The sequence below is a fragment of the Pseudomonas sp. WS 5051 genome, from assembly GCF_012985715.1.
Classification (GTDB): Bacteria; Pseudomonadota; Gammaproteobacteria; order Pseudomonadales; family Pseudomonadaceae; genus Aquipseudomonas; species Aquipseudomonas bubulae.
The window spans coordinates 1-57,076 of record NZ_JAAQWV010000020.1; the positions used below are offsets into that span (position 1 = coordinate 1).

A 57,076-nucleotide genomic window follows, 5' to 3' on the forward strand; every position below is an offset into this window, starting at 1 on the left:
TACATCGAGATGTTTTACAACCCAAAACGACGCCACAGTTTCAACAATCAGCTGTCACCGGTAGAGTTTGAAAAGCGTTACGCAGCGAGCCTGGAGAGTGTCTAGGAAACCCGGGGCGATTCAAATGGCCAGATCATAAACCCTTTTACTCAACAACTTTATTTATCTCAGACACTAATGACACCTCCCGCGTTGCGCATGTATGACATTTTCAAAATGACGGCCTTACTCTGCTCGCCCGCCCCCATCAACAAATGCCATATACAAGAGAAGCTGGCCCGTTGGAGCCCTCGAATCCTTGACCGCTACAACGAGATCTGGAGCAAAAAATCCTCTCTGTGCAGTTACGGTGAAAAACGCTGGTTCTTCACCGTTTCACTGCTGTCGGTCGCAGCTGATTTCTACATTTTGGATGAACCCACTGCAGGGGTAGATCCGGAATTTCGCTTTCATATCTGGCAATGCCTGCGCGGTGCGGCACAGGACGGGGCGGCAATCCTTGTGTCCTCGCACAATGTCGATGAAATCAGCGAAAACTGCCAAGGCTTTTACATGATCAGCCAACAGAAATTCCTACACTTTGAAGACGGTGAAGCGTTCAAATATCACTATCAGGCCAGCACCCTCGATCAAGTCTTTATCAAGGCCGCATGTGGGGCTGACATGCACAAGTCATCACAACCCATCAGACCGTGATTCGCAGATTTTCTTGACCCCGATCACCCCCTGTACCACCCAACTGCGTTACAGGCGTGCAAAGCCAGCAAAACCGGGGCAGAACCTCGGGTGCAGCCGATTGTCGCAGGCCGCCTGAAAGCGCCATCTGATCCGCTTTTAATTCAAATAACTGAGTCTGTTATGCAAACAGTTCGCTGGGCATAGTGCTCGGGCCTGATGGAGGCTGATGAGCGAAAGACCATGAGCGAACAAATTCCCGTCCAGATACTTGAATCATTTGAGGCTCCCCGACCAAGAGCCGCAAAAACCAATAACAAGTCCAGCGACAACCTGATTCATACCCGCAGTTTCACCGGCCTGTTTCGCACCCTGCGAATCGTGGGAGCAGGCCTGTTGTTTTTACTGTTCTTTGGCACCGTATGGCTCAACTGGGACGGCCGTCAGGCAGTGCTGTGGGACTTGTCTGAAAGTAAGTTTCATATATTCGGCGCGACCTTCTGGCCGCAGGATTTCATCCTGCTTTCGGCACTGCTGATCATTGCAGCCTTTGGCCTGTTTGCAATCACGGTATTTGCCGGGCGCGTATGGTGTGGCTACACCTGCCCGCAGAGCACCTGGACCTGGCTGTTTATGTGGTGCGAAAAGATCACCGAAGGTGACAGAAACCAGCGCATAAAGCTGCAAGCAGCGCCCTGGCGCCTGAACAAGATCCTGCGCCGAACGGCCAAGCACTCGTTGTGGCTGGCCATCAGCGTGATGACGGCACTGACCTTTGTCGGTTATTTCACCCCGGTACGGCCACTGGCCACAGAGCTGCTGACCCTGGAGATCGCCGGTATCAGCCTGTTCTGGATGCTGTTTTTCACCGGCGCCACTTATATCAGCGCCGGCTGGCTGCGCGAGGCAGTGTGCATGCATATGTGCCCGTATGCACGGTTCCAGAGCGTGATGTTCGACAAGGACACCCTGGCCATTTCCTATGATGTGGCCCGCGGCGAAAACCGCGGCCCGCGCAAACGCGGGGTCGAACCCAAGCAGGCCGGGTTGGGTGATTGCATCGATTGCTATATGTGTGTGCAGGTATGCCCCACCGGGATAGATATTCGCGATGGCTTGCAGATGGAGTGCATCGGCTGCGCGGCCTGTATCGATGCCTGCGACTCGGTGATGGAGAAAATGGGTTACGCTCCGGGCCTGGTGCGTTATACCTCCGAGCACGAATTGCAAGGCGGCAAGACCCATCTGCTGCGCCCGCGGCTGATCGGCTATGCCGTGGTGCTGCTGGTGATGATCGGCGCGCTGGTGATGGCGCTGAATATGCGCACCATGGTGTCCCTGGATGTGATCAAGGATCGCGGTCTGTTCCGTGAAAACAGCCAGGGCCAGATCGAGAACATTTACAGCCTGAAAATCATCAACAAGACCCAGGAGCCTCAGCACTACCGGGTTTCGTTGCAGGACGGCGAGGCGTTCCAGTTGCAGGGTAAAACCGAACTGACCCTGGCCCCCGGCGAGATTGTCGATGTACCGGTGTCTGTTGCCCTGCTGGCCGAGCGCCCGAAAAGCAGCTCGCAGACCATCGAGTTTGTGGTCACCGACACCGACGAACCGAGCGTGCGCAGTGTGGCCAAAAGCCGTTTTGTTGCCCCGCTGAACCGTTAAGCTGCAAATACTTTGTGTGGGAGCGGGCTTGCTCGCGACAGGATTGCTGCGGTGTGTCAGGCAAATCGCAGTCAGGCCATCGCGAGCAAGCCCGCTCCCACACCATTGCCCCGCCAGTAACCCAACGCCGGACCGAGCCTTATTCCATGAAACGCTACGAAAAATTTGCCGACGATATTGCCGAACTGATTCGCTCCGGGGTGCTCGGCCCCGGCCAGCGCGTGCCTTCGGTGCGCTATGCCAGCCAGACCTACGGCGTCAGCCCCTCGACGGTTTTTCAAGCCTATTATTTGCTGGAGCGTCGCGGTCTGATCCGGGCCAAGCCGCGCTCAGGCTATTTCGTCAACACCCATGCACCCAGTCCGTTTTGCGAGCCAGTGTTCAGCAGCCACGTCACCGAGTCCACCCAGGTGGATGTCAGCGCCCTGGTGTTTTCGGTGCTGGACTCGATCAAGGATCCGCACACCGTACCCTTTGGCTCGGCCTTCCCCAGCCCGATGCTGTTCCCTTTGCAACGCCTGGCCCGCTCGATGGCCACCGCCAGCCGCGAAATGGACCCGCGCATGGTGGTGACCGACATGTCCCCCGGCAACCCGCAATTACGCCGGCAAATCGCCCTGCGCTATATGGTCGGCGGGCTGATGCTGCCGATGGAGGAACTGCTGATCACCAATGGCGCGCTGGAGGCCCTCAACCTGTGCCTGCAGGCCGTCACCGAACCCGGTGATCTGGTGGCCATCGAAGCCCCGGCGTTCTACGCCTGCCTGCAAGTGCTGGAACGGCTCAAGCTCAAGGCCGTGGAAATCCCGGTGCACCCGCGAGATGGCATCGACCTCGGCGTGCTGGCACAAACCCTTGAGCGCCACCCGATCAAGGCCGTGTGGTGCATGACCAGCTTTCAGAACCCGATTGGCGCGACCATGCCAGAGGCCAAGAAACAGGCACTGGTGAAGTTGCTGAGTGACCATCAGGTGCCGTTGATCGAAGACGATGTGTATGCCGAGCTGTATTACGGTCAGCACCCGCCCAAGCCGGCCAAGGCGTTTGATACCGAAGGGCTGGTGATGCATTGCGGCTCGTTTGCCAAAAGCCTGGCCCCGGGCTATCGCATTGGCTGGGTGGCTGCGGGGCGTTACGCGCAGAAAATCGAGCGGCTTAAACTGATGACCTCGCTGTGCGCCTCCATGCCAGCCCAGGCGGCGATTGCCGACTATTTGCAACATGGCGGCTATGACCGCCACCTGCGTAAATTACGCTATGCCCTAGAGGAGCAGCAAAGCGCGATGCTGGCAGCGATAGGGCGTTATTTCCCGGCACAAACCCGGGTCAGCCAGCCATCGGGAGGGTACTTTCTGTGGCTGGAGCTGCCCGAGCAAATGGACTCGCTCAAGCTGTTTCAGATGGCGTTGGCCCAAGGTATCAGCATTGCGCCGGGGCCGATCTTCTCGGCTACCCAACGTTTTAGAAACTGCATCCGCCTGAACTACGGCAGCCCATGGGACGCTGCCTGCGAAAAGGCCATGGAGACCCTGGGCAAAATCGTCAAATCGTTCACTTGATGCCCTCGTTCCTTCGGTAGTGGCTACAAAGTCTGAAGGACATTTCAACTGTGGGAGCGAGCAGGCTCGCTCCCACAGGGAGGGTTGACCGGCAACAGCGTATCTACAGGGATCGCAATCTCACCCCGGCATACAGGTGAAGTCCGCCGTGTGGGCCACTTCCTTGCCGTGGCCATCCACCAGGCGTGCACTCACTTCAGGCCCCAGGCTCGATTCGATCAATTCGTAATGCTCACCCGCTTTAAACCCGCTGTAGTTGACCTTGCCCTGGCAATCCACCTGGTTTTCATCACCCGTGGCACCTTCATACAGGGTCACGTCCAGCCGGTGGGCACCAGGCGTGACTTCAAAATAGCGGCCATCGTTGATGCTTTTGCCGTCTACACGTTCGGCCATCAGGTCACTGTTGCCCTCTTCTTTCAGTCCGATCCAGGCTTCGCCCGGGTCCTGCTTGGGCATGGGCCCTGCACAAGCCGACAGCAACAGCACCAGGCTCAGGGACGGAATCAGCAGAAGCGGTTTAAGGTTCATCGCAGTCGAGCCTCGAAACAATAGAGTAGGCCGCAAGCTTGCGGCGCCTTGCGCCTTGCGCCAAATGAATGAAAATGAAGGGAATTTCAGCCCTTTCCTAAAGGATCCTTCACGTTGCTGAAAGCTGAACGTTAGGTTTGAGCGGTGAGACTGCCGAGGTTTGCAATTCCACTCCTCGGAGGTTCTGGCATGCTCGGGCTGGTAAAGACCGCACTGCACAAGCCGTACACGTTTATCGTGCTGGCGATTTTCATCTGCATCATCGGGCCACTTGCCGCTGTGCGGACCCCTACTGATGTATTTCCTGATATTGGCATTCCGGTAGTCGCCGTGGTCTGGCAATACACCGGCCTGGCACCTGCCGACATGGCCGGCCGGGTGATCTACACCTACGAACGCTCGCTGAGTACCACGGTCAACGACATCGAACATATCGAGTCGCAGTCATTGCCCGGCATGGGCATCGTGAAAATTTTCTTCCAGCCCGGCGTCGATATTCGCACCGCCAACGCGCAAGTGACCGCCGTGTCACAGACCGTGCTCAAGCAGATGCCGCCGGGGATTACCCCGCCACTAATCCTTAATTACAGCGCGTCCACGGTGCCGATCCTGCAACTGGCGTTCTCCAGCCCGACACTTTCGGAAGCCAAAATCCGCGACCTGGTGCAGAACAATATCCGCCTGCCCCTGAGCGCCCTGCCGGGCCTGGCCATGCCGACGCCGATGGGTGGCAAGCAGCGTCAGATCACCCTCGACCTTGACCCCCAGGCACTGGCTGCCAAAGGCCTGTCCGCACAGGATGTGGGCAATGCCCTGGCAGCGCAAAACCAGATCATCCCGGTGGGCACCGCCAAGCTTGGCACCTATGAATACACGGTGTTGCTCAACAACAGCCCCAAGGCCATCGACGAACTCAATGACCTGCCGATCAAGACCGTCAATGGCGCGCTGATCACCATTGGCCAGGTGGCCCATGTGCGTGACGGCTCGCCGCCGCAAACCAATATCGTGCGCGTCGACGGCCATCGTGCGGTGCTGATGCCGGCGCTGAAAAACGGCAATATCTCCACCCTGTCGATCGTCGACGGCATTCGCGCAATGCTGCCGCGTATCAACGAAACCCTGCCACCGTCGCTGAAAACTTCGTTGCTGGGCGACGCTTCGGTGTTCGTCAAGCAATCGGTGAGCAGCGTGGCTCAGGAAGGCATCATTGCCGCCCTGCTGACCAGCGCGATGATTCTGCTGTTCCTCGGCAGCTGGCGTTCAACCCTGATCATTGCCGTGTCGATCCCCCTGGCCGTGCTGTCGGCCATCGCCCTGCTGGCCCTGAGCGGGCAAACGCTCAACGTCATGACCCTTGGCGGGCTGGCGCTGGCGGTGGGGATTCTGGTGGACGATGCCACAGTAACCATCGAGAACATTAACTGGCACCTCGAGCAAGGCAAGTCGGTGCGCGATGCGATCCTGGACGGCGCCAAGCAGATTGTCGGCCCGGCGTTCGTGTCGCTGCTGTGTATTTGCATCGTGTTTGTGCCGATGTTCATGTTGCAGGGCATTGCTGGCTATCTGTTCCGGCCGATGGCGCTGTCGGTGATTTTCGCCATGGGCAGTTCCTTTATTCTGTCGCGCACTCTGGTGCCGACCCTAGCGATGTTTCTGCTTAAGCCACATGTGCCGGAACAAGGTTCAGGGCATCACCCGGAAGACGGCTACATCAACCATCACGAGGGCGATCAGCACACCCGCCAGCACTCGGCACCAGTGCGTGCACTGCTGAGCTTTCAGGCGGGATTCGAGCGCCGTTTTTCGGCAGTACGGGACGCTTACTACGCCGTACTGGAACTGGCCCTGGCCAATCGCAAACGCTTTCTGCTGGGTTTTATGGCCTGTGTACTGGCCTCCTTTGCCTTGCTGCCAAGCCTGGGCCAGGACTTTTTCCCGGCCACCGATGCCGGTGCCCTGGCCTTGCATGTGCGCTTGCCGCTGGGCACGCGCATCGAAGAAAGCGCTGCGGACTTCGATCGCATCGAGTCACGGATTCGAGAAATCATCCCGGCCGAGCAACTGGACACAGTGATCGACAATATCGGCATTCCGCTTAGCGGCATCGATATGGCCTACAGCAGCAGTGGCACTATCGGCCCGCAGGACGGCGATATTCAGGTCACCCTTAAAGAAGGCCACAGCCCGACGGCCGACTATGTAAAACGCTTGCGAGAAGCCTTGCCGGAGAGTTTCCCCGGCAGCCAGTTCGCCTTTATGCCTGCAGATATCAGCACCCAGATCCTCAATTTCGGAGCACCGGCTCCGCTGGACGTGAAAATTTCCGGGCGTGATGACGAGGCCAACCGCGCCTATGCCCTGGAGCTGCAACGTCGCCTGCAACATGTACCGGGAATTGCCGACCTGCGTATTCAGCAGTCGGTGGGTTACCCGTCGCTGCAGGTCAAGGTGGACCGCCTGCGCGCCAATGGCCTGGGGATTACCGAACGGGATGTGACCAACAGCATGGTGGCCTCCCTGGCGGGCAGCTCCCAGGTGGCACCGACCTTCTGGCTCAACCCGCAGAACGGTGTGTCTTATGGTGTGGTAGCCGCAACGCCGCAGTATCGTCTGGACAGCCTGCCGGCCCTCGAAGCCCTGCCCGTGACCGGCAGTAACGGCCAGTCACAAATCCTGGGCGGGCTGGCGACTATCAGCCGTGTGCAAAGCCCGGCCGTGGTCACTCACTACAACATTCAGCCGACGCTGGACCTCTACGCCAATATTCAGGGTCGCGATCTGGGCTCGGTGGCGGCCGATGTGCAAAAAGTGATTGATGGCGCAGCCAACCTGCGGCCCAAAGGCGCAATCATCAGCCTTCACGGCCAGATCGATGCCCTGCATGAAGCCTTCAGCGGCCTGAGCTTCGGCCTGCTCGGCGCGGTGGTGCTGATCTACTTGCTGATCGTGGTCAACTTCCAGTCGTGGCTCGATCCTTTTGTGATCATCACTGCCCTGCCCGCGGCCCTGGCCGGGATTGTGTGGATGCTTTTTCTCAGTGGTACCTCGCTGTCGGTGCCCGCCTTGACCGGAGCTATTTTGTGCATGGGGGTGGCTACCGCCAACTCGATCCTGGTGGTGAGCTTCTGCCGCGAACGCCTGGCCGAACATGGCGACGCTCTCAAGGCAGCAATGGAAGCGGGCTATACACGTTTCAGACCCGTGTGCATGACCGCACTGGCGATGATGATCGGCATGCTCCCGCTGGCCTTGTCAGAAGAACAGAACGCCCCCCTGGGACGCGCCGTTATTGGCGGTCTGATGCTAGCCACCGTTGCCACCCTGCTGTTCGTGCCCGTGGTCTTTAGCCTGGTGCACGGCCGTGAAAAAAATCGAGCTGCTGCTGGAGAAACTTCCCATGTCGTCTGATCAAAAACCCTCGCGCAAGCGCTTGATATACCTGGGCATCGGTGGCCTGACCCTGGCCGCCTTGCTGGTCGCCAATGGACTGGCCGCCCGCAGTCGCCATGAGCACGCGGTGAGCCAATGGACCGAAGCGGCCGCACTGCCGATTGTCAACGTATTCCAGCCCCTGCAGAACGCCCATGGCGATACCCTGCGCCTGCCCGCGCATCTGGAGGCCTGGAGCAAGGCGCCGATCCATGCCCGGGTCAACGGCTACCTGCAAAGCTGGCAAACCGACATTGGCAGCAAGGTCAAGGCCGGGCAGGTCCTGGCGGTTATCGACAGTCCGGATCTGGATCAGCAACTGGCGCAGACCCGCGCCCATATGCTCCAGGAGCAAGCCAACGCCCGGCTCGCGGCCACTACGGCCACACGCTGGCAAAATCTGCTGGCAAGCCATTCGGTGTCGCGCCAGGAGGCTGACGAAAAGCTATCCAATGCTGCCGCCGCCAAGGCCAATGCCCAAGCCGCTGAGGCGGATTACGCACGACTGTCGACGCTGGAAGCCTACAAGACCATTCGCGCACCTTTTGCAGGCACCATCACCGCGCGCAATACCGATATCGGCCAGTTGATCAAGGCCGACACCGACAGCGATACCGAGCTGTTCGATCTTGCCGACACGCACCAGCTGCGCCTGTATGTGCCAGTGCCACAGAACTACGCCAGCGTGATCCGCCCCGGCATGCAGGTACAACTCAGTGTGCCGGAACATCCGGGGCAAATGTTCAATGCAAAACTGATCGGCAACTCGACAGCAATTGACCAGCGCTCCGGCACCCTGATGGCCCAGTTCGTCGCCCTCAACCCTGGTGACGCGCTGATGCCCGGCGACTATGCCGAGGCGCTGCTGTCGATCCCGGCCGATACCCATGGCGTCAGTATCCCGGCCAGCGCCCTGATTTTCCGTGCCCAGGGCACACAGGTGGCAGTGCTCGACAAGGCCCGGCATGTGCATTTGCAAACGATCCATATCGGCCTTGATCTGGGCGAACGACTGGTGATCGATCAAGGCCTTACGGCCACCGACACCGTCATCGACAATCCGCCCGACGCCTTGCGCGAAGGCGACTCGGTCAAGCTGGCCGACGCAGGAGCCCCCCATGCAGCCAAGGCTTAAACGCAGCGCCCTGTTACTGACCCTGGCGTTGCAGGGTTGCTCACTGGCACCAGGCTACAAGGCACCCGACCTCAAGTTGCCCGAGCACTACCGTGAGCAAACCAGCGACGGCCCGTGGCACAGCGCGCAACCTGCCGACCAGCTCTCACCACAGTGGTGGCGGGTATACCAGGATGAACGCCTGAACAGCCTGCAACAGCAGTTGCTCAAGGCCAATCCGGATCTGGCCGCGGCACTGGCCCACTTCGATGCGGCGCAGGCGTATGCCAGCCAGTTGCACGCTGGGCTGTTCCCACAAATTACCGCCAGTGGCCAGCCGTTGCGCCAGCGTCAATCGGACAACCGTCCATTGCGCGGCAGTACTCAGCCATCGGTCTACAACAGCAATACGGCGGGGTTTGCGTTGAATTTCGACCTCGACCTGTGGGGCAAAATCCGCAATCAGGTGGCGGCGGGCGATGCTCAAGCCCAGGCCTCGGCGGATGACCTGGCCGTCGCGCGTTTGAGCCTGCAACGCCAATTGGCCAGCCTGTATGTGCAACTTGACGGGCTGGATGCGCAGCAGCAAATCCTCACCCGCTCGCTGGATGATTACGCTCAGGCCCTGCAACTGACCCGCTCGCGCTATCAGGGGCAGATCGCCTCGGAACTCGACCTGACCCGTGCCCAAAGCCAACTGGCCGAAGCCGAGGCGCAGCTGGATGACGTCCGCGCCCAACGCAACCTGACCGAACACGCCATCGGTGAACTGGTGGGCGAACCTGCCAGCAACTTTCAGCTGGTGGCCAACTCGCAAACGCTAAACCTGCCTGATCAACCGCGCACCCTGCCCAGTACCCTGCTGCAACGGCGCCCCGACATCGCCGCGGCCGAGCGCCGGGTTTTCGCCGCCAATGCCGGGATCGGCGTAGCCAAGGCCGCCTGGTACCCGGACTTCAGCCTGACCGGCCTGCTTGGCGGGCAAACCCAGGGTAGCGGCAATTTGCTGTCTGCCGGTAACAGGTTCTGGGCGTTGGGGCCGTTGGTCAACCTGCCGATTTTTGACGGCGGCAGGCTCGATGGCCAGGAACGCCAGGCCAGGGCCGAATTTGCAGAAGCATCAGCTCATTACCGTAGCCAGGTGCTGCACGCGGTGCGTGAAGTTGAAGACAACCTCGCCCAGCTGCGAGACCTGCAACAGGAAAGCCTCGATGAACAGGCTGCAGCCAACGCCGCCGAACACACCCGGGCAATCGCCACTCACAGCTATGAAGCCGGCGCGGTGAGTTACCTGGACGTAGTCACCGCACAGACTGCCGCCCTGCAGGCCCAGCGCCAGGTGCAGGCATTGCACACCCGACAGTTACAGGCCAGCGTAGGGTTATTGACGGCGTTGGGGGGTGGTTGGCAGGGCTGACGCCCTGCGCATCAGTGGGAGCAGGCTTGCCCGCGATGGCAACACCGCGATTTGCCTGACAGAACGCAGTGCTTGCATCGCGGGCAAGCCCGCTCCCACAGGTTGGGGCGTCTGTCTTATTTCTTCTCTTGTAGATAGATCCCGGCTGCTTCCATTTCACGGATTCGAGCGTAATCGGCTTCGATCTGCGCCAGATCGGTATGAACCAGATAAACAGTGCCCGGCTGACTGAATACATCCCGGGTAGGCGCAATTCGCTGACCATTTTCGACGTAGAACACCACCTCGAAAAAAGACGCCAGGCTGCGCAATTGCTGCACAAATGCCCCGGTACAGAAAACACCTTCCGAATGATTGATCAGGCACACATTGTAAGTGTGCCTGGACAGTACATAGTCCTGATTGCCGGCCAGTAGCTGCTCAAACTCAAGGGGCCGAGTAATGGACAGTGCACATGCATCAATCTGTCCAAGACCGGTGGTCAGTGCCGAGACACCGGGCCTTAGAATCCCGTCTGTACGTGCTGCAATCTCCACCAGTTTTGGCCCGTCCTCGGTGTACATAACCTCGGCATGGCTGGGGCCATTACGGATACCCAGGCACTTCACCACCTTACGGGTATAGGCCACCAACTCGGCATACGGAGCGTCGGTGCAAGCAAGCAGTTGATCGATGTCATATACGATGCTGCCTGTTTCCAGCACACGCTTGGTGTATTTCACCACCTCTGTGACCAACTGATACCCATTCAAGGACACCATATTGACGACATACTCAGTGCCCACCAAATACTCCTGAAGTAGCACCTGGCTGTTTTCGAGACTCAACTTGTTGCGCGTACCCAACAGCGCCTTGAATGCCCCCTTGCACGCTGCCAGATCGCGGCAAATATAAACCCCGTCCGCCCCTGCGCTTTCCAGGGGTTTTACGACTAGCGGAAACCTGCCATGGGCAGCGACCCAGTCTTTACCGTCGCTCCACGTATCCACTGCGCACTGGGCAGGGGCGGATAAACCGGCTTCGGTAACGCACTGAATCATCTCGTATTTGTTTCTGCGAGCCCTGCTCCTGGAAAACTCATTGACGTAATCCAGCCCCAACTGTTCATTCAACAGATCGGCCAATAACACCCCGCTTTCTGCCCCAGCAATAATAACATCGGGATTAAAATGCCTGAGCTCCGCCAACGTGAACGTCGTATCCGTATGAACGATGGATCGCTCGTAAATAGACGAATCAAATCCGGCATAATAATAGCCATCGAGATCAGAACTGGACACAACATGAAATAAAGCACATTCATTTTCGTACAATTTCTTTGCCAGGAATTTACCCGACGAAAATCCGTCAACCACTACAACTCTTATCATTTCGCACCTCGCCTGTTTGATATATCCAGCCAGGCCAGCAGTACAACAATAAGACAGACGGCCAGGATGCTCGGCATTGAAATCGCCACCCGCGAATCCAGGTATTGAAGTAGCAAGGTAAAAACCGGCAACGTCAGCAATACAAATGACACCGCTATTGGACTGAGATGAAAAATGGTTTTTTGAATAAGGTAGACAGGCAACAGATGGCCGACGACAACCAGAACTGACAGCGGCAAGATCCACTGGGGGGCGAGACTGAATGAGGTGTCGCTGAAGCTGATAAACAGGCTGCAAACAACTACCATCATGACGCTCCTCACAGCCAGAATGTCATAAGTTTTCCAACGACAATAAAACATCTTTTTGGAAACAATCGTATAAAATACCGTGCCCATTGCACACAGCACTACACTGACAATACCGATAATTCTCTGTTCTATGGAAGTCGAAGAAATACCACTTTCCCCGACCAAAGACTGAAACAGCATTATGGCAACCGAGAGCAATACCAGTCCGGCAATCAGGGTTTCGAGTGCAGTGGCCTTGCCAGCACCTTTTACAAAGCTCGACACCAGCAAAGTCATTGCTGGGCCGCAGGCTACTGAGGCTACCCCTACTACCGCTGGTTCCAGAAATCGCAGGGCATAAAAAAGACCGCCCCAATTCAACAATACCGACAGATTGATCCATACCACCAATGGCCAGTCTTGCTGGATCTTGTCCATCAAGCTATGCCTGCCTGCACGGAGGCTGTACATCATAAACAATGCAGCAGACGAAACAAAGCAATAGAAAACAACCACCAGGGTATCAAGTACCTGCGTTATAAACGCGACATACACGTCAAAGGCGGCGCTGATAAAACAAAAGAACAACCCTAATATAACACCCAAGTTTTCAGGCTTCATAGACAACCCTTCCTACTTACTTCCCCTCACGCCTAGCGAGCTTTTCTGGATCAGTCCAACACCCGAACCCTATCTTCAGACAATACAATCCTAACGAGCGTTTTAACTGCAACACCCGTACTATTCAAAACCTGCTCCCTACCATTATTTTGTACTTTCTCTACTGCACACACGACATCGACCACTTCAGCCCCACTACGCCGAACAGCCTCCACCAACGATATAACAGCACCTCCCGTACTCAGAGTATCATCGACAATGACCACTCTATCACCCGCAACAACTCCATTAAGGTAAAGCTTCCCTTGATAATATTCTGATTCAAGATCCACACACACATCATTCACATCTTCAAGGCTATATGTGTACCATCGTGCAATAGCCATTGGAATACCCGTCAATATGGAGACTGCTGTCGCCAGCGGTGCGCCCTTATCTTCCTCCGTCACTATTTTATCAACATGCCAATCCATGACCTCAATGACACCACGTGCCGCTTCGAGGAGCACCTCCGGCCTCAAAGCCGGCAGCTGATCCGTAAATTCATTTACTGTAATTCTTGTTGCCCCCACACTAACTACTTTAGCTCTCTCATATACCTCTTTCAGCAGCATCATTTGACCTCCGTATACGCTGGATAAACCCCATCCCAACAGCTCTTGTACTTCCATGCACTATCAAAAAAAAGCGTGACGATATTTAAACCTCTTTGCATAGCCGCTATCTTTTCACACACTAACAAGTTGGCACCACACGTCGGCCCTATGCCATATTCATTTTTTGACACAAACAACCTCATCTGTTCCCAGGCTTCATCACCATCCACGACAACCACTTCGTCGATCAAGTTAGGGGTTGTATTAATCGACAACACACCTGCTCCCAGCCCCATAAGATTATGCGACCGATGTTCAAACTCAAGCCCTTGCCTTGCGGCATACAATGGAGCAGAAGCATCCACCTCAATACCGACTGTTTTAATATCTCTATAATGCCGCTTCAAGACTTCAGCAATACCCGAGAACGTGCCTCCAGTACCTAAAGAACACACGAAATAATCCGGTACAACTTTGTACTCACCAAGCGCTTTGACAATCTCCTCTCCGCAGGTATGCCAGGCCAACTTATTAAGTAGCGTGCTCGACTGATCCAAGAAATAGACCTCACTAGAATTTTTACTTTTCACATACTCTTTAGCTGCATCAACGGCCCCTACCAAAAAGCTTTCTTTGGGGGTTTCGACCACATGTGCTCCATACACTCTTATTTGCTCTTTACGTTCACATGTCATCCCTTCCGGCATGAATATTTTGATGGAATAACCTTTCTTCTTTCCAATCCATGCTAGCGCCGCCCCACCGTTACCGGTCGAGCAGTCAACCAGCGTCATACCTTTACGAATGACACCCTCACGCTCTAGCGAAGTGATGATATTCAAATAAGTTCGATCTTTATGACTGCCAGAAGGATTCATATATTCACACTTCGAAAACAAGCGACCTCCATTGCAGGCAAATCGCATTAGCTCAACGAGTGGTGTATTGCCAATATCGTCCAGATTCATAACCCCCCCACAACCTTTAGCCTGATAACTTCCCAGTTATTAATAACCCAACAAGTTCTCAAATAAACATTACCCTCAAGAGACCATAGCCGCAAACAAATATACATAGAAAGATCCTACACCATCTTACAGAATCATCTTTAGGACAACACTAAGCCATTGTTATTGCGCAAACTTAAAATACAAATATGCCGACACAGCAGGCGAAACGAAACATCACGAAACAAATATTCGATCTCGCGGGCATCTAAGGAATCTCCGAACAAGTTTTCAAATGTGCTGAAATACGCCTGACCACCTGATCCGAGCCGCCTATGAGCCAGATGAGCTTTTCCGATTTCGAATACGCCGGCAAGCGCAAGCAGACACGCCGCGAACGCTTCCTCGCCGAGATGGATCAGGTCGTGCCCTGGACGGGTCTGCTGGGCCTGATCGAGCCGTTCTACCCCAAGGCCGGTGGCGGCAGAAAACCCTATCCTCTGGAAACCATGCTGCGTATTCATCTGTTGCAGAATTGGTTTTCCCTGAGCGATCCGACCATGGAAGAAACGCTCTACGAAATCACGCCCATGCGCCAGTTTGCACGTTTGACCTTGAGCGCCCCGATACCTGAAGACACCACGATCATGAATTTCCGGCACTTATTGGAAAAGCATCAGCTTGCACCTGCAATCCTCGCGGTCATCAATGGTTATTTGCAGGGCAAAGGCATGTCTCTGCGTCAGGGCACTATCGTCGATGCCACCATTATTCATGCTCCCAGTTCGACTAAAAACGAAGAGGGAAAGCGCGACCCCGAGATGCATCAGACCAAAAAAGGTAACCAGTATTTCTTCGGAATGAAGGCCCATATTGGCGCTGATGTCGAGTCCGGCTTGGTTCATCACGTCCACGGCACCGCCGCCAACGTCGCCGATGTCACACAGGTCGCCGAGCTTTTGCATGGCGAAGAAAATGCAGTGTATGCAGACGCCGGATACACCGGCGTTGAGAAGCGTGAAGAGCATGAAAATCGTGAAGTGATCTGGCAAATCGCGGCGCGCCGCAGCACCTATTCCAAGTTGAATAAACGCAGCGTGCTCTACAAGGCCAAGCGCAAGATTGAGTACTGCAAAGCCCAGACACGGGCCAAGGTCGAACATCCGTTTCGGGTGATCAAATGCCAATTTGGGTACGTGAAAGTGCGCTTTCGTGGGCTGATGAAAAACACGGCTCAGTTGACCACATTGTTCGCCCTGTCGAACCTGTGGATGGCTCGAAAACAACTGATGGGTATGGGCGAGTTGCGCGCTTAACATGGAAAACCGGGCGAAAAACGCCCTCGATGAACACTGCATCAGGTCGTTTTGAGCAAATAGCGCTGCGTGCCGTGCAAATTACGACTTGCGGCCGCCGCGCAGCAAGTTGATCGGAGCATCCCTAAAGAACAAGAAAATATGGGAACAGGAGCGGCTTTTACCGCTCCCATAGACAGGAGAAAGTGCTGGATCTTTAAATAAGCATCAATGCGCTACATTTTTCGACGCCGCCAACATTGCCTTAAGCAATACCGCGCATCCCGCTGCCAGATCCTTGGGATCGGCGTTTTCGATTTCGTTGTGGCTGATGCCGCCTTCACAGGGCACAAATATCATCCCTGCCGGACCCAGTTCGGCCAGGAAGATGGCGTCGTGCCCTGCCCCGCTGACGATATCCATGTTCGACAAGCCCAACTCATTGGCCGCATCCCGCACGGCGTTGACGCAATCAGGGTTGAAGTACAGCGGCGGAAAGTCTGCTGTGGGAGTCAGTTCGAAACTCAGGCCATGCTCCTCGCAGGTGGCTTCAATCACCCCACGCACTTGCTCGATCATCGAGTCCAGCCGCTCGGGCAGCAAATGCCGGAAGTCCAGGGTCATGCGTACTTCACCGGGGATGACATTGCGCGAGCCCGGATAGGCTTGCAGGCAACCCACGGTCCCGCAGGCGTGGGGTTGATGGCCAAGAGCTGCCTTGTTGACGGCGGCAACCACGGCCGCCGCCCCGACCAATGCATCCTTGCGCAGGTGCATGGGCGTAGGCCCGGCATGGGCTTCTACACCGCGCAGGTTGAGGTCGAACCATTTCTGCCCCAGGGCGCCAAGTACGACGCCGATGGTTTTGCGCTCGTCCTCCAGAATCGGCCCCTGTTCGATGTGAGCTTCAAAGTAGGCCCCCACCGGGTGGCCGTTGACCTGGCGGCTGCCAGCATAGCCAATTGCATTCAGGGCCTCACCCACGGTCACGCCCTGGGCATCGGTTTTGGCCAGGGTTTCTTCAAGGGTAAACTTGTCTGCAAAAACCCCGGAACCCATCATGCAAGGCGCAAAGCGTGAGCCTTCTTCATTGGTCCACACCACCACTTCCAGCGGCGCGTCGGTCTCGATATTGAGGTCGTTGAGGGTGCGCAGTACTTCAACCCCGGCCAGTACGCCAAAGCAGCCGTCGAACTTGCCGCCGGTGGGCTGGGTGTCGATATGGCTGCCGGTCATCACCGGTGGCAAATCCGGATTGCGCCCCGGGCGGCGGGCAAAGATATTGCCCACGGCGTCCACGCTGACGGTGCAACCGGCGTCCTCACACCAGCGTACAAAAATATCCCGGGCCTGGCGGTCCAGGTCGGTCAGGGCCAGGCGGCATACACCGCCCTTTACCGTGGCACCCAGCTGGGCCAGTTCCATTAACGAGGCCCACAGGCGCTCGCCGTTGATCAATGGCGCGCGGTGCTGCTGAAGGTCGTGTGCGGCGTTCATGATAGTTTCCTCAGGCAGTTTTTATAGGAAGGCGCTTCAAACCGTGCCTTTGACGGCTTCTGCTTGCTGACTGTTCAGGCGATACAACCCGTAATAAATCACGGCCCCGAGCAACGACCCGGTAAACCAGCCGAAGTCATAGAACCAGCTGAAGGCACTGCTGCCCAACGACAGCAACGTCAGCGCCACAGGTACACCAAAAGCGATAAAACCCTTCCAGTTCCAGGCCGGGTACACCCCGTCACGGTACAGCCCGGCAAGGTCGAGTTTTTGCTGACGGATAACGAAATAGTCGACCACCATGATCCCGGCAATCGGCCCAAGCAGGCTGGAGTAACCCAGCAACCAGTTGGAGTACACGGTTTCCAGGCTAACATCCGAGACCAGCAGGCCGAGTTTCTTCAGCAATTCATGAGCCATCAGCGCCAAGCCCACCAGGCCGGTCAAGATCACTGCCGTGGTGCGGTTGATCAACTTGGGAGCGATGTTCTGGAAGTCATTGGTGGGCGACACAATATTGGCCGCCGTATTGGTCGACAGCGTGGCGATGATGATCAGCGCCATGGCCAGTGCCACCCAGCCCGGGCTCTGGATATGGCCGATCAGGCTGACCGGGTCGGATACGGTAACGCCTACCAGTTTTTCGGACGCTGCCGTCATCACCACGCCCAGAGCGGCGAACAGGAACATGGTCAGCGGCAGGCCAAAAATCTGCCCCAGGATCTGGTCTTTCTGGCTTTTTGCGTATCGGCTGAAGTCCGGAATATTCAGGGACAAGGTGGCCCAGAAACCCACCATTGCAGTCAGGCCGGCAAAGAAGTAGCCGTACACACTGGCACCTTCCGGGCGCTTGGGCGGCTGGGCCAGCAGTTCACTCATCGACACATTGGGCAGAGCCCACACCAGCAGGCCCAGACCGACCAGTACCAGCAAGGGTGCAGACAGGGTTTCCAGCCACTTGATCGACTCGGCACCGCGCAATACCACCCACAGGTTGAGCGCCCAGAAAATCATGAAGCCGATCACTTCACCCGTACCGCCCAGGCTTTTCCAGCCCTCGAACACCGAGCCCAGAAACAGGTGAATGGCCAGACCGCCGAACAGTGTCTGGATCCCGAACCAGCCGCAGGCCACCAGAGCACGGATCAGACACGGTACGTTGGAGCCGATAATGCCGAAGGAAGAACGCAGCAAAACAGGAAAGGGTATGCCGTATTTGGTGCCCGCAAAGGCATTGAGAGTCAGAGGGATCAATACCACGATATTTGCCAGCAGAATCGCCAGCAGTGCCTCACCCACTGAAAGCCCGAAATAGGCTGTCAGAACCCCGCCCAGGGTATAGGTGGGTACGCAAATGGACATGCCGACCCACAAGGCAGTGATATGCCACTTGTTCCAGGTGCGCTCATGAACTTTGGTGGGGGCGATATCGTGGTTGTACCGGGGGCTATCGAGGACTTCAGGCCCGGCATCCAGTTCGTACAAACCGTTACGTTCGGTGACTTTTGATCTGCTCGGTTGCATAGTCGATCACTCTCTTGTTGTGCTGCTCCTGGTTGAACGGCCTGGCGCTGCGTATGGACACAAAGCGCTCCCTTGCCTGGACACTTACTTGCCTATCCCGCCCGGTCATGGCAGCAACAATCAAGAACTGTGCCGTGTTACTTCCCTCGCCTGCTCAAACCGTCCTGCATGTCTGGCAACACGCTGCTTTTAAAACCGTTTTAAACACCAGCCAAATGACTCTCATTCCCGTTAAAGGCCTTTATCAGTTTTTTTATATCGCCAAACGAAACACTTCGGTGCGTGCTTATTAACTTAATCGACTCACCTCCCTTCATTCGCAAGCTCAAGCACCTGATTTCGCATAAGAAAGTTCGCTTATATTTGAATCCTGTCAAGTGCGTCAAAATGGTGAGGCCGTGCATCATTTTGGTGATTTAAAATAATTAACTTTAAAAATCATATAGTTATACATATCTAACCCCGTTAAAAATAAAGTTTGATCATTCTTCAACAACCCACTAGATTTTATTCCTGTCACCAGTGGCAGGAATGCAAACTTCCCACTAAATTTCAATAACAACAGTTAGAACCGGCTCTAGCCGGTCAGCCTTCGAGGAACTCCGTATGTCGCTGTTAATCCGTGGCGCTACGCTTGTGACCCATGATGAAAGTTATTGTGCGGATGTATATTGCGCTGACGGTCTGGTCCGCGCGATTGGCACTGATCTTGATGTTCCCCCAGGCTGCGAAGTTGTCGATGGTCGCGGCCAATACCTGATGCCCGGTGGTATCGACCCCCACACGCATATGCAATTGCCGTTTATGGGCACCGTCGCCAGCGAAGACTTTTTCAGTGGCACCGCGGCCGGTCTGGCAGGCGGTACAACATCGATTATCGACTTTGTCATTCCCAACCCGCAGCAGTCCCTGCTTGAGGCTTTTCATCAGTGGCGGGGCTGGGCCGAAAAGTCGGCAGCAGACTATGGCTTTCATGTCGCAATCACTTGGTGGAGCGAGCAGGTATGTGAAGAAATGGCCGAATTGGTCAGCCATCACGGCATCAACAGCTTCAAGCATTTCATGGCCTACAAGAACGCGATCATGGCCGCAGACGACACCCTGGTGGCCAGCTTCGAGCGTTGCCTGGAGCTGGGCGCAGTGCCCACCGTGCATGCCGAAAATGGCGAACTGGTGCACCACCTGCAACGCAAACTCTTGGCTCAGGGCATGACGGGGCCGGAAGCCCATCCGCTGTCACGTCCCTCCCAGGTGGAAGGCGAAGCTGCCAGCCGGGCGATCCGCATCGCTCAGACCCTCGGTACACCGTTGTACCTGGTGCATGTTTCGACCCGTGAAGCACTCGACGAAATCACCTACGCCCGCAGTCAGGGCCAACCGGTATATGGCGAAGTACTGGCCGGGCATTTGCTGCTGGATGACAGCGTGTACCAGCATCCCGACTGGCAAACGGCAGCAGGCTACGTGATGAGCCCGCCCTTCCGCCCTCGCGGGCATCAGGAGGCACTGTGGCACGGCCTGCAATCGGGCAACCTGCACACTACCGCCACCGACCACTGCTGCTTTTGCGCCGAACAAAAGGCCGCCGGGCGTGACGATTTCAGCAAGATCCCCAACGGCACGGCGGGTATCGAAGACCGCATGGCGCTGCTGTGGGATGAAGGCGTGAATACCGGGCGCCTGTCGATGCAGGAGTTTGTAGCGCTGACCTCCACCAACACCGCGAAGATCTTCAATATCTACCCGCGCAAAGGCACGATCCGGGTCGGTGCCGATGCCGACCTGGTGCTATGGGACCCTCAGGGCACCCGCACCATTTCCGCCAAAACCCACCATCAAAATGTCGACTTCAACATCTTTGAAGGCAAGACCGTACGCGGTGTGCCCAGTCATACCATCAGTCAGGGTCGCCTGGTGTGGGTTGACGGTGACCTGCGGGCCGAACGCGGAGCCGGTCGCTATATCGAACGCCCGGCCTACCCTGCGGTGTTCGACTTGCTGAAAAAGCGCGCCGAGCATCAGCAACCGGTGCCTGTTAAACGCTGAGCATAAAAACACTGCCCGACAGAGGCACAAAGATCTCCTCACCCCTGAGGTAAGCACCGTGATCAAGTCCTTGAACCATTTACCCCACCCCCATAAATCTGCGCAGGTGCTGGCCAGCCACTTTACCGATCTGGCGCCGCCCCTCAATGCTCGCCAGGCCGTGTTGGAAAGCTCACGTTGCCTGTATTGCTACGACGCCCCCTGCGTCAATGCCTGCCCCAGCGATATAGATATCCCGTCGTTTATTCGCAATATCCAACAGGAAAACATCCAGGGCGCAGCACAGAAAATTCTTTCGGCCAATATCCTCGGCGGCAGTTGTGCCCGGGTGTGCCCTACCGAAGTACTGTGCGAGCAAGCCTGCGTGCGCAACAACAGCCAGGAATGCGCGCCTGTACTGATCGGTTTGTTACAGCGCTATGCGGTCGATCATGCACAGTTCAGCGAGCATCCGTTCAAGCGTGCCGCGCCCACCGGCAAACGCATCGCGGTGGTCGGCGCCGGACCTGCGGGGCTGGCTTGCGCCCATCGCCTGGCACTGCACGGGCATGAGGTGGTGATTTTCGAAGCGCGGGAGAAATCCGGCGGGCTTAACGAGTACGGGATTGCCAAATACAAGTTGGTGGACGATTTTGCCCAGCGCGAAGTGGATTTCGTCCTGCAGGTTGGCGGCATTGAAGTGCGCCACGGCCAGCGCTTGGGCGACAACTTGAGCCTGAGCGAACTGCACCGGCAATTCGATGCGGTATTTCTCGGGCTGGGTCTGGCTGCCAGTCGCCAGCTGGGTTTGCCCCATGAAAATGCTCCGGGGCTGCTGGCTGCCACCGACTACATCCGCGAGTTGCGCCAAAGCGACGACCTGACCCGGCTACCCCTGGCCGAGCGCTGCATTGTGCTGGGCGCTGGCAACACCGCGATCGATATGGCCGTGCAAATGGCCCGTCTTGGCGCTCGCGAAGTGAATCTGGTGTATCGCCGCGGGCTGCAGGACATGGGCGCCACCGGGCACGAGCAGGACATTGCCAAGGCCAATCAGGTGCGACTAATGACCTGGGCACAGCCACAGGACGTGTTGCTGGACAACACCGGCAAGGTGCGCGGCATGCGCTTTGCCCGCACACGCCTGGAAGACGGGCGCCTGGTGACCACCGGTGAAACCTTCGAGCTGGCCGCAGACGCGGTGTTCAAGGCCATAGGCCAGGCCTTTGATGATGCAGCCCTGAGCGATCCGCTGGCGCAAACACTCAAGCGCGCGGGCGATCGCATCGAAGTAGACGAACACCTGCGCACCAATATTCCCGGTGTGTATGCCGGAGGCGATTGCACCTCTCTGGGGCAAGACCTGACCGTACAGGCCGTGCAACACGGCAAGCTGGCCGCAGAAGCCATGCATGCCCAACTCATGCTTGATCAGGAGGCTGCATAAATGGCCGATCTCTCGATTGTTTTCGCCGGTATCAAGGCCCCCAACCCGTTCTGGCTGGCGTCTGCGCCACCTACCGACAAAGCCTACAACGTGGTACGAGCCTACGAGGCAGGCTGGGGTGGCGTGGTCTGGAAAACCCTGGGTGAGGACCCGGCCGCGGTTAACGTGTCCTCGCGTTACTCGGCACACTACGGCCCCAACCGCGAAGTCATGGGCATCAACAATATCGAGCTGATCACCGATCGCTCCCTTGAAATCAACTTGCGCGAGATCACCCAGGTCAAGAAGGACTGGTCGGATCGGGCCCTTATCGTGTCGCTGATGGTGCCCTGCGAAGAAGAGTCCTGGAAATACATCCTGCCACTGGTGGAGGCCACCGGTGCCGATGGCATCGAGCTGAATTTCGGATGCCCCCACGGCATGCCGGAGCGCGGCATGGGCGCGGCCGTGGGCCAGGTGCCCGAGTACGTGGAAATGGTCACACGCTGGTGCAAGACCTACTGTTCATTGCCGGTGATCGTCAAACTGACGCCCAATATCACCGATGTGCGACTTAGCGCCCGGGCGGCCCATCGTGGCGGCGCCGATGCGGTGTCATTGATCAACACCATCAACTCGATCACCAGTGTCGACCTTGAACGCATGGTGGCGCTACCCGTAGTGGGCAGCCAGAGCACCCACGGCGGCTATTGCGGTTCGGCAGTCAAGCCGATAGCCCTGAATATGGTGGCGGAAATTGCCCGCGACCCGCTGACCAAAGGCTTGCCTATCAGTGGGATAGGCGGCATTGGCAGTTGGCGTGATGCTGCAGAGTTTATTGCCCTGGGCTGTGGCTCGGTACAGGTATGCACCGCAGCGATGCTTCACGGATTTCGAATTGTTGAAGAAATGAAAGACGGTTTGTCGCGTTGGATGGACAGTCAAGGCTATACCAGCCTGGAGGACTTTTCCGGCCGTGCAGTGGCCAACACTACTGACTGGAAATATCTGGATATCAATTATCAGGTTATCGCCAGGATCGATCAGGACGCCTGTATTGGTTGCGGGCGCTGCCATATTGCCTGCGAAGATACTTCGCACCAGGCCATCGCCAGCTTGAAGCAGGCCGACGGCACACATCGGTATGAAGTGATCGACGATGAATGTGTGGGTTGCAACCTGTGCCAGATAACCTGCCCGGTGCAGGACTGTATCGAGATGGTGCCACACAACAATGGCCTGCCATTTCTGGACTGGAACCACGACCCACGTAACCCGTACTGCGTGGCTTCGTAAATCAACCCTGTGGGAGCGGGCTTGCTCGCGATGCAGGCAATGCGGTGTGTCAGGTACACCGGGGTGATGCCATCGCGAGCAAGCCCGCTCCCACACGATCGATAAGCAGGGTTGCTTACGGCTCCAGCCCGATCCCGCGCAGGATCACGCTGGTGACGGTCTGCACCGCACGTTCAAACTGGATATCGGACAACGGCTGGTGATCGTTGATGATCATCACTTGATGGTCAAAGTCAGCGTAATGCTGAGTTGATGCCCAGATCATATACAGCAGGCTGGACGGCTCAACAGGCAGGATTCGCTTGTCTTGCACCCATTGGCGAATTTTCGCCTCCTTGATCTTGGCCCAGTCATACAAACTGGCATCAAGCGCAAGACCCAGGGTCGGGGCGCCATGGATCATTTCATTGGCCCAGACTTTGGAGCCATGGGGCCGGGTACGTGAGTGGTGCATTTTGGCACGAATGTAACTGCTCAATACCAGACGAGGATCGTCGTAGGTCTCGAAACACAGCGCATCCTGTTTCCACACTTCCAGCAACCCCAGCAATACCGCGCTGTAAAGATCCGTCTTGGTGCTGAAGTAGTAATGCAGGTTGGAACGTGGCAACTGGACTTGCGCCGCAATGTCCGCCATCGCCGTACCGGCAAAGCCTTTTTCGGCAAAAACCTTTTCAGCCCCCAGAAGGATTTTTTCGACATTGCTGCGTCGAATTTCGATCTTGTGATTGCTCATGGCGATGGCCCTTGCCGTCGTGTTGCTCTGATGTGCGCCGAGTGAACAAATATTTCCTGCACAAAGCGTCGAATAACGCCAGCGGCAGCTAAGCTCAGGCGGGTACCCGACGCTGTATCAGACTATTTCGCGGCGGGCAGTTCGATCACGTTGGTTTCAATACCGTCCAGCTTGGGCTTGAGTTTCATCTTTTGCTGGGCCTCAAGCGCTTGAGCCTGGGTGGTGAATGGTCCGATCAGGAAGTGCTGAACCCCGCCACTCTCGTAAATGTAAGGAGTAAAACCGTTGTCAAGAAGCCTGCCGGTCGTGTCCGGAATGGTCGCTCTCTGGCCTTCAGTGATCTCCAAAGCCCAGTGAGCAACAGGGGCCTGGGCCATCGTTGCTTCAGAAGCTGCTTTAGCCCGCTGGATTTTATCGTTAGACTCCTGACCGCAAGCCGTCAAGGCCAATATTGCTGTCATCACGATGACTATACGCACTGCGTTTCCCCTGTCTGTTTGAATGGGTAGATTTTATCACTGGGGCAGCGGCCTTGCTCTCCTTGAACAAATCCAAAGTGCCCCAATTTAAGGCTTATGCGCGAGAATTTTCCCCGTAAAGGGAATTAAACCTCTGGCCATGTCGTCTGTAATGAGCGGCGCAATAATACGTACTTAGCAGTATTCTGTAGTCATGACCGAAGCCGCACCGTCTCAGAGACGTGCCTTACAAAGCCATCAAGGAGAAAAAAATGCTGATACTCACCCGCAAAGTTGGTGAAAGCATAAACATCGGTGACGATATTACGATCACTATTTTAGGTGTCAGCGGACAACAGGTCAGAATCGGCATCAATGCGCCGAAGGATGTAGCCGTTCACCGTGAAGAAATTTACCAACGTATCCAGGCCGGCCTGAATGCACCTGAAAAGAACGAACAGCCATAAGCCTGTGAGGTATCAGCCCAAGGCTTGAGGTCAGGGCTGCTCAGCCAGCCCTCCTCAAATCATTTGCACACTGCACCTGCCACGGCATTATCCCCTTGCCGCACCCCTCTCTTTATCAAGAGATATGTCTCGTCGACTTGACCGTTTCAAGGTTAGCGACCACGCTCATTCCTCGCAGCAGGCTCCAGAAAGCTGAACCACTGCGCGCCAGGGTGTTTGCATTGTGCCGCCTTGAGAAACCCCTCCACCCTTCAGCCCTTCGCCGGGCTGGACCTGTACCGTCAAGGAATGAAAGACATGTCCGATTTAATCGTAGTGGGATTTTCAGACACCGAAAAAGCAGATCGTGCCCTCACCAAGATGGTTTCGCTGAGCAAGGAGCATCTGGTCGAGCTGGAAGATGCGGTGATTGTGGTGCGTAATGCCGAAGGCAAGATCCATATCAAGCAAAGCGTTAACCTGACAGCGATCGGGGCTACTTCAGGCCTGGTCACCGGCGGCCTGTGGGGCGCACTGGTCGGGCTGCTGTTTCTCAACCCGCTGGCAGGCTTTGCCATCGGCGGCGCACTGGGTGCCGGTACCGGCGCTTTGTCGGGCTCATTGAGCGATTACGGGATCGATGATGATTTCATCAAGTCATTGAGCGAGACCATTCCGAATGATTCCTCGGCCCTGTTCGTTCTGCTGCGCAAATTCCAGCCGGAAAAAGTGCTGAAAGAACTGGAAGACTCGGACTTCAAGGGCAAGGTCCTGCGTACCTCCCTGTCCCCGGAACAAGAGCAAAAACTGCAGGACGCGCTGTCCAAAACCACTGCAGGCGTACCTTTGGCGAAAACGGTTTAATTCGTAAAGCCCATTCGACCGCCCTGTGCGGTCGAATCCTGGTGCCTCAGTTCAAGCGCACAGCCGTGCCCGTGGCAAACACCACCAGCATGCCGCCACGCCCTGACGGCATGCTGATTTCAAACCCCAGCCCCATAATCGCATCCGCTCCCATGGCTTTGGCCCTGTCACGAATTTCGTCCGTGACCTCTGCTCGCGCTTCTTTCAGTGCTCGCTCCAGCGTCTGAGAGCGTCCACCAAAAAAGTCGCGTACTCCGGTAAAAAAGTCTCGTACCACATTGATGCCGTGAACCGATTCGGCACTGACAATCCCCAGGTATTCAGTGGCTTTTCTGCCGTCAATGCTGTGTGTGGTGGTGATGATCATCTGCCAGTCCATTTTCTGTTTCAGTAACTTGCGAGGTTACCTTATCGCTGCCGTGCTCACTGCTGGTACTGTAACTGGAGTTAACTGCGGCTCTTTTAATTACAGGACCAAGGCTACTATGCTTACAGAAATGCAATCCAAAGACGCAAGAGTCGGGACGCCTCGCTCGCACTGATGACATGAATTCAAAAGCTGCGCCAAGCAATTTTTCGACCCCGCTCAAGGAAGCTCGCAATGGTCCAAAGACAAGTCATCAACGCCTCGGTCAGCCCGAAAGGCAGCCTGGAAACACTTTCCCAACGTGAAGTACAACAGCTGAGCGAGGTTGGCTCAGGCACCAGCTACACGCTTTTCCGCCAGTGCGTACTGGCTATCCTCAACACCGGCGCTCACGTCGATAACGCCAAGACCATCCTTGAGGCCTATCAGGACTTCGAGGTGCGGATTCACCAGCAAGACCGCGGCGTGCGGCTTGAACTGCTCAACGCCCCTGCCGATGCATTTGTCGATGGCGAAATGATCGCCAGTACCCGTGAAATGCTCTTCAGCGCCCTGCGCGACATCGTCTACACCCAGAGCGGCCTGGACAGCCCACGCATTGACCTGAGCAGCTCGGCGGGCATCACCGACTACGTGTTCCACTTGCTGCGCAATGCCCGCACGTTGCGCCCGGGCGTCGAACCGAAAATCGTGGTGTGCTGGGGTGGCCACTCCATCAATACCGAAGAGTACAAATACACCAAAAAGGTCGGCCACGAACTGGGCCTGCGCAGCCTGGATATCTGTACCGGCTGCGGTCCCGGTGTGATGAAAGGGCCAATGAAGGGCGCGACCATTTCCCACGCCAAACAACGTCTGACCGGTGGCCGCTATCTGGGCCTGACCGAGCCGGGCATCATTGCTGCCGAAGCGCCGAATCCCATCGTCAATGAACTGGTCATTCTGCCGGATATCGAAAAGCGTCTTGAGGCCTTTGTGCGGGTCGGTCACGGGGTGATTATCTTCCCGGGCGGTGCTGGCACGGCAGAAGAATTCCTGTACCTGCTGGGCATTCTGATGCACCCGGAGAACAAAGATGTGCCGTTCCCGGTTGTCCTGACCGGCCCCAAGGAAGCCGAACCCTATCTGAAGCAACTGCATGAGTTTGTCGGCGCTACCCTGGGTAAAGAAGCGCAACAGCAGTATCAGATCATCATCGACAACCCGGCCGAAGTGGCCCGTCATATGACCGCCGGGCTCAAGGCGGTTAAACAATTCCGCCGCGAGCGCAACGACGCTTTCCACTTCAACTGGTTACTGAAAATCGACGAAGGCTTTCAGCGCCCGTTCGACCCGACCCACGCCAACATGGCCAGCCTGAAACTGCGCAGCGACATGCCAGCACATGAATTGGCCATCAACCTGCGTCAGGCCTTCTCCGGGATTGTGTCGGGTAACGTAAAAGAGAAAGGCATCCATCTGATCGAGCAATACGGGCCTTACGAGATCCACGGTGACGCTGCCGTGATGAAACCTCTGGACAAACTGCTGCAGGCATTTGTTGAGCAGCATCGTATGAAACTGCCAGGCGGTGCGGCCTATGAGCCGTGCTATCGCGTCGTAAGCTGAACCCCACCCATAAGGCTCGCGTGCCCCAACGGTGGGAGCGAGCCTGCTCGCGAAGACCTCCCGATCATCGCCATAATCGCGTAAAGAAAGCCTGTCGTTTACGAACTTCGCGAGCAGGCTCGCTCCCACTCAAACAGCGCAGATCTGGTGAGCAGCATTACTTCAGCGGCGCAAACTTTTTCACCGCATCAATCCACTGCGGATCGAGCCGGGTCTGCCCGGTGTCGATGCCCAGTGCTTCAAGACGTGCCTTGTGCAAATCGATCTCGCGAACCATTTGGCTTAACGCGCTGGAATTGGCGTCCAGCTGGTACATCTGGGTCACGCCCAGATGATAGAAGCGCAGCAGCTTCATCGCCGCCACATCCCCCGCCATGACTCCCGCCGTTACGTGATGCATGACATTGGTGACCTTCATCAGGCTACGCTTGAGTTGCCAGCCGTAGACTGCGGGCGCCATCCAGGGTTGAGACCAGAACAGGTAGCGCACCAGCAGGAAGGTCGTGATCAGGGCAACAATGACCCCGGCCAGATTCAGGCGAAAATTGTCGCCACCGGCGACACCCAAAACCATGACCAGCACACCTGACAACAGCAGCGCTAGCAAGACAAACGTCAACGCGATATACAGCGTACTGCGGCGAGTTTGCTGACGATATGTCTCGGGGTTAATCGGCTTTATCTCGAACATCACTGATCTATGGCTCCTGATGGCTGCGAACAAACTGCGCGGGCATTATGGCCTGATTGAACCGCTCAGGCGTGCAATAAAACCAGTGCCTTGCGGTATAGCGCCGCACGCTGGGCGTGACCATTGAGACCACCATTGATAGCTCTTGTTACGCGTTCAAAATCCTCCCCGTCTGCCAGGGTATTTATACTGCGCGAGTTCCAGTACCAGCCCGCCGACGCTACTGCCCATTGCCACTCTTGCAGCAGTTGCGGGCTGGTGAGCAAGCGCTCATCCCCGTACAACCCCTGGCTGCACTGGCAGTAGTTGGTTTTACCGGTGACTTGAATCAATCCCCTGCCCCGATATAACCAGCCTTCCCCCGACGCCTCTGAGCCATTGCCCAGGCGGTTGCTGTAGACCCGGTTTGCAATCGCCTGCGGCCGGCGCTGAAGCATAAGCGCGTCAGTATTGGGTACGCGCCGGGAGCGATTGCCGTCCGTTACGGTAATGTATTGACCTTCGCCATCCTTCTGCGCAAAGCGGGAGCCCCAGGTGGCCGCGAGGCCACCTGCACTGTAATTAAGGTTTTCGACAAGTACCGTGAACCCTGCACTTTCATGGCCTACCTGAGCTAGAAATGCAGCAAGGCGTCGGGGGGTATTGATCAACACTTGACGGCTAACGGCCTGCACAAGGGGCAAATACAGATCGACGCAGGCCGTACTTTTGGGGAACAGCTGGAGCATTACTTCGCGGCTCAACATGGGGATTTACTCTTAATCAATGTAATTAAAAGTAAAAGCCAAGCACTAAAGCCACGCACCTGCCGTCACCAAAAGAGTAATCAGGCCAGAACTACTCTACTCAAAGAAAACACTTACAACTCATCGAAAAGTTATTTTACAGATACGACTTGAATGCACCCTTGATGCACTCAACCTTCAACAGGCACCTCTCGCCTTGGCTTGACCGACTTATACGAAAAACTCGAGTAAATCTCTTTGACCGCGGGCAATGTCTGCAGGACTTCACGGGCAAATTCGCCAAAGGATTCGAGATCCCTGGCCACGACTTCCAATAAAAAGTCGTAACGACCCGACACGTTGTGACACGCGACGATTTCGGGAATTTCCAATAACCGTTGTTCAAAGCTTCTGGCCAGTTCTTGCGAGTGAGAGGCCATCATGATGCTGACAAACGCCGTGACCCCGTATCCCAGTTCCTTTGGCGAAAGAACCGCCTGATAGCCCGTAATGATCCCGCTCTCTTCCAGCATTTTGACCCGTCGCCAACACGGCGAGGTGGTCAGTGAGACACTCTCGGCCAACTCTGCAACGGTAAGTCGCGCATTGCCCTGCAGTGCGCAAAGCAAGGCTTTATCGGTTCTGTCCAGAGCGTTTGGCATGTTTTGCCCCTAGCGGTCAGCGTGGCGGTTTTTTGTTCTGGTAAGTGGTGTATTTACAGGTAAATTTGGAATTTTCCACGTTCATTTAAAGCATAGCATTGTAGGAAATATCGGAGAGTTCACCATGAACGATAAGAACAACAACTTCGGCTTTTCTACTCGCGCCATCCACTACGGTTATAACCCGCTGGAACACAACGGCGCGGTTATCCCCCCTGTTTATATGACCTCAACCTTTGCCTTTGCCACGGCCGAATACGGCGCAGGCTGTTTTTCCGGTGAAGAGCACGGGCATTTTTACACCCGCATTTCCAACCCCACCCTGGCCCTGCTGGAAGCACGCATGGCGGCGCTGGAAAACGGCGAAGCGGGTGTGGCGTTCAGTTCCGGCATGGGCGCGATCGCCGCAACATTCTGGACCCTGCTGCGGCCCGGCGATGAAATCATCGTCAACCGCACCTTGTATGGCTGCACCTTTGCCCTGCTGCACCACGGCATCGGTGAATTCGGGGTGGTAGTCAAACATGTGGACATGGCCAACCCGGCCGAACTGCAAGCCGCGATCAGCCCTGCAACCCGCATGATCTACTTCGAGACGCCGGCCAATCCGAATATGCAACTGGTGGACATCCCTGCCGTAGCGCGGATTGCCCACACACATGACAACCTGCTCGTGGTGATCGACAACACCTACTGCACGCCCTATCTGCAGCGTCCACTGGAACTGGGCGCCGACGTGGTGGTGCATTCGGCCACCAAGTACCTGAGCGGGCACAGTGATATCACCGCTGGCATGGTGGTCACCAGCCAGCTCCTGGCTGACCGGATCCGTCTGCAAGGCTTGAAGGACCTGACCGGGGCAGTCTTGTCGCCCCATGATGCGCATTTGCTGATGCGCGGTATCAAGACCCTGGCCCTGCGCATGGATCGCCATTGCAGCAGCGCCCAGGTCATTGCGCATATGTTGCAGGATCACCCTGCCGTGGAATGGGTGGCCTACCCCGGCCTGCCCTCTTTCCCGCAATACGAGCTGGCGTCCCGGCAGATGAAACTGCCGGGGGGCATGATTGCCTTTGAGCTCAAGGGCGGCATGGCTGCAGGACAGCGTTTTATGAATGCCCTGCAATTGTTCAGCCGTGCGGTCAGCCTGGGGGGGGCCGAGTCACTGGCGCAGCATCCCGCGAGCATGACCCACTCCACCTACACCCTGGAGGAACGGGCACGACACGGAATAAGTGAGGGATTGGTGCGCCTGGCGGTGGGGCTGGAGGATGTCGCCGATTTGCTGGCGGATATCAATCAGGCGTTGTAGCCGCTGATGAGCGGAGCGAGGCTACGATCGGCGGCGGAGCCGTCGTGAAGTCAGTGCATGCGATGCTTCTGATCAACCGCGTGCCCAGGTCTTACGATCGCTTCGCGAGCGGTCGCAGCCTCGCTCCGCTCATCAGCGGCTACATCACATCATGCATTTATCAACCCGGCGGAATTGTCGCCAAAATACCGATGCCGATGGTCAGCACCAAAAAACCGCCCAAAAACCAAGCCATCTTGTTCATGATGTTTCCCCGTCAGTCGTTCGTCATAAAACAGGCGCAGAACAGCTGCCGACCACACACAGGTACTGCTGTGTAGTCGCGTCCTCGTCTGTCTCGGAAGGTTGGAGGAAATTTTGCGCCGCAAACTGCACACATAACAGGTGCAGATAACGCGAAAAAATACGGATCAGATGCCCGGCAGCACAAAATGCCCAGGCTCAACGCTGTGTTGGTACTCGGCAACAACCGCCTGACTCAGGTTGACCACCGCCTCATTCAGCTCCAGCCCCGCCCCCGTGCGCCAACTGGCGTATACCGCAAAGCCCGGTGCAGTCTCGATCGGCAACGCAATCATGGCCCCGCTCTGCAATTCGCGACTGACCAGTACCGGCGGCAGGGCACCGATGCCAAAGCCGTCCGCCACCAGTTTGATAATCGCCGCCACCGAGTTGATGCAGCTGATGCGTGGCGCGGCAATATCGTGCTGATGCAGAAAATTGAGCATGTCCTGATGCGGCCGCGACAAGCGTGAAAAGGTCAGCAAGCGCTCCTCGCAAAGATCCGCCAGGTCACGGTAGCTGCGGTTCAGAGCTGCGTCCCTGGCCACAATCCAACTCAACGGGTAACTGGCCAGTTGTACATTGCGCACGCCGTCGGCACGCAATAAATCCGTCTGAAAAATCAGGTCCAGCTGACCTTTAAGCAATTGTTCATTAAGGTTCAGCGCCGTATCGGCGGTCAGTTCAACCTCTACCTGGGGGTAGTCGCGGCTCAGCGCACTGATCAGATCGCTCAGCCAGCTATGGATAACCGTGTCCATCACGCCGATGCGCAGGCGCCCGGCAAACCTGTGCGCCTGCCCCAGCGATTGCAGAAGGCGTTGCTGGGTGGCCAGCATTTCTTCGGCGTAACCCAGCACCTGATGGCCTTCACGGGTGAGGTTGACACCACGGGAATCGCGCTGGAACAACTGCACGCCAAGCTCGGTTTCGAGGACTGAAATACGGCTCGAAATGGCTGCCTGGGTACTGGATAACTTTTCGGCGGTCAGCCGAAAACTGCCAAGGCGCGCTACCCAGACGAATGTCAGAAGAAATCGCATATTCATACAGGACGCCCCACCCAATCAAAACCAGGGCAGCACTGTAAACCCTTGCTGCAGGGACAGGCCAGTCGGCTTAAGTCGGTGATTGATAAAACTTTTCTGTTCGGGGGTGACAACTTTTATTGACTGGACGCACAACCCAAAGCCACCAACCATATCGGGCAATGAGGCCCATAGGGTCTCAACAATAAAAAAACACGCTGAGTCCGGCAGCGTACCGATTTTTCGAAAGTGTGCCTGACCGCTTTCGACTTGCCCTCACCAGCCTGCCCTGGTGCTGCGGCAATCAGCTAAAGGGATTGCCCCCTCATGCAAACCGTCGTAAACCTTTGGCCCTTGATTGGCGTGTTCGTCATCATCATCGGCTTTGTGCTGCGCTTTAACCCACTGTTGGTGGTCAGCGCGGCGGCTATCGTCACCGGCCTTGCTGCCAACTTCCCGCTGGAAAAAATCATCAGTGAAATGGGTGAAGGCTTCCTGCAAACCCGCGCCCTGCAATTGATTCTGCTGCTGCCCCTGGCCGTGATCGGCTTGCTGGAGCGTCACGGCCTGCGTCTGCACGCGCAAAACTGGATCGCCAGCTTCCAGCGCGCAACGGTCGGCCGGTTGCTGATTATGTACCTGTTCGTGCGTGAGACCACCGCTGCTGTAGGCCTGACCAGTCTGGGCGGGCATCCGCAAATGGTCCGCCCGCTGCTGGCCCCGATGGCCGAGGGCGCAGCCGAGAACAAGTACGGCAAGCTGCCTGCTCCTGTGCGGCAGAAAGTCCTGGCCATGTGTGCCGCCACCGACAACATCGGCTTGTTTTTTGGTGAAGACGTGTTTGTGGCCTTCGGCGCAATCGCACTGATGCACACCTTCCTGCTGGGTTCGGGGCTTGATGTCGAGCCGCTGCACATCGCTTTCTGGGGAATTCCGACGGCGATTTGCGCCTTTATCGTGCATGCCCTGCGCCTGTATCGCTTTGACCTGATGCTGGAGCGCAGCATGGCCGAAGTTGCCCGGGAAGAAGTTGACGCAGCTCAGGAGCTGGCACGATGATTATTTCTATTGAGTACTTCTACTGGCTGGCCGGAGTGCTGCTGCTGATCACCGCCGGCATGATCCTGACAGACCGCACCCACCCCAAACGCTGGACTAGTGGCCTGTTCTGGGCGTTGTTCGCCATGGTGTTCCTGATTGGCGATCGCCTTTCGCCGTTCGTGGTAGGTATTGGCGTGCTGGTCATGGCCGGCATTGCCGGCATTGGCGGTGTTGGCCGAGGCACCCACGCCGAGTTGCATGTCAAGGCTGCACGGGCCAGTGCTGGCCGTCTGGGGCACAAGCTGTTTATCCCGGCCCTGTCGATTCCGCTGGTGACCGTGATCGGTTCGATCCTGCTGAAAAACACCCAGATCGGTGGCGTACCGCTGCTTGACCCGAAAAACACCACGTTCGTGTCCCTGGGCATCGGCTGCATGGTGGCCCTGGTTCTGGCCTGCATCCTGACCCGTGATACGCCGCTGCAAGGCCTGCGTGAATCGCGCCGCCTGACCGAAGCCCTGGGCTGGACCATGGTGCTGCCGCAAATGCTGGCCATGCTTGGCCTGCTGTTCAATGACGCCGGGGTCGGTACCGCCGTTGCTCATGTCACCACCGCCTATATCAACATGGACTATCGCCTGGTAGCGGTGATGGTCTACGTGCTGGGCATGGCGCTGTTCACGGTCATCATGGGCAACGGTTTTGCTGCATTCCCGGTCATGACCGGCGGGGTCGGCGTGCCGGTACTGGTCGGCATCTACGATGCCAACCCGGCTGTCATGGCGGCAATCGGCATGTTTTCCGGCTACTGCGGCACGCTGATGACGCCAATGGCAGCCAACTTCAATATCGTGCCCGTGGCCCTGCTGGAGCTGCCGGACAAATACGCCGTGATCAAGGCTCAAATGCCCACCGCTCTGATGATGCTGGTGGTCAATATCGTGCTTCTTTACGTACTGATGTGAGAACAGCATGCGCACTGTACTGCTGACCGGTTTCGAACCGTTCGACCAAGACACCGTCAACCCGTCCTGGGAGGCCGTACGCCTTCTGGACGGCACCTTGCAGGGCGATATGCAGATCATCGCCCGTCAGTTGCCCTGTACGTTCGCCGGAGCGCCCGAGCGACTGAGCCAACTTCTGCAGGAGTTCACCCCGACGCTGGTGATCGCCGTCGGGCTTGGCCCCGGTCGCACGGACATCTGCATCGAGCGGGTAGCGATCAATATCAACGACGCCCGCATCCCTGACAACCTTGGCTATCAGCCGATCGATACACCCGTGGTGGCGCAAGGGCCAGCGGCGTATTTCAGTACCTTGCCGCTCAAGGCAATGGTGCGGGCGATCCGGGCCAGCGGGATTCCCGCGTCGGTTTCCCATACGGCGGGCACCTTTGTCTGCAATCAGGTGTTCTATTGCCTACAGCATGCATTGGACGGGACCGGCGTACGCGGTGGTTTTATCCACGTCCCGCCTCTGCCGCAACAGGCGGTGGTGGCTGGTGGCCCGTCCATGGCACTGGCCACCCAGGTGGAAGGGTTGCGCATCGCCGTAATCACCGCCCTGAATACCGAAGATGATGTACTTGAAGGTGGTGGCCAGGTCAGCTGATAACGCGTTGGAAACCGGGCACGATTGGTAGTCGCTGCCTGACCAACACGGCTATCGGCCTAATGACCGACAACCGCCGCCCCCGCCTGCCGGTGCCCTTGCGGGAAACCATGGGCACGGGCACTGAACACGATCCCCAGCCCGACCAGCAACAACACCAGCAACACCCAGGGGAAGACGTTCACCCCGAATTGATCGAGCAATATGCCACCGGTCAATGCCCCCGCGGCAATAGCGCTGTTCCACACCACCACGTTCATCGACAACGCAACATCGGCGCCCTCGCCTGCCGCATCGGCCAGAGCGGTTTGCAGCAGAGTGGCGGCACCGCCAAAGGACAACCCCCAAACAAAAATCCCTGCATATACGACAGCCACCGACTGCGAGAAGAAACCGAACAGCAGCGAAATCGCAGCAAATGTCGCCAGGCAAGCCATGACTGCCTTGCGCAGATGCCGGTCTACCAGTCGCCCGGTCAGCCAGATTCCCAGCAGCGCCGCCAATCCGAAGACCAGCAACACAATATCGACCTTATCGGCAAGGCCCGCCGATGCCACGAAAGGCGCGATATAGGTGTAGAGCATGTTGTGCGCCAGCATCCAGGTCAGTACCACGGCAAGCACGGAGCGCACTCCCGGTGTCAGCAGCACCTGTCGCAAGCCGATACGTTGCGAAGCAGACTGCCCTGGGTAATCAGGCACCTTGAGCACTACCCAGGCCATCAGCACCAGGGTCAAGGCCGACATCAGGCCAAATGCCGTACGCCACCCTACCAGCGCACCCAGCCAGGTGCCCAATGGCACACCCAGTGACAGGGCAATCGGCGTGCCCACCATCGCCACCGCCATGGCCCGGCCCTGCAACTGCGGGGCAACCATGCGCCGCGCATAACCTGCCAACAGGCTCCAGGCCAACCCGGCTGATGCGCCGGCAAAAAAACGTGCAATCAGGGTCACGCCATACTGAGACGACCACGCGGTAATCGAATTGAACAGCAGAAACCCGACAATCGTCAGCAGCAGTACGTTGCGACGCCGCCAGCCCTGGGTCGCGATGGTCAACGGGATCGCCGCCAGCAGAGAGCCCAGCGCGTAGACCGTAACCATCTGCCCCGCCAGCGCCGATGACACTTGCAGGCCGCTGCTGATTTGCGGCAACAGGCCTGCGGGTAAGGTCTCGGTAACAATGCAAATAAAACCGGTCATGGCCAGCGCCAGCAGCGCGCCCATGGGTAATCGCTCAGTGGTGTTTTGCTCTTTGCCCATGGATGCCCTGCTCCTGCTAGTTATGTATCGATAGGTACAAATGTAGGGCGACGGGAAATATTGGTCAATGACTTTTGTATCGACTAGTATTTATATCTCGCTACGAAGGAGACTCAAATGGCACAGATGGGACGCCCGCGCACATTTGATCGGGACGCGGCAATCACCCAGGCCATGCACCTGTTCTGGGAGCACGGTTATGACTCGACATCGCTGAGCCAGCTCAAGGCCAATATGGGCTCAGGCATTTCCGCGCCCAGCTTTTACGCAGCTTTCGGCTCCAAGGAGGCGCTGTTCAAAGAGGTCATGACGCGCTACCTGAACAGCCACGGCAGGGTCACCGAAAGCCTGTTCGACACTCACCTGCCCCCACGCGAAGCGATCGAGCGAACGTTGCGCAGCTCCGCCAAAATGCAATGTGAGCCGGGTCACCCACCGGGTTGTCTGGTCGCTCTGGGGCTGATGAGTGCCAGTTCAGCTCAAGCGGTGGCGATAAGCGCCCCTCTGGCCGAAGCGAGGGCGCGTAACCGGGCCGGGTTTATGGCTTGTGTCGAGCGCGCCATCCGCGAGGGTGAGCTTGCCGCCCAGACTGATCCGCGAGCGCTGGCCACGGTGTTCGAGAGTTTTCTGCTGGGCCTGACCACCCTGGCCCGGGATGGTGTAGCCCATGCCGTACTGGACGCTGCGATCACCCAGGTGATGAGCACTTGGGATGCCGCGCGCGCCTGAGGGATGAGCGCTGGTTATCGGCCAATCAATATTCGTCATTGGGCAGTGCCCCCGACAAAACCTACAGTGGTCGCCTGAAAGAGCCCTTATGGCTCGCTATCGGGATAACTGCGGTGCAACTTATAACGACAATAGGCGGCGAAAACGCTGCCACTGCCTGTACTTGGGTGGCAATCCCCTGTAGCCGCTGACGAGCGCAGCGAGGCTGCTAGCGGCCCCTGCCTGTTCAAGGCCCTTCGGGCCTTGCCGCAGCCTCGCTGCGCTCGTCAGCGGCGACATGATTCGTCTCGCAACAGCGCGTCTCTGCCTTCCCACCTAAAGGAAATCCCTATGTTCCCCATCACCGGCCAGAACTTTATTGGCGGTCAGCGCAGCGGCGCCGGCACCGTTCACCTGTACAGCGTGGATGCCAGTACTGGCGAGGCATTGCCATACGCGTTTGTGCAGGCCACCGAAACCGAAGTGGATGCCGCCGTCAGCGCGGCCAATACCGCCTTCCCGGCCTTTCGCAGTTTGCCGGCCACACGCCGGGCCGAGTTTCTGGAAGCTATCGCCGAAGAAATAGACGCGCTGGGTGACGACTTTGTTGCCATCGTCTGTCGCGAAACCGCCCTGCCTGCCGCCCGGATCCAGGGCGAGCGGGGACGCACCAGCGGGCAGATGCGTCTGTTCGCCAACGTACTGCGGCGCGGCGATTTTTATGGCGCACGCATCGATCAGGCGCTACCGGACCGTCAGCCCCTGCCGCGCGCAGATCTGCGTCAATGCCGCATCGGCGTGGGCCCGGTGGCCGTGTTTGGCGCCAGCAACTTCCCGCTGGCGTTCTCCACCGCTGGCGGTGATACCGCTTCGGCACTGGCCGCAGGTTGCCCGGTGGTGTTCAAGGCACACAGCGGGCATATGGCAACTGCTGAGCAAGTTGCCCTGGCCATAGTGCGCGCTGCCGAGCGCACCGACATGCCCGCCGGTGTATTCAATATGATCTTCGGCGCGGGTGTGGGCGCAGCACTGGTCAAGCACCCGGCCATTCAGGCCGTCGGCTTTACCGGTTCGTTGTCCGGTGGCCGTGCCCTGTGCGATATGGCCGCCGCCAGACCCCAGCCAATCCCGGTGTTTGCCGAGATGTCGAGCATCAACCCGGTGCTGGTATTACCCCAGGCACTGCTCAAGCGTGGCGAGCAGATCGCACAGGAGCTGGGCAGTTCGGTGATGCTTGGCGCCGGGCAGTTCTGTACCAGTCCCGGTCTGGTACTGGGTATCCGCTCCCCCGAATTCAGCGCCTTTGTCGCCGCGCTTGGCCAGTTCTTCAGTGCTCAACCGGCGCAAACACTGCTCAACGCCGGGGGCCTGGCCAGTTACAGCAAAGGCATCCAGCGTCTGGCCCAGGTCGATGGCATCCGCCACCTTGCCGGTGCGCCGCAACAGGGCAACCAGGCCAGCCCGCAGTTGTTCCAGGCCAGTGCCAGCCTGTTGATCGGTGGTGCCGAGGTGTTGCAGGAGGAAGTCTTCGGGCCAACCACCCTGGTGGTCGAGATCGCGGACAAGGCGCAGTTGCTGCAAGCGCTGCACAGCCTGCATGGGCAGCTGACAGCTACGCTGATTGCTGAACCTGGCGACCTTGAAGCCTTCGCCGAGGTGGTGCCCGTGCTGGAGCACAAGGCCGGGCGCCTGCTGCTCAATGGCTACCCTACCGGTGTCGAGGTGTGTGACGCGATGGTGCATGGCGGGCCTTACCCGGCGACGTCAGATGCCCGTGGCACCTCGGTCGGCACCCTGGCCATCGACCGTTTCCTGCGCCCGGTGTGCTACCAGAACTACCCTGACAGCCTGCTGCCGGATGCGCTGAAAAACGCCAACCCGCTGGGTATCGAGCGTCTGGTCAACGGCAGCCACAGCCGCAATCCGCTGGGTCACTGATCGGCGGCGTAAATCACGGTCTGGGCGCTATGCCCCGCTGCATGCCTGAGGGTGAAGTAGGTGTCGCCCTCTTCGGTCAGGATCTCGTAGCCCGCCTTGCTGGCTACGCGATTGTTGACGCTGACATGCTTGATGATCTTCAGCACCCGCTGGAACTTCACTGTCTGGGTGCCGTTCTGTGCGGGCCCGGTGAGCACATTGACGCTTTGAAACCAGCCCTGGTTCTTTTTGTTGGCGACCAGGGTACTGCTCAGCGCTTCAAAGCGTTCAAGGCGGGTAAAGCCCCATAGCGTCTGCTCTTCTACCGGTTTGCCCAACGCGCCGGCACCGGTAAACACAAACAGATTGATGGCCGGATTGTCCTCGCAAAAAAAGTCATAAGGCACCAGGCCATCGACCATTTTCTTGCCAGCAACGAACCCTTTTTTATGCACCAGAAACATGCCCAACTCCGCTCGATATTGAGCGGTAAAGTCTACGGGGGCATGGCGTACAGGGCCGTCAAGGCAATGTAATTTCGTGTAAAGATCCCCGGCGATCCCGTAGTATCTACAGGAACACTGCAACTGTGGGAGCGAGCCTGCTCGCGAAGGTCGTTCGCGAGCAGGCTCGCTCCCACAATAGGGCTTGACCTGCAACAGGGTATCTACAGCGGCAAGGTGATTGCCACGCTCAAGCCGCCTCCCGGCAGGTTGCTCGCCTTGATGCTGCCGCCGTGCATTTCCACCGCCCTTGAAGCAATCGCCAGACCCAGGCCAAAACCGCTACCCGTCTCACTGACACCCCGCTCAAACGGGTCGAAAATCCGCTGCAACCGCGATTCTTCAACACCCGGACCCTGATCGCTGATCCGTACTGTCAGGCAGTGGCCCGCCGGGCTGGCTTCAGCCATTACCAGCACCGTGCTGTCGGCACGGGTATGGCGCACTGCATTGCGGATCACGTTCTCAAAGCAGCGATACAACAACTCGCCACTGACCCGGCTGACAAAGGACGGGCACCCTTCCAGGATCACCCGACAACCCTTGATGCCCGCTTCGAACTGCGCGTCTTCGACTATCAAGTGCAACAACTCGATGATGTCCACCGGCTCGCGTGCGATGCTCTCGGGCCGCCCCTGCACCCGGGCCAGGGTCAGCAGGGCTTCGATCAGGGTGTCCATGCGCTGCGATTCGCGCTCGATGCGTTCGACCATATCGGCGCGGGACGGGTTTTGATGCAACAACCCGATGGCGGCCTGCATGCGTGTCAGGGGCGAACGCAATTCATGGGAGATGTCATGCAACAAGTGTTGCTGGGCATCAACCAGCAGCTTGAGTTGGTTGGCCATACGGTCGCAGTCTTCGGCCAGGTCGACAATTTCATCACGTCGCGCGCCCATAAACGGCTTTACCCGGGTTTCGAATCGCCCTTGGGCCACATCGCTCATCGCCCGGCGCAAATAAGCCAGCGGCCAGGCCAGATAAAAAGCCATAAAGCTGCTGAACAGCGCGCTCATCACGGTGCCGATAAGCAATGGCATCAGCCCCGGCCCTCCTTCCCCGCCACCACCATTACCCGGTACTCGCGTCGACCTGAGAGACAGGCTGAGGCCTTCCTTGCTGATCACCGTGCGCTCAAACGCCGGATTCACGATCGGCAGCCCGGCCAGCAGTCGGCCGCCACTGTCATACACTGCAATGGCCTCGTCATCGGGGTGGTGCCATACCTGCAGCAACTGCTTGCCGGCCTCGACACCAAATTGGCGCAGCAACTGTTCCTCGCTTTCAAGAATGGTATCCAGATGCGGATTGCCAGGGCCCTGGCGACTCAAGGTAATAATGCCGATACCGACAAAAAACGTCAGGCTGGTAGCCAGCCAGAAGGCCAGGAACAGTTTCCAGAACAGCCGGCTGGGTTTCATCATTCCGCGATCAACAGATAGCCGAGCCCACGCACGCTCTGAATCCACGCCTTGGCGTCAGGCCGCGGGCCGAGCTTCTGGCGGATGCTGCTGATATGGACGTCGATACGCCGGTCATAGCGGGTCAACGGGCAGCCCAGGGCATTGAGCGACAAGTCCTGCTTGCTCACCACTTGCCCGGCACTGCGGGCCAGCTCTTCGAGCAGGCTGAACTCGGTGCTGGTTACCCCCAGCTCCCGCCCCTGCCACAGCGCCTGGCGCTTGCCGGGCCACAATACCAGCGGGCCGGTCTTGATCACCTCGGTGGTGGCCTGCTCCGCCGGCTGCACCCGGCGCATGATGGCGCGCAAACGCGCCACCAGCTCCCCCGGCGAGCTGGGTTTGGGCACATAGTCATCGGCACCCAGCTCCAGGCCGGTGATGCGGTCGATGTTGTCGCCACGGGCAGTGAGCAACACCACCGGCACCTGACTGCGCGCGCGAATGCGCCGCAGCACTTCGATCCCCGACAGTCGCGGCAGCATCACATCCAGCACCACAATGCTGAATTGCCCGGACAAAGCCTGCACCTCGCCCTCTTCCCCGGTATGCACCGCAGTCGCTTCAAAGCCTTCGCGCTCCAGATACTCACTGAGCAAACCGGTCAGTTCCTGGTCATCGTCGACGAGCAATACACGGATCATGGCGAACTCTTGAAGGGGGGATCTGCCCATTATCGTCCTTGCGGCCCGCAGCGTCATTGCCTGCAGCCAACCTTTACCTAACTTGACACTCGGTTAACCGCACCATACGCCCCGAGCTTTTATGCTGGACCTCCACCAGCCTGCTTGTGCTGTTTGTCGATGTGTCCTGGATAAATGATCTACATGAATTTTGCGCGCCTGCTCTGCTCGGTTGCACTGCTGCTCAATGCCTCACTGGCCCACGCCCAGGGCTTCAAGATTGCCGATATCCGCATCAACGGCCTGCAGCGGGTGTCCGCCGGCAGCGTGTTCGGTGCCCTGCCCTTGAACGTTGGCGAACAGGTCGATGACCAGCAACTGGTGGAATCCACACGCGCACTGTTCAAGACCGGATTCTTTCAAGATATCCAGCTGGGCCGCGACGGCGACGTCCTGGTGATCACCGTAGTCGAGCGGCCGTCCATTGCCAGTATCGACATCGAGGGCAACAAGGCGATCTCCACCGATGACCTGATGAAAGGCCTCAAGCAATCGGGGCTGGCCGAAGGCGAAGTGTTCCAGCGCGCCACGCTCGAAGGTGTACGCAATGAGCTGCTGCGTCAGTACGTAGCCCAGGGGCGTTACTCGGCCGCGGTGGACGCCGAGGTGGTGGCCCAGCCGCGCAACCGCGTCGGCCTCAAGATCAGGATCGACGAAGGCGAAGTGGCCGCGATCAAGCACATCAATGTGGTGGGCAATACCGTCTTCGACCAGGCCGAGCTGGACGATCAGTTCACCCTCAAGACCAGCAACTGGCTGTCGTTCTTCAAGAACGATGACAAGTATGCCCGGGAAAAACTGTCCGGCGATCTGGAGCGTTTGCGCTCGTACTACATGGACCGCGGCTATATCAATATGGAAATCTTGTCGACCCAGGTGTCGATCAGCCCGGACAAAAAGCAGGTCTTCATCACCGTCAATATCAGCGAAGGCGCCAAATACACCGTGCGCGACATTACGCTGCGCGGTGACCTTAAAGTACCCGAAGATCAGATCCACGCCTTGCTGCTGGTACAAAAGGGCCAGGTATTTTCGCGCAAGCTGATGACCTCCACCTCGGACCTGATCACCCGCCGCCTGGGCAACGAAGGCTATACCTTTGCCAACGTCAACGCGGTGCCGGTCCCAAGCAAGGACGGCAACACGGTAGATATCGAATTCGTGGTCGACCCGGGCAAGCGCGCCTATGCCAACCGCATCAACTTTCGCGGCAATACCAAGACCGAAGACCAGGTCTTGCGCCGAGAGATGCGCCAGATGGAAGGCGGCTGGGCTTCGACCTACCTGATCGACCAGTCCAAAACGCGGCTTGAGCGCCTGGGTTACTTCAAGGAAGTCAACGTCGAGACCCCGGCGGTGGCGGGAGTCGACGATCAGGTTGACGTCAATTACAGCGTTGAAGAGCAGTCTTCCGGCTCGATCACTGCCAGCGTCGGCTTTGCCCAGAGTGCCGGCCTGATTCTTGGTGGTTCGATCACCCAGAACAACTTTCTGGGCACGGGCAACTCCGCCAGCCTGGGCCTGACCCGCTCCGAGTACCAGAGCAAATACAACATCGGTTTTACCGATCCGTACTTCACCAAGGATGGCGTCAGCCTTGGCTACAACGCGTTCTTCAACAAGACCGACTACAACGATTACTACGACGATGGCGTGTCGTACTACTCGATCAACAGTTATGGCGCCGGTGCCACCCTGGGCTACCCGATCAATGAAACCTCACGGATCAGTTTCGGCCTCACCGCGCAGCATGACAGCATCGAGCCCGGCACCTACAGTGCCGACGAGATCTATGATTTTATCGACCGCGAAGGCAAGGAATTTACCAATTTCAAGGCCAACCTGGGCTGGTCGGAATCGACCCTGAACAAGGGCATCCTGGCTACCCGCGGATATGCGCAAAACCTTAACCTGATGGTCACGGTGCCCGGCAGCGACCTGAGCTTCTACAAGATCGACTACACCGGCCAGACCTTCCTGCCCGTCAGTGCATCCACCTCACTGCGCTTTCACACCAAGCTGGGCTACGGCAACGGCTATGGCTCCACCGATGGCCTGCCATTCTATGAAAACTACACTGCGGGCGGTGAAGGCACGGTGCGCGGTTTTGAAAGCGGCACCCTGGGCCCGCGCAACACCCCGGCCACCGGCACCTATAGCAGCGCCGGGCAGGCGTACTACTCCGACCGCGACACCGAGGCGCTAGGCGGCAATATCATGATCACCGGCGGGGTCGAGTACCTGTTCCCGATGCCCTTTATCAAGGACAACAAATCCCTGCGCACCTCGCTGTTCTGGGATGTGGGCAGCGTGTACTCGGACAAATGCTACCTGAGCACCACCACCGGCTGTGACGGCGTGGACCTCAGCCAGATGGCCAGTTCCGTAGGGGTGGGCGTGACCTGGTACAGCCCGATGGGCCCGCTGAGCGTCAACCTCGCGCTGCCCATCCGCAAACCGGATGATGCAGAAACACAGGTGTTCCAGTTCTCCATGGGGCAGACGTTTTAAAAGCACGACAGGTGATCGCACGGGCTTGAGCCACTGGTCATCTGGAGATCAGGCGCGCTTGATAGATGTACCATTTTAGGTACACTCAAGTTCATGACTGGAATCCCTCCCATCCTGACGGTTGCATTTTTTCGCACCGAAGCCGGTAACGAACCCGTTCGCGAATGGTTAATCGGCCTTGGGCGCGAGCAAAGACGACTGATTGGCACCGATATTAAGACCGTGCAACTTGGCTGGCCGATTGGCATGCCGGTTGTTCGCAAACTGGAGCCAAAACTGTGGGAAGTTCGCTCTGATCTGGATGGCGTCATTGCCCGTATAATCTTTACGGTAATCGGCTCACAGATGATCCTGCTTCACGGATTTATCAAGAAAAGTCAGAAAGCCCCGGCGGTGGATCTGCAAACCGCCAGGCAGCGCCATGCAAAACTACGAGGTACAGCGCATGAATAACCATATCGGCTCCGACTTTGACGACTTTCTCTCGGAACAAGGCCTTGCAGAAGAGGTTTCGGCCGCCGCACTCAAACGCGTTATTGCCTGGCAGATAACCCAGGCCATGAAAGAGCAGCACGTCAGCAAAAAAAACCTGGCCGACCGCATGCATACCAGCCGCACGGCGGTGGATCGGGCGCTCGACCAGAATGACCCAGGCATGACCCTGGCCACCCTGGCCAGCGCCGCACGGGCATTAGGCCAACGCGTAGAAATTCGTCTGGTTCCGGAGCACACAGCCGAACAGGGTTAACCCCTTACGCCCCTTCAAACTTGAAGGCCGGAGTGGCCTTGAGGCGGCTTGAAACCTCCCCGGAGTAAATGGTGCTTTGGTCCGGGCCCAGATCCAGTTTTTTGACCGCGCCTGTAGCCCTGGTGAAATCGATCTTGTTCAAGTCCACCCAGAAGGTGTTTGGTGTAATGGCCGACTCGAAAAAGTACAGCCCCTGCTTGTGGTCGATTACCGAGCGCCAGCGCGTCGAGGAAATATTCGGCTCGCCGGGAGTGGTGATGCCATACGGCACTGAAACGTTGCGGATCACGCTGAATACACTGGCCAGCGACAAGCGCGAGTCCTGGTTTTTCGGCACCGCATTGACGTAAAACGAGGCCCGGGCAAAACGGTCCGCCGAGCGATTGGTACCCGGTAGCATTACCGTCCCGCCGATGGCTTGCCAGTAGGCGTTCATGGCCAGTTGGGCATCGAACGCCGGGGAGTTGGTCATGACCTGATAGCTGCGATCATGGTGGATCACCTGCTTGCCATCGATAAACTCAATGATGGCGCTGTCACCCGATGCATCGGACATTGAAAGATGCAAGGTCGCCAGGCGACTTTCACCCGGCACATTGGCGGTAACCACGGTAAAGGGTTCAGTCTTGAGCACCGCCACCGCTTCGGCAACGCTGCTGAAATTGTCCAGTACATACTGGGCCCAGGCGGCAATGCTCAGCCCCGGTTTACCCTGATTGACCGGCGGGTACTCGGACTCGACCAGCCACAGCAGGTTAGCCGACAGCCCCGCTTCGTTGACGCCGTCGGTGGTGGAAATGTCATAGCCGCTGGCAATCACGCTGCCGTACTTTGATGTCCACTTCAGCGACCCCGGCCCTACTTCACCTGTGCGCTGCATGCCCTGGGGGAAGATCCACAGGTTGGTGGCCACGTCGGTTTTCCAGTCCATCGAACGCGCCGTAATCACCCTGTCGTTGTCCCCCAGATACACCAGGCGGGTACAGGCAGTAGCCACCGGCAGCGCCAGCATAAAGCCCGCCATGGCCAGCGTCAGGTTGCGGGTGTGTTTGAGCAGTTGCATTCCCTTGTCTCCTCGGTACTTGTCAGAAGCGCATGGACAGGCCCAGTACCGGGCCGCGCTGGGTCACGTCGTACTTGAACTTGTTGCCGGTAAAGTCGGTGGTGCGGTAATTTTGCGCCAGAACCCGATAGCCGACGCGGATGATCGTGGGGTGATCGGCCAGGTACATGCGATAACCCAGGTAGCCCTGGGCGTTCCAGGTTTTCTTTGAGGAGGTATCCAGCCCGCCGGTGTCGGTTTCACCGGACAGTGTCCAGCGGTCGGTCAGGTCAGCCTGCATGCGCAGCCCTACGAACGGGTCGGTCCACTCGGTTTTTTTCTTGGTGCTGAACCCCAGCGAGTCAATGTCCAGCTTGGTTGACAGCTTGGTCCAGCGCACACCGATCGTAGGTTCGACACGCCAGGTGCGCGGCTCGCCAAAAATCGTTTGACCACCCAACTCATACTCATAGGCCCGGTAATAGGTGCCGACAGCCAGGGTGCTCTGGGTGATCGCCAGGCCCACCTTGCGCCCGTACACCCGTTCGGATTGATCGGTTTTAGCGTGGACGCCGTCGATATAAAAACCCAGTGTGCGATTGGTCAATTCCAGATTGCCCATAAATACCGTGCTCAGGTTTTCCCAGACATCCGCAAACGGAACATCAACCTTGGTATTGACCCCGCCAAGCGCCGCCTGCCCGCTCATGGAGGGCGCCCAGACAAAGGGGCTGGCCAGCAATAACCATTGTGAGTCCGCAGGCTGATCAGCATGTGCCACCTGCACGAACAGCAACAGCGGCAAAGCCGTTGCAGCTCTATTCAACGTTGTATTTTTCATCGCCCTGACTGACCAGCATCTGATTTGATCATTAGGTATAGCAGCTCTCACCTGAAAACCTGCTGTCAGGGGTAGGCATTGTTGCGATCAAAAACTCTTGTATGGGTTTTTACATAAACCAGCGATATTCCCGGGCACTGATTTCCTGCATAAAGGCCAGATGATCCTGGCGCTTGTTCTCGCAGTACACATCGACAAATTCGCCGCCCAGCCCTTCACGCAGCTGCGGCTGGTGCTGCATGGCGCGCACGGCCTCAAGCATGTCCAGCGGGAAGGCGATGCCGCTGCTGCGGTCTTCGTTCAGGGGCAGGATCGGCTCCTTGCCCGCTTCCAGCCCGTGTTCGAGCCCCACCAGAATCGCCGCCAATACCAGATACGGATTGGCATCAGCGCCCGCAAGGCGATACTCGACCCGCAGGTTTTTACTGTCCGATTCCGGGATACGCAAGCACGCATCGCGGTCCTCATACCCCCAACTGGCCTGGGTGGCGATATTGGTCGTACCGCCCAGGCGGCGAAAAGCATTGTGGTTAGGTGCAAATATCGGCATGCACGCCGGCAGTAATTCCAGGCAACCGCCGATAGCGTGGCGCAAGGGCTGCTGCTGGTTGGCCGCCAGCAAGTTGTTGCCGCCCGCGTCGTACAGACTGACATGCACATGCATGCCGCTGCCCGGGTGCTCCAGGTAGGGTTTGGCCATAAAGCTGGCGCGATAGCCATGCTTGAGCGCCACCCCGCGGGTGCTGCGACAGAACAGCGCCGCCCAGTCCGCGGCACGCAAACCGTCATCGAGGTGAGCGAAATTGATTTCGAACTGCCCCGGGCCCAGCTCGGCCGTAATCACGGTGGCATCAATCCCTTGGGCCTGGGCCGCATCGACCATGTCATCCAGCACCGGGGCAAAGCGCGACAACCGCTCGATATGCATAGTGGGCTGATCGTCGGCATCATCGCTCAAGTGATCACGGGGGAACTGCGGCAAGCCATCGCGCAGCTTCTTGTCGAACAGGTAGAACTCCAGCTCGAACGCCACCACCGGGCGAATGCCTTTGCGCGCCAGCCGGGCCAGCACCCGGGCCAGGACTTCGCGGGGCTCAAAGACGATCGGCTGTTCAGTGCCGTCAGAAGTGATCAGCATCTGGCCCAGGGGCTTGTCTTCCCAGGTCACCGGCTTGAGCGTGCCCGGTACCAGACGTCGCACGGCATCCGGGTCGCCATCGTTGAAACAATAGTCGCCTATCTTGAACAATCCGCCCTGCACCCCTAGCAACACACAGTTCTGCGGCAGTTTCAGGACGCTGCCGGCCGCGACTTTTTCCAGCATGTCGATGGGGTAACGCTTGCCGTAGAAATGCCCGGGGATATCCAGGGAGATCAGGTCGACATAACGCACCTCGGGGTTGCGCTGACGAAACGCACGCACTTCGGCCAGCAGATCAGAGCAGGCAGCATCCATCTTCAAGGTTCCTTTGTTGTTATCAGGTGTAAACCCACAGCACGCGGGCAAGCTGCTGTGTCAGGTTGGCGTAGCGACAGCGCGTATGGCTGTCGAACTGGAAACTGTCACCGGCATTGAGGGTGGCAGGCTCAGCGTCGTCGCCCAGCCACAGGGTCAATTGCCCTTCAATGACATAGCCGCCCTGCTCCGAGCTGTCGGTCATAAGCCGTTCGCCGCTGCTGGCGCCGGCTTCCAGCAGGCTTTCGAGCATGGAGAACGACGCACGGATTTGTGGCGAGACCAGGATATCGGTGATGCCGTTGCCCAGGTACAGCGTGCGTCGCTCGTCCGGGCGGGTCACCCAGAGCAACTGCTTGGGCTTGGGCAAACTGTAGAAATAGGTGGTGGGCACACCCAGGGTTTCACTGATGGCCGTCAGGTCGGCCACCGTGGGCTGGGACAGGCCGCGCTCGACCTGGGACAAAAAACCCACGGAGCGGCCAATTTTATCGGCCAGTTCCTTGAGCGTGTACTTCTTGTGCTTGCGCAGGTCGTGGATAAGGATGGCCAGGGCGGCCATCTCTTCTTGCTTGTTCATCCCGGGCCGCCATGAAATTTAAATCATTTATTTTCATGAAAAAATACAGATTAAATTTCATAAACGCAAGGTGCCTCCGTACAGGGGAGTTTTGTTCAATACGCTTGGGTCCGCGCCCCATAACCTCAGGGCTCAACCTTGGAGCGGAGAACAATAACGATGAGCGTGCTGATTTCAATGGCGGCGTTCGCCCTGGCAGCCTCCATCTCACCGGGGCCGGTGAATGTGGTGGCCCTGAGTTCGGGTATGCAGTTCGGCCTGGGGCCCAGTCTGCGCCATGTGCTGGGGGCCACCGTCGGTTTTGTGGTGTTGCTGCTGTTTACCGGTTTTGGCCTGCATGAAGTGCTCAAGCAGTGGCCGATCCTCACCGACCTGATCCGCTGGGCCGGCATGGCATTTTTGTTGTACCTGGCCTGGAAACTGGCGATGGATAACGGCCGCATCGAGTTTGGCGGGGACGCCCGGCAGCCATCGTTTTTTACCGGCGCCGCCATGCAATGGCTCAACCCCAAAGCCTGGCTGGCGGCGGTTGCAGGTATGGGCGCGTTTGTTTCGGGGGGCGAAGCCACGCTGATCTGGGCATTTGCACTGATCTACTTTGTAGTCTGCTACCTGTCAGTGGCTTGCTGGGCCTACACCGGCGCCTTTCTGAGCCGTTACCTGCACAGCACCCGGCGCATCCGCCTGTTCAATCGCGGCATGGCGGCCATGCTGGTGGGCTGCGCGGTGTCCTTGCTGTGGTTTTAGCCCTTGTACTGCCCGGGCGTGGCCGCGAGGTGTTTTTTGAACACCCGCTGGAAATGCGCCTGATCGGCAAAACCGGTTTGCTGGGCGATATCGGCGATCAACGCCCCTTCGCGCAGTTGCGCCTGGGCATGTTGAATGCGCCGATTGATCAGATAGGCGTGGGGCGTCATATGGTAACGCTGCTCGAAGGCACGGATCAGGTAAGCCTCCGACAGGCTGGCGGCGGCACAGATATCCTGCAGGCGAATGGTGTGCAGGAAACGCTCGTCGATAAATTTGGCGGCGCGCTCCACCCGTGCATTGGCGCTCTTGCGAAGCACCAGCGGGCCGCCCAGTTCCTGTTGCATCGCTGAAAAGAACTTGACCGCCGACTCGTGCTTGGCCAGCCCCTCGAGGTGCGGGTCGACCAGCTGCGCATACAGGGCGGTCAGGCCATTGAACAACCCCGGCGAGCGGGTGTGGGTGGCCGCCAGGGGCTGGAACACCCTGCTGGCCTGATCGTCAAAGGCCTGTTGAATGCCTGCCAGCCACTGCGCATCGACATACAGCATCACATAGGACCATGGCTGGTCGTCCAGCGGATTACAGGCGTGGACATCTCCCGGGTTCATCAACACCACCGTGCCGGCGCTGATACCGTGACTGGTTTTCTCATGCAGGTAAGTGCAGCAGCCGGAGGTGATGGCGCCGATGGAGAAAATCTCGTGGGAGTGTCGGGCATAGCAGACCTTACGGCCATCGGCGATGGAGCGCGCTTCGATAAAGGGCAACTGCGCGTCCCGCCAGAACCGGGGTGTAGCGCAGTGTGTTGACGGGCTTGCGGGCATGGTAGCGTGACCGTGATGGGCAGGTGTCTGATCACCAGACTAGCACCTTGGCTGACCGTCCGTAGCAACTGCCGCAGGAACGAGGCTGCGTTCGGTTGCGAAGCGACCGTTAACCCTGCGAGTCGGGTTTACCTGGCACACCGCAGTGCCTGATTTTGCGGCGACTGCGTCGCCGGACGCAGCCTCGTTCCTGCGGCAGCTGCTACGGGTTACAGTTTTATTGGCTCGCTGTAAGGCGTCTGCAAATCACGCTCGGGGATTTCCCAGATCACCAGTTTTGGCGGTGTCTGCACGAATGCAGGGTTGCTGAAGTAGCCATTGGCACCACCGGAGAACTCGCCACCGTCCTTGGAAAAGTCACCTATAGGCGCACCCAAGGCCTGCTGCAAAAAACCGGCAAAGTTGGAGTTACGCGAAAACGAAGTGCCAATCAAAGCAACGTTGGGCAGGTTGTCATCGCCAAACAGATCATCCAGGTTGTCAGCATCCCTTTGGGATAAATCGGCTTTCTCACTGAACCGGCTGGCCGCCACCGATTCTACTGCGGGTTGCAACCCCACTGGCAACCATTCAAGACCGGCCAGTCGCACCAGATCTCCCGGGCGACGCGCCGGGTCTTGCCGGGCAATTTCATAAAGCTTGTGCGGCGTGGCGCTGATCCCCATTGCCTGTACCTGCACGGCAATGGCCATGGCCGCCGCCGAGGCCCCGGCTTCACTCCAGTGGGTATCAGTGCGCAGATAGGCATCGCTGCCCACAGACTGAAGAACTGGCGCGAGATCCACAGCGCTCACCCCTGCCTTGTTCAATCCCTCAACCCAGGCTTCGGCGCGATGTTGCAACTGCACCGGGCGGCGTAAATCACAGAGTTGCGCACTGGCAATCCGGCTCTTGTCCGGCACCACGGCCACCAGCAGTTCAATACCCCGTCTGGCCAGTTGCTGCTGGATATCGCGCACCGCTGCAGCCTTGGTTTGAGCATTAACCTGAGCATGACGGTTGATACGCATTTCATCGGTCAAAAACAGCCAGCCCGTACAGCCCGGACGCACCCGCGCGCCGGTGTCGTGGAACAGCAACCAGCTGGCGCCACGCTCCAGATCGGCCGCCTTTTGTGCAACGCCGGACTCGGACAACTGCTTGGCAATTCTGTGGGTCACCTCGCCATGCAGCACCGCATCACGGCTCAGGTCAGGGGCAAGCATCTGTATTTTGCCGCTGGCAAACAACCACAGGGACGAGGCAAAGCTCGCCGCCAGAAACAGCACAAACACTGCGCCGCCAAATCTGCTCACACTGGCAGTGAATTCAGTGGCTACAGCCGGTTTGGGCGATGACGAGGACATGGGCGCGACCATTAGAACTGGAAGTACAGAAAGGGCACCGCTTCACGGCTCGCTATCAAGGCGAACGACAGCAGAAAACCCGCGACTGGCCACAGCGCCGCCATCGGCGCAAACCAGAATTGCGCACCAAAACGCTCTTCATACCGGCGCTTGAACAGCGGCGCGATGATGCACGCCACCCCCAGCAATGCCGCCAGGCCGTGAGCCGAGCGCAGGGTCACGGCCAGCGCGTCGCCCAGGGCAAACTCGTGCCAACCCAACTGACCGGCGTACATATTCAGGGCCGAAGCAAAATCCTGAGCGCGGAACAAGGTCCAGGCCATAAACACAAACAGCAGCGTCAATGTATGTGACAACCATGACGGAATGCTCGGCAGGCTGGAACGCGACCACAACCGGTCCACACACAGCGCAATACCGTGGGCCGCGCCCCATAGCAGGTAGTTCCAGCTGTCACCGCCATGCCACAGCCCCGCAATGGCCATGGTCAGGAACAGGTTGCGATAGGTTTTCCAGGCACCGTTGCGGTTGCCGCCCAGGGCGATATAAAGATAGTCCCGCAGCCAGCTGGACAACGACATGTGCCAGCGCCGCCAGAAGTCCTGAATGCTGCAGGCCAGATACGGCTGGTTGAAGTTTTCCGGGAAATGAAAACCCAGCATCAGGCCCAGGCCAATGGCCATGGCGCTATAGCCTGCAAAGTCGAAAAACAGTTGCAGCGAGTAGGCCAGGCAGCCGATCCAGGCGTCGACAAAAGAGGGGTTGTCGAGGTGAAACGCAACATCCACCAGCGGCGACAGGGTGTCGGCAACCAGCACTTTCATGCACATGCCGATCATGAAACGGCGCGCACCCAGGGAGAAATTCTGCCAGTCGAAATAACGTTGGGTGAGTTCGCGACGCACCCAGTCATAACGAATGATCGGCCCCGCAATCGAGTGGCCGAACATCGAGATATAGGTGGCGTAATTGATGAAGCTGCGCTCCACCGGCACGGTGTGGCGATGTACATCCACCAGATAGGAAATCGCCTGCAGCACGATAAACGAAAGCCCGGCGGGCAGCGCCACCCGCTGCCATTCCAGCGGCATCGCCCCCGGATACGTGATCCAGTCGATCCAGGTTGCGGCCAGGATATTGGCGTACTTGTACCAGCACAGCACCGCCGTGTTGAACACGATCAGCGCGATCAACAGCCGCACCCTGCCCCGGGAGTCCTCACGACTGCGATCGATGAGCAACCCGCCAAGCCATGCCACGACCGTCAATGCCACATGCAACGCGAGGAACATCGGGTTCAACCAGCCATAGAACAGCCAGCTGCCGATCAACAGAATCACGTTGCGCCACTGCGGCTTGCCCAGGGCGTAGACCAGCATAAAGGCCGGTAAAAACAGCGTCAGGAACTCGAGTGAGGCGAAGACCATGGTGGCGGTGCAATCCGATCAGTGGGACAGAGTATCCGTGGTGCTCAACAGGCGCGGCCCGCTGACAGAAGGCACCAGCAATACGCTGTAGCGCTCGCCCGCCTTGAGCATGCCCAGATCCAGCGGCGCCCCCACGTTGGTATTGGCGCACACCAGTTGTACCGACAGGTTCACCGGGTTGATCGAACGTCGCTGCAGGCTGGCCACCGGTACTGCCTTGAACAGATCGCCCGTGCGCCCCGCGGGACGCAGGCTGGCATCGCTGCAGGACTCGTCGACATTGACGAACGCCAGTGAAGCCTTGAGGCCGTTGAAGTCATCCGGTGTTTCGCGCACCGCGACTTGTTCGATCCCGTCGCCTTGCGGCACCACCACAATGGTCGCGAACTCACCGGGCTCGACCTTGAGGTCCAGGGCCAACCGGTGCGCACCACTGGCCAGCGAGCCCTTGACGGCCTTGCCCGAATCCACCGGGAACAACAATGAAGCAGGCGCTGCCGTTTCAAGGCGCAACGGTGGTTGCCCGGGCTGGCCCATTACGTCCAGAGGGGCAGCGGTGGCGTTGACGAAGCGGATAAAGGCGGCGTCCTGATCGGGGCCAGTGGGGTACAGCGCAACGTCGGCAGCCAGCGCATGCGCGCTGCAAAACAACACTGCCGTGCTCAATACAGCTCGGATCACTTGTTTGCACCCTTGGCACTGACCGCTTCAGGGGGCAGCTTGCCCAATGCATCACCGATGGCGTTGGCCCAGGATTTGTAACCCGCTACAGTAAAATGCTGGCCGTCAGTGGTCACCCACTGCCCCGGCTTGGAAAACTCCAGCGAATCGATGTAAGTACAAGGTGCAACATTGGTCGCCAGGAACGCAGATATCAGCTTGGTGCGGGCATCGTTCTTCTTGTACATGCCACCTTCCTTGCCCCACGCCGGGCCTACCCAGGCGCACTTGGCGCCATTGGCGGTAATTTCCTTGGCCAGGGCAGACACGTTTTGCCACGCCCACGCCTTGGGAAACACCGGCTTGTCGTAAGAGGCCATAGTGTCTGCAATCACCAGCACCACCAGATCCGGTTTATCCGCTGCAAGCAACTCCTTGATCGGCGTAGTGGTCGCGTCACGCCCCCTGATCACAATTTTACCGTTACCCTTTTCTTCGGCTCCACAATCGACTTTTTTGGTAATCAACCAATCGCCGGCACTGGCACCGCACGCGCCAATCGAGTGCACATTTGCGCCCTGCTGGGTCAGGTTGGCGTGCAGCGGCTCCATCAAACAGTTAGGCAGGCTCATGTGGCTTTCCCCTAGAACAAGAAGGGTCATACCGGCAAGAACGGAAGAAGGCATTTAAAGTCTCCAGGACATCAATTGGAATAAGGCGAACTGTATGGGCTGACCGGCAGCTCCATAGGGCCATTCATATTTTCAAACATATAGCGCAGGTACATCGCCCCGGTGATTTGCTGGTAGTCCTGAGCATTATCCAGACCCAAATTGGCCCCCAGGAAAACGCTCGACCCGAACTTGTACTCACCGGCAGCGGCCAGGCTGTAACCGACGCCAGTCTTGCTCTCGCCGGAGTAGCGCTGGTCGTTGGTGGCCTGCATGTCCTTGTCACCGGGGAAGTAGTCGGCACCGGCCTGATGGGTGTACTGAACGCCCACCGAGCCCTTGACCTGGTAGCTGAAGCGATCGGTGCGCTGCGACCAGGCCACCGGCACGCCCAGGGCAAAGTAGCTTTGCGGGCTGAAGTAGCCGCCGTGGCCATAGGTAAAGAAGTTCTGGTTGTTCTCAAAACTCATGCCGGTAGCGCTCAGACCCAGTGTCAGCTTGCTGTCCTCGGTGTTTTGCAAATACCAATACACTCCACCGCCCAGTTCGGCACGGCTGTTGGATTCGACGTTATGACCCAGCAGCTTGTGCCAGGCGCCGTAGCCATAGGCGCCGACAGCCTGGTTGTCATAGCTCAGCTGACCACGGCCGCCGTTAGCCGTTACGCCACCCCACGTCTGCCCGGTGCGCTCATCAGTGGTACCGGCGAATGACGTTACGCTGTCGATCACCGGGCGGCGTGAAACATTGACGCCATAACGCACATTGGAATTGCTGGCGAGCGGGCGATCGACACTCACGCCACCGGCCACGGTGCTGTATTGAAAGCCGATCGGCGTGGTACCGAGGTCGGCCTTGATGCCTTCATCCGGGCGAGCGTAGCCAACGCTCACACCGACACCACTCTCACGCTGGGCGCCAATCCCCTCGGTTGACTCTTTGCCACTACCAAAGCGTTCGGCGGCATAAACACCCACCCTACCCGCATTCAGGGACACCGGTGTCACACGTACGGCGATACGGTTGTCACCCGCCGGAAAGTTAATTTCCAGCGGTGTTTCGATATCGGTCATTTTGCCAAGGCCAGGCTCACTGTCGTTGTTGCGAATAGTGACGCCCTGGGTCACGTAGGCACTGCGCTCCTGGAGGATACTGTCCAGCGCACGCTGGGCCGAACTGGCTTGGTCCACCGCCACATTGACCGTGCCTTGGGGTAAAAATGGATTAGCCCCGGCACCAGCATTACGTCCCACCGGCAAGGTGCCATTGCCTGTCCTGGAAGGCAGGGGTTGCCCCGGGTAGACATCGCTGGCCAACAGCGCATTGTCGTCTGCCATATAAGCGCTCGAATCGAGCGTGGTTTGGGCGGGCGCGGGAATCGCATCGATGGCCCCACGCCCCATCTGATTGGCTGGGCCCGACAAGCCGGCGAACGGGTTCGGCGCAACGCCAGATACGCCGGCCTGAGCCGTAAGGTTGCGTTTTTTCTCGGTTTGCTCGATGTCCACGGCCTTGCGCAACAGGTGCGCAGCCTGAGCGCTCTTGCCCATGCTGCGGTAGATTCGTGCCGCTTCGGTCAAAGACTGCGGGTCGTAGTTTTGCAGTTTCACAAACTGCTCCAGCGCACGCTCGGCGTAGCCGTTATCTCGGGCCAGAACCGCAGCGTCCGCGGCATTGAGGAGGATTTGCGGATCGTTGGGCTGACGTTGCAGCAAAGGCTTGTACAGCTCAAACGCCTTGGCGTTATTGCCGCTGCTGACGTACATCCGCGCCAGCGCCGAAGTCGCACCGGCGTCCCCAGGCCGCGATGCCAGCGCCGGTGCCAGAGTGTCATAAGCGCCCGCCAGGTCACCGCCTTCACGCAGCAGATCGGCCTGACGAATGCGGTACTGATACAGCAGGTCGTCGAAACGTTTGCGTGTGGCAACGCTCATTCGCTGGTTTTGCAGGCCGCGCAGGATCGAGTTGACCTGGGCATCATTACCCGTCTTGAGCAGCAGATTGGCGTACTGCAACATCAAGTCGGCGGAAGGTGTCGGTGTCTGGTTGATCACATCGCGCATCATGGTCAACGCTCGCGTGGAATCTCCTGTGTCCACATAAGCCGAGGCCAGCGTTGCCATACGATCCGGACTGCGGCTCGCCATCGGTTGCAACCGGTCGAGCAGTGCCAGGGCTTCCTGACGCTGGCCACGCTTGGCCATGGTGGCAGCGAGCTTGACCTGCACCGTCAGCGTGATCTGATCCGCCAAATCGTTCATATCTGCGGTGCGACGACCCACTGGAATCCGGCTTATGGCAGCCTGGGCAGCGTCCCACTGCTCCATTTCCACTGAGAGCAGAGCACTGGTATAGAGGGCGTCAACATCTGTCGGATGGGCTTTGAGGTAGCTGTCGATCAGAACGCGGGCTTTTTGCGGCTCACCGGTTTTCAGGTAAAGGCGGGCGAGATCAAAACGGGTCCAGACGTTGTCCGGGTCATCTTTGACCGCTTGCACCAAAGCTTGTTGTGCGCCCCGGGTATCGCCACGCTGCTCGGCCAATGCCGCAGCCTGCGTGTAGCGCAGCGCACG

53 protein-coding genes (1 of these 53 cut by a window edge) are annotated in these 57,076 nt (G+C 58.0%); 25 read left to right on the top strand and 28 right to left on the bottom strand.

The window, feature by feature from the left end:
- Positions 1–198: 198 nt before the first annotated feature.
- From HBN79_RS21600 to mapR, 3 genes are all read left to right on the top strand, one after another.
- Positions 199–696: an AAA family ATPase gene (locus HBN79_RS21600; protein WP_346010149.1), complete on the top strand. Its 498-nt coding sequence runs from the start codon at positions 199–201 to the stop codon at positions 694–696.
- 222 nt (positions 697–918) lie between these two features.
- Positions 919–2,340 (top strand): cytochrome c oxidase accessory protein CcoG, encoded by a 1,422-nt coding sequence (gene ccoG / locus HBN79_RS21605; RefSeq protein ID WP_095018838.1) that lies wholly within the window; start codon positions 919–921, stop codon positions 2,338–2,340.
- A gap of 146 nt (positions 2,341–2,486) precedes the next feature.
- Positions 2,487–3,899, top strand: coding sequence for a GntR family transcriptional regulator MpaR (gene mapR, locus HBN79_RS21610; RefSeq protein WP_095002453.1), 1,413 nt, complete (start codon positions 2,487–2,489; stop codon positions 3,897–3,899).
- A gap of 120 nt (positions 3,900–4,019) precedes the next feature.
- Here mapR and HBN79_RS21615 read toward each other — a convergent pair whose 3' ends face one another.
- Complete coding sequence (locus HBN79_RS21615; RefSeq protein WP_095018837.1) at positions 4,020–4,430, bottom strand: hypothetical protein; 411 nt, start codon at positions 4,428–4,430, stop codon at positions 4,020–4,022.
- A 189-nt stretch (positions 4,431–4,619) separates the two neighbouring features.
- Here HBN79_RS21615 and HBN79_RS21620 point away from each other — a divergent pair, with 189 nt between their 5' ends.
- The 3 genes from HBN79_RS21620 to HBN79_RS21630 are packed head-to-tail and all read left to right on the top strand — an operon-like array spanning position 4,620 to position 10,393.
- Complete coding sequence (locus HBN79_RS21620; RefSeq protein WP_169917163.1) at positions 4,620–7,841, top strand: efflux RND transporter permease subunit; 3,222 nt, start codon at positions 4,620–4,622, stop codon at positions 7,839–7,841.
- Entirely contained in the window at positions 7,831–8,997 is a 1,167-nt protein-coding gene (locus HBN79_RS21625) for an efflux RND transporter periplasmic adaptor subunit (RefSeq protein ID WP_095002363.1), read from the top strand. Before HBN79_RS21620 ends, HBN79_RS21625 begins: the two co-directional genes overlap by 11 nt.
- Positions 8,981–10,393 carry an efflux transporter outer membrane subunit gene (locus HBN79_RS21630; RefSeq protein WP_095018835.1) on the top strand — a complete coding sequence of 471 codons (1,413 nt, stop codon included), beginning with the start codon at positions 8,981–8,983 and terminating at the stop codon, positions 10,391–10,393. The genes HBN79_RS21625 and HBN79_RS21630 overlap by 17 nt, the downstream gene beginning before the upstream one ends.
- 116 nt (positions 10,394–10,509) lie before the next feature.
- Here HBN79_RS21630 and HBN79_RS21635 read toward each other — a convergent pair whose 3' ends face one another.
- From HBN79_RS21635 to HBN79_RS21650, 4 genes are read right to left on the bottom strand one after another with little or no spacing between them, the layout of a single operon-like run.
- Complete coding sequence (locus HBN79_RS21635) at positions 10,510–11,748, bottom strand: ATP-grasp domain-containing protein (RefSeq protein ID WP_232527607.1); 1,239 nt, start codon at positions 11,746–11,748, stop codon at positions 10,510–10,512.
- Between the two features lie 11 nt (positions 11,749–11,759).
- On the bottom strand, positions 11,760–12,674 hold the full coding sequence (locus HBN79_RS21640) for a DMT family transporter (protein ID WP_169917164.1): 915 nt from the start codon (positions 12,672–12,674) through the stop codon (positions 11,760–11,762).
- A gap of 50 nt (positions 12,675–12,724) precedes the next feature.
- Positions 12,725–13,291, bottom strand: a complete 567-nt coding sequence (locus HBN79_RS21645; protein WP_165446483.1) for a phosphoribosyltransferase family protein — start codon at positions 13,289–13,291, stop codon at positions 12,725–12,727.
- Positions 13,288–14,238 (bottom strand): PLP-dependent cysteine synthase family protein, encoded by a 951-nt coding sequence (locus HBN79_RS21650; protein WP_169917165.1) that lies wholly within the window; start codon positions 14,236–14,238, stop codon positions 13,288–13,290. Before HBN79_RS21650 ends, HBN79_RS21645 begins: the two co-directional genes overlap by 4 nt.
- 314 nt (positions 14,239–14,552) lie before the next feature.
- On the opposite strand from HBN79_RS21650, the gene HBN79_RS21655 reads away from it, so the two are divergent.
- Positions 14,553–15,533, top strand: coding sequence for an IS5 family transposase (locus HBN79_RS21655; RefSeq protein ID WP_106117533.1), 981 nt, complete (start codon positions 14,553–14,555; stop codon positions 15,531–15,533).
- Positions 15,534–15,740: 207 nt separating this feature from the next.
- On the opposite strand, the gene HBN79_RS21660 is transcribed toward HBN79_RS21655, so the two are convergent.
- On the bottom strand, positions 15,741–17,009 hold the full coding sequence (locus tag HBN79_RS21660) for a Zn-dependent hydrolase (protein ID WP_095002358.1): 1,269 nt from the start codon (positions 17,007–17,009) through the stop codon (positions 15,741–15,743).
- Between the two features lie 36 nt (positions 17,010–17,045).
- Complete coding sequence (locus tag HBN79_RS21665) at positions 17,046–18,533, bottom strand: NCS1 family nucleobase:cation symporter-1 (protein WP_095002357.1); 1,488 nt, start codon at positions 18,531–18,533, stop codon at positions 17,046–17,048.
- Positions 18,534–18,586: 53 nt separating this feature from the next.
- Between HBN79_RS21665 and HBN79_RS21670 the strand changes: the two genes are divergently transcribed.
- The 4 genes from HBN79_RS21670 to preA all read left to right on the top strand — a co-directional run bounded on the left by HBN79_RS21670 (position 18,587) and on the right by preA (position 23,280).
- On the top strand, positions 18,587–18,826 hold the full coding sequence (locus tag HBN79_RS21670) for a hypothetical protein (protein ID WP_143518572.1): 240 nt from the start codon (positions 18,587–18,589) through the stop codon (positions 18,824–18,826).
- 313 nt (positions 18,827–19,139) lie between these two features.
- Entirely contained in the window at positions 19,140–20,579 is a 1,440-nt protein-coding gene (hydA, locus tag HBN79_RS21675; protein WP_169917166.1) for a dihydropyrimidinase, read from the top strand.
- Between the two features lie 58 nt (positions 20,580–20,637).
- Positions 20,638–22,005 (top strand): NAD(P)-dependent oxidoreductase, encoded by a 1,368-nt coding sequence (locus HBN79_RS21680; protein ID WP_169917167.1) that lies wholly within the window; start codon positions 20,638–20,640, stop codon positions 22,003–22,005.
- On the top strand, positions 22,006–23,280 hold the full coding sequence (gene preA, locus HBN79_RS21685) for an NAD-dependent dihydropyrimidine dehydrogenase subunit PreA (protein ID WP_169917168.1): 1,275 nt from the start codon (positions 22,006–22,008) through the stop codon (positions 23,278–23,280). It begins immediately after the preceding gene.
- Between the two features lie 115 nt (positions 23,281–23,395).
- On the opposite strand, the gene HBN79_RS21690 is transcribed toward preA, so the two are convergent.
- Together HBN79_RS21690 and HBN79_RS21695 are read right to left on the bottom strand one after the other, a co-directional pair.
- A complete protein-coding gene (locus HBN79_RS21690) occupies positions 23,396–24,016 on the bottom strand; it encodes a TetR/AcrR family transcriptional regulator (RefSeq protein ID WP_095002353.1) in 621 nt (206 codons plus the stop codon).
- A gap of 122 nt (positions 24,017–24,138) precedes the next feature.
- On the bottom strand, positions 24,139–24,495 hold the full coding sequence (locus HBN79_RS21695) for a hypothetical protein (RefSeq protein ID WP_095002352.1): 357 nt from the start codon (positions 24,493–24,495) through the stop codon (positions 24,139–24,141).
- 251 nt (positions 24,496–24,746) lie between these two features.
- Here HBN79_RS21695 and csrA point away from each other — a divergent pair, with 251 nt between their 5' ends.
- Both csrA and HBN79_RS21705 read left to right on the top strand, forming a co-directional pair.
- Positions 24,747–24,941, top strand: a complete 195-nt coding sequence (gene csrA / locus HBN79_RS21700; protein WP_016780419.1) for a carbon storage regulator CsrA — start codon at positions 24,747–24,749, stop codon at positions 24,939–24,941.
- A 297-nt stretch (positions 24,942–25,238) separates the two neighbouring features.
- The gene (locus tag HBN79_RS21705) at positions 25,239–25,784 is read left to right on the top strand and encodes a DUF1269 domain-containing protein (protein ID WP_016780418.1); all 546 of its coding nucleotides are present in this window, start codon (positions 25,239–25,241) and stop codon (positions 25,782–25,784) included.
- A gap of 46 nt (positions 25,785–25,830) precedes the next feature.
- On the opposite strand, the gene HBN79_RS21710 is transcribed toward HBN79_RS21705, so the two are convergent.
- Positions 25,831–26,151, bottom strand: coding sequence for a YbjQ family protein (locus HBN79_RS21710; protein WP_095002452.1), 321 nt, complete (start codon positions 26,149–26,151; stop codon positions 25,831–25,833).
- A 234-nt stretch (positions 26,152–26,385) separates the two neighbouring features.
- Here HBN79_RS21710 and ppnN point away from each other — a divergent pair, with 234 nt between their 5' ends.
- Positions 26,386–27,759, top strand: coding sequence for a nucleotide 5'-monophosphate nucleosidase PpnN (gene ppnN, locus HBN79_RS21715; protein WP_169917169.1), 1,374 nt, complete (start codon positions 26,386–26,388; stop codon positions 27,757–27,759).
- A gap of 157 nt (positions 27,760–27,916) precedes the next feature.
- Here the strand turns inward: ppnN and HBN79_RS21720 are convergent, their stop codons facing one another.
- The 3 genes from HBN79_RS21720 to HBN79_RS21730 all read right to left on the bottom strand — a co-directional run bounded on the left by HBN79_RS21720 (position 27,917) and on the right by HBN79_RS21730 (position 29,837).
- Positions 27,917–28,450, bottom strand: a complete 534-nt coding sequence (locus HBN79_RS21720; protein WP_095018825.1) for a DUF3087 family protein — start codon at positions 28,448–28,450, stop codon at positions 27,917–27,919.
- Between the two features lie 65 nt (positions 28,451–28,515).
- Entirely contained in the window at positions 28,516–29,196 is a 681-nt protein-coding gene (locus HBN79_RS21725) for a glycoside hydrolase family 19 protein (protein WP_169917170.1), read from the bottom strand.
- A 170-nt stretch (positions 29,197–29,366) separates the two neighbouring features.
- Positions 29,367–29,837, bottom strand: coding sequence for an Lrp/AsnC family transcriptional regulator (locus HBN79_RS21730; protein ID WP_095002348.1), 471 nt, complete (start codon positions 29,835–29,837; stop codon positions 29,367–29,369).
- Between the two features lie 124 nt (positions 29,838–29,961).
- On the opposite strand from HBN79_RS21730, the gene HBN79_RS21735 reads away from it, so the two are divergent.
- Positions 29,962–31,149, top strand: a complete 1,188-nt coding sequence (locus HBN79_RS21735; protein WP_169917171.1) for a methionine gamma-lyase — start codon at positions 29,962–29,964, stop codon at positions 31,147–31,149.
- 44 nt (positions 31,150–31,193) lie between these two features.
- Positions 31,194–31,469 carry a hypothetical protein gene (locus HBN79_RS21740; RefSeq protein ID WP_169917172.1) on the top strand — a complete coding sequence of 92 codons (276 nt, stop codon included), beginning with the start codon at positions 31,194–31,196 and terminating at the stop codon, positions 31,467–31,469.
- A gap of 90 nt (positions 31,470–31,559) precedes the next feature.
- On the opposite strand, the gene HBN79_RS21745 is transcribed toward HBN79_RS21740, so the two are convergent.
- Positions 31,560–32,480 carry a LysR family transcriptional regulator gene (locus HBN79_RS21745; protein ID WP_169917173.1) on the bottom strand — a complete coding sequence of 307 codons (921 nt, stop codon included), beginning with the start codon at positions 32,478–32,480 and terminating at the stop codon, positions 31,560–31,562.
- 306 nt (positions 32,481–32,786) lie between these two features.
- Between HBN79_RS21745 and HBN79_RS21750 the strand changes: the two genes are divergently transcribed.
- The 3 genes from HBN79_RS21750 to pcp are packed head-to-tail and all read left to right on the top strand — an operon-like array spanning position 32,787 to position 35,111.
- Complete coding sequence (locus HBN79_RS21750) at positions 32,787–33,518, top strand: DUF969 domain-containing protein (RefSeq protein ID WP_095002344.1); 732 nt, start codon at positions 32,787–32,789, stop codon at positions 33,516–33,518.
- The gene (locus HBN79_RS21755; RefSeq protein WP_095002343.1) at positions 33,515–34,465 is read left to right on the top strand and encodes a DUF979 domain-containing protein; all 951 of its coding nucleotides are present in this window, start codon (positions 33,515–33,517) and stop codon (positions 34,463–34,465) included. The genes HBN79_RS21750 and HBN79_RS21755 overlap by 4 nt, the downstream gene beginning before the upstream one ends.
- A 7-nt stretch (positions 34,466–34,472) precedes the next feature.
- Positions 34,473–35,111, top strand: coding sequence for a pyroglutamyl-peptidase I (pcp, locus tag HBN79_RS21760; RefSeq protein ID WP_169917174.1), 639 nt, complete (start codon positions 34,473–34,475; stop codon positions 35,109–35,111).
- A 59-nt stretch (positions 35,112–35,170) separates the two neighbouring features.
- On the opposite strand, the gene HBN79_RS21765 is transcribed toward pcp, so the two are convergent.
- A complete protein-coding gene (locus HBN79_RS21765) occupies positions 35,171–36,376 on the bottom strand; it encodes an MFS transporter (protein ID WP_095002341.1) in 1,206 nt (401 codons plus the stop codon).
- Between the two features lie 117 nt (positions 36,377–36,493).
- On the opposite strand from HBN79_RS21765, the gene HBN79_RS21770 reads away from it, so the two are divergent.
- Both HBN79_RS21770 and HBN79_RS21775 read left to right on the top strand, forming a co-directional pair.
- Positions 36,494–37,105, top strand: a complete 612-nt coding sequence (locus HBN79_RS21770) for a TetR/AcrR family transcriptional regulator (protein ID WP_169917175.1) — start codon at positions 36,494–36,496, stop codon at positions 37,103–37,105.
- Between the two features lie 330 nt (positions 37,106–37,435).
- Entirely contained in the window at positions 37,436–39,022 is a 1,587-nt protein-coding gene (locus HBN79_RS21775; protein ID WP_095026976.1) for an aldehyde dehydrogenase (NADP(+)), read from the top strand.
- Here the strand turns inward: HBN79_RS21775 and HBN79_RS21780 are convergent.
- From HBN79_RS21780 to HBN79_RS21790, 3 genes are all read right to left on the bottom strand, one after another.
- Complete coding sequence (locus HBN79_RS21780) at positions 39,016–39,465, bottom strand: hypothetical protein (protein WP_095002338.1); 450 nt, start codon at positions 39,463–39,465, stop codon at positions 39,016–39,018. The genes HBN79_RS21775 and HBN79_RS21780 overlap by 7 nt on opposite strands.
- A gap of 203 nt (positions 39,466–39,668) precedes the next feature.
- Positions 39,669–40,928, bottom strand: coding sequence for an ATP-binding protein (locus tag HBN79_RS21785; protein WP_138738885.1), 1,260 nt, complete (start codon positions 40,926–40,928; stop codon positions 39,669–39,671).
- Positions 40,925–41,608 carry a response regulator transcription factor gene (locus HBN79_RS21790; RefSeq protein ID WP_095018818.1) on the bottom strand — a complete coding sequence of 228 codons (684 nt, stop codon included), beginning with the start codon at positions 41,606–41,608 and terminating at the stop codon, positions 40,925–40,927. Before HBN79_RS21790 ends, HBN79_RS21785 begins: the two co-directional genes overlap by 4 nt.
- A gap of 183 nt (positions 41,609–41,791) precedes the next feature.
- Here HBN79_RS21790 and bamA point away from each other — a divergent pair, with 183 nt between their 5' ends.
- The 3 genes from bamA to HBN79_RS21805 all read left to right on the top strand — a co-directional run bounded on the left by bamA (position 41,792) and on the right by HBN79_RS21805 (position 44,906).
- Positions 41,792–44,158 carry an outer membrane protein assembly factor BamA gene (gene bamA, locus HBN79_RS21795; protein WP_169917176.1) on the top strand — a complete coding sequence of 789 codons (2,367 nt, stop codon included), beginning with the start codon at positions 41,792–41,794 and terminating at the stop codon, positions 44,156–44,158.
- 93 nt (positions 44,159–44,251) lie between these two features.
- Complete coding sequence (locus HBN79_RS21800) at positions 44,252–44,611, top strand: type II toxin-antitoxin system RelE/ParE family toxin (protein WP_095002334.1); 360 nt, start codon at positions 44,252–44,254, stop codon at positions 44,609–44,611.
- Positions 44,604–44,906 carry an XRE family transcriptional regulator gene (locus tag HBN79_RS21805; protein WP_165484571.1) on the top strand — a complete coding sequence of 101 codons (303 nt, stop codon included), beginning with the start codon at positions 44,604–44,606 and terminating at the stop codon, positions 44,904–44,906. Before HBN79_RS21800 ends, HBN79_RS21805 begins: the two co-directional genes overlap by 8 nt.
- Before the next feature lie 4 nt (positions 44,907–44,910).
- Here the strand turns inward: HBN79_RS21805 and HBN79_RS21810 are convergent, their stop codons facing one another.
- From HBN79_RS21810 to HBN79_RS21825, 4 genes are all read right to left on the bottom strand, one after another.
- Positions 44,911–45,969 carry a linear amide C-N hydrolase gene (locus tag HBN79_RS21810; protein WP_169917177.1) on the bottom strand — a complete coding sequence of 353 codons (1,059 nt, stop codon included), beginning with the start codon at positions 45,967–45,969 and terminating at the stop codon, positions 44,911–44,913.
- A 22-nt stretch (positions 45,970–45,991) separates the two neighbouring features.
- A complete protein-coding gene (locus HBN79_RS21815; RefSeq protein ID WP_095002331.1) occupies positions 45,992–46,753 on the bottom strand; it encodes a hypothetical protein in 762 nt (253 codons plus the stop codon).
- 145 nt (positions 46,754–46,898) lie between these two features.
- Positions 46,899–48,245: a glutamine synthetase family protein gene (locus HBN79_RS21820; RefSeq protein ID WP_095002330.1), complete on the bottom strand. Its 1,347-nt coding sequence runs from the start codon at positions 48,243–48,245 to the stop codon at positions 46,899–46,901.
- Between the two features lie 22 nt (positions 48,246–48,267).
- Positions 48,268–48,825 (bottom strand): helix-turn-helix domain-containing protein, encoded by a 558-nt coding sequence (locus HBN79_RS21825; protein ID WP_169917178.1) that lies wholly within the window; start codon positions 48,823–48,825, stop codon positions 48,268–48,270.
- 159 nt (positions 48,826–48,984) lie between these two features.
- On the opposite strand from HBN79_RS21825, the gene HBN79_RS21830 reads away from it, so the two are divergent.
- Positions 48,985–49,572 (top strand): LysE family translocator, encoded by a 588-nt coding sequence (locus HBN79_RS21830; protein ID WP_095026980.1) that lies wholly within the window; start codon positions 48,985–48,987, stop codon positions 49,570–49,572.
- Here HBN79_RS21830 and HBN79_RS21835 read toward each other — a convergent pair.
- The 6 genes from HBN79_RS21835 to HBN79_RS21860 all read right to left on the bottom strand — a co-directional run.
- On the bottom strand, positions 49,569–50,399 hold the full coding sequence (locus HBN79_RS21835; RefSeq protein ID WP_169917179.1) for an AraC family transcriptional regulator: 831 nt from the start codon (positions 50,397–50,399) through the stop codon (positions 49,569–49,571). The genes HBN79_RS21830 and HBN79_RS21835 overlap by 4 nt on opposite strands.
- Positions 50,400–50,608: 209 nt before the next feature.
- Positions 50,609–51,745, bottom strand: coding sequence for a cell division protein FtsQ (locus HBN79_RS21840; protein ID WP_169917180.1), 1,137 nt, complete (start codon positions 51,743–51,745; stop codon positions 50,609–50,611).
- Between the two features lie 11 nt (positions 51,746–51,756).
- A complete protein-coding gene (locus tag HBN79_RS21845) occupies positions 51,757–53,172 on the bottom strand; it encodes an MBOAT family O-acyltransferase (RefSeq protein ID WP_169917181.1) in 1,416 nt (471 codons plus the stop codon).
- Between the two features lie 18 nt (positions 53,173–53,190).
- Entirely contained in the window at positions 53,191–53,853 is a 663-nt protein-coding gene (locus HBN79_RS21850; protein ID WP_130871697.1) for an alginate O-acetyltransferase AlgF, read from the bottom strand.
- Entirely contained in the window at positions 53,850–54,518 is a 669-nt protein-coding gene (locus HBN79_RS21855; RefSeq protein WP_095018812.1) for an SGNH/GDSL hydrolase family protein, read from the bottom strand. The genes HBN79_RS21850 and HBN79_RS21855 overlap by 4 nt, the downstream gene beginning before the upstream one ends.
- A gap of 17 nt (positions 54,519–54,535) precedes the next feature.
- Positions 54,536–57,076 carry the 3' portion of a cellulose biosynthesis protein BcsC gene (locus HBN79_RS21860; protein ID WP_169917182.1) on the bottom strand. The gene runs 1,380 nt beyond the window's last position, so 2,541 of the gene's 3,921 nt are visible here — the last part of the coding sequence; its start codon lies beyond the right edge, outside the window; it ends in the stop codon at positions 54,536–54,538.

What these genes read in the sequence shown, in the direction of transcription:
- HBN79_RS21845 (WP_169917181.1), bottom strand. Translation starts at nt 53,172, where the DNA reads ATGGTCTTCGCCTCACTCGAGTTCCTGACGCTGTTTTTACCGGCCTTT.
- HBN79_RS21710 (WP_095002452.1), bottom strand. Translation starts at nt 26,151, where the DNA reads ATGATCATCACCACCACACACAGCATTGACGGCAGAAAAGCCACTGAA.
- HBN79_RS21770 (WP_169917175.1), top strand. Translation starts at nt 36,494, where the DNA reads ATGGCACAGATGGGACGCCCGCGCACATTTGATCGGGACGCGGCAATC.
- HBN79_RS21630 (WP_095018835.1), top strand. Translation starts at nt 8,981, where the DNA reads ATGCAGCCAAGGCTTAAACGCAGCGCCCTGTTACTGACCCTGGCGTTG.
- preA (WP_169917168.1), top strand. Translation starts at nt 22,006, where the DNA reads ATGGCCGATCTCTCGATTGTTTTCGCCGGTATCAAGGCCCCCAACCCG.
- HBN79_RS21835 (WP_169917179.1), bottom strand. Translation starts at nt 50,399, where the DNA reads ATGCCCGCAAGCCCGTCAACACACTGCGCTACACCCCGGTTCTGGCGG.
- HBN79_RS21690 (WP_095002353.1), bottom strand. Translation starts at nt 24,016, where the DNA reads ATGAGCAATCACAAGATCGAAATTCGACGCAGCAATGTCGAAAAAATC.
- HBN79_RS21785 (WP_138738885.1), bottom strand. Translation starts at nt 40,928, where the DNA reads ATGATGAAACCCAGCCGGCTGTTCTGGAAACTGTTCCTGGCCTTCTGG.
- HBN79_RS21655 (WP_106117533.1), top strand. Translation starts at nt 14,553, where the DNA reads ATGAGCCAGATGAGCTTTTCCGATTTCGAATACGCCGGCAAGCGCAAG.
- HBN79_RS21600 (WP_346010149.1), top strand. Translation starts at nt 199, where the DNA reads ATGTATGACATTTTCAAAATGACGGCCTTACTCTGCTCGCCCGCCCCC.
- mapR (WP_095002453.1), top strand. Translation starts at nt 2,487, where the DNA reads ATGAAACGCTACGAAAAATTTGCCGACGATATTGCCGAACTGATTCGC.
- HBN79_RS21755 (WP_095002343.1), top strand. Translation starts at nt 33,515, where the DNA reads ATGATTATTTCTATTGAGTACTTCTACTGGCTGGCCGGAGTGCTGCTG.
- HBN79_RS21750 (WP_095002344.1), top strand. Translation starts at nt 32,787, where the DNA reads ATGCAAACCGTCGTAAACCTTTGGCCCTTGATTGGCGTGTTCGTCATC.
- HBN79_RS21820 (WP_095002330.1), bottom strand. Translation starts at nt 48,245, where the DNA reads ATGGATGCTGCCTGCTCTGATCTGCTGGCCGAAGTGCGTGCGTTTCGT.
- HBN79_RS21840 (WP_169917180.1), bottom strand. Translation starts at nt 51,745, where the DNA reads ATGTCCTCGTCATCGCCCAAACCGGCTGTAGCCACTGAATTCACTGCC.
- HBN79_RS21805 (WP_165484571.1), top strand. Translation starts at nt 44,604, where the DNA reads ATGAATAACCATATCGGCTCCGACTTTGACGACTTTCTCTCGGAACAA.
- HBN79_RS21780 (WP_095002338.1), bottom strand. Translation starts at nt 39,465, where the DNA reads ATGTTTCTGGTGCATAAAAAAGGGTTCGTTGCTGGCAAGAAAATGGTC.
- HBN79_RS21640 (WP_169917164.1), bottom strand. Translation starts at nt 12,674, where the DNA reads ATGAAGCCTGAAAACTTGGGTGTTATATTAGGGTTGTTCTTTTGTTTT.
- HBN79_RS21615 (WP_095018837.1), bottom strand. Translation starts at nt 4,430, where the DNA reads ATGAACCTTAAACCGCTTCTGCTGATTCCGTCCCTGAGCCTGGTGCTG.
- HBN79_RS21745 (WP_169917173.1), bottom strand. Translation starts at nt 32,480, where the DNA reads ATGAATATGCGATTTCTTCTGACATTCGTCTGGGTAGCGCGCCTTGGC.
- pcp (WP_169917174.1), top strand. Translation starts at nt 34,473, where the DNA reads ATGCGCACTGTACTGCTGACCGGTTTCGAACCGTTCGACCAAGACACC.
- HBN79_RS21830 (WP_095026980.1), top strand. Translation starts at nt 48,985, where the DNA reads ATGAGCGTGCTGATTTCAATGGCGGCGTTCGCCCTGGCAGCCTCCATC.
- HBN79_RS21765 (WP_095002341.1), bottom strand. Translation starts at nt 36,376, where the DNA reads ATGGGCAAAGAGCAAAACACCACTGAGCGATTACCCATGGGCGCGCTG.
- HBN79_RS21660 (WP_095002358.1), bottom strand. Translation starts at nt 17,009, where the DNA reads ATGAACGCCGCACACGACCTTCAGCAGCACCGCGCGCCATTGATCAAC.
- hydA (WP_169917166.1), top strand. Translation starts at nt 19,140, where the DNA reads ATGTCGCTGTTAATCCGTGGCGCTACGCTTGTGACCCATGATGAAAGT.
- HBN79_RS21810 (WP_169917177.1), bottom strand. Translation starts at nt 45,969, where the DNA reads ATGCAACTGCTCAAACACACCCGCAACCTGACGCTGGCCATGGCGGGC.
- HBN79_RS21705 (WP_016780418.1), top strand. Translation starts at nt 25,239, where the DNA reads ATGTCCGATTTAATCGTAGTGGGATTTTCAGACACCGAAAAAGCAGAT.
- HBN79_RS21800 (WP_095002334.1), top strand. Translation starts at nt 44,252, where the DNA reads ATGACTGGAATCCCTCCCATCCTGACGGTTGCATTTTTTCGCACCGAA.
- HBN79_RS21625 (WP_095002363.1), top strand. Translation starts at nt 7,831, where the DNA reads ATGTCGTCTGATCAAAAACCCTCGCGCAAGCGCTTGATATACCTGGGC.
- HBN79_RS21620 (WP_169917163.1), top strand. Translation starts at nt 4,620, where the DNA reads ATGCTCGGGCTGGTAAAGACCGCACTGCACAAGCCGTACACGTTTATC.
- HBN79_RS21665 (WP_095002357.1), bottom strand. Translation starts at nt 18,533, where the DNA reads ATGCAACCGAGCAGATCAAAAGTCACCGAACGTAACGGTTTGTACGAA.
- ppnN (WP_169917169.1), top strand. Translation starts at nt 26,386, where the DNA reads ATGGTCCAAAGACAAGTCATCAACGCCTCGGTCAGCCCGAAAGGCAGC.
- HBN79_RS21855 (WP_095018812.1), bottom strand. Translation starts at nt 54,518, where the DNA reads ATGCCTTCTTCCGTTCTTGCCGGTATGACCCTTCTTGTTCTAGGGGAA.
- HBN79_RS21670 (WP_143518572.1), top strand. Translation starts at nt 18,587, where the DNA reads ATGGACACAAAGCGCTCCCTTGCCTGGACACTTACTTGCCTATCCCGC.
- HBN79_RS21650 (WP_169917165.1), bottom strand. Translation starts at nt 14,238, where the DNA reads ATGAATCTGGACGATATTGGCAATACACCACTCGTTGAGCTAATGCGA.
- csrA (WP_016780419.1), top strand. Translation starts at nt 24,747, where the DNA reads ATGCTGATACTCACCCGCAAAGTTGGTGAAAGCATAAACATCGGTGAC.
- HBN79_RS21645 (WP_165446483.1), bottom strand. Translation starts at nt 13,291, where the DNA reads ATGATGCTGCTGAAAGAGGTATATGAGAGAGCTAAAGTAGTTAGTGTG.
- ccoG (WP_095018838.1), top strand. Translation starts at nt 919, where the DNA reads ATGAGCGAACAAATTCCCGTCCAGATACTTGAATCATTTGAGGCTCCC.
- HBN79_RS21825 (WP_169917178.1), bottom strand. Translation starts at nt 48,825, where the DNA reads ATGAACAAGCAAGAAGAGATGGCCGCCCTGGCCATCCTTATCCACGAC.
- HBN79_RS21730 (WP_095002348.1), bottom strand. Translation starts at nt 29,837, where the DNA reads ATGCCAAACGCTCTGGACAGAACCGATAAAGCCTTGCTTTGCGCACTG.
- HBN79_RS21775 (WP_095026976.1), top strand. Translation starts at nt 37,436, where the DNA reads ATGTTCCCCATCACCGGCCAGAACTTTATTGGCGGTCAGCGCAGCGGC.
- HBN79_RS21735 (WP_169917171.1), top strand. Translation starts at nt 29,962, where the DNA reads ATGAACGATAAGAACAACAACTTCGGCTTTTCTACTCGCGCCATCCAC.
- HBN79_RS21725 (WP_169917170.1), bottom strand. Translation starts at nt 29,196, where the DNA reads ATGTTGAGCCGCGAAGTAATGCTCCAGCTGTTCCCCAAAAGTACGGCC.
- bamA (WP_169917176.1), top strand. Translation starts at nt 41,792, where the DNA reads ATGAATTTTGCGCGCCTGCTCTGCTCGGTTGCACTGCTGCTCAATGCC.
- HBN79_RS21720 (WP_095018825.1), bottom strand. Translation starts at nt 28,450, where the DNA reads ATGTTCGAGATAAAGCCGATTAACCCCGAGACATATCGTCAGCAAACT.
- HBN79_RS21790 (WP_095018818.1), bottom strand. Translation starts at nt 41,608, where the DNA reads ATGATCCGTGTATTGCTCGTCGACGATGACCAGGAACTGACCGGTTTG.